Below are 57,671 nucleotides of genomic sequence, written 5' to 3' on the forward strand. Positions count from 1 at the left end.
TCTTTATGATCAGTGGAAATTCAAACATATTTACAGAAAGTTTGGATAGAGTCGTGCATTACGGTAAGCATTACGCACCGCCGGCACCATTTGAATTCGTCATTACAAATAACAGTCTTACAGCTCAGCAGGACACCGATTTTTTGCTTGAAGTAAAAACCCGTGGAACTGTAGTTCCTGAAAATGCCATGATAACGATTGGCAGTGAAAACTATTATCTTGAAAATGTAAAGCCGGGTGTATTTCAGTATCGTTTTGAAAAACCGTCTAAAAATATTGGTTTCGAATTAAAGGCAAACGAAGTTACTTCTGAGCCTTATGAATTGAATGTCGTGGCTGTACCAACTATAGCCAACTTTGAAATGGTACTTAACTTTCCATCGTATCTCAGCAAGAAGTCAGAAGTGATCCGTGGAACAGGAAACGCAGTAGTACCTGAAGGAACTAAAGTTACCTGGAGGGTTGAAGCTTTAGCAACCGGCAGCATTGATTGGGTAGGCGAAGGAACCACTTTAGCATTCAAAAATGACGAAAACACCTTCTCATTTGCTAAAAGTATCATGCATAATACAGATTATCAAATACTTACTTCAAATAGTAAGGTAAAAAATCATGAAAAACTCCAATATCAGCTTACAACTATCAAAGATCAGTTCCCAACCATCTCTGTAGCCAGTGCACCAGACAGTTTAAAGCTGGATAGGGAGGTAGTTTTGGGTCAGGTGTCAGACGATTACGGATTAACTAAACTTCAGATCGTATACTATCCGCAAGATAATCCGGATGCTGCCAAACGTGGAACACTTCCTGTAAAGAAAGAAGTGTATGATCGTTTCTATTATACTTTTCCCGATGGGCTGTCGCTTAAGGAAGGTATAAAATATGAATATTATTTTGAAGTGTCTGATAATGATGCGGTGCATAATTACAAGACTACAAAGTCTTCTGTGTTTTCTCACAGGGAACTTACGCAGGAAGAAAAACGAGAAGAAGCGCTTCAGGAACAAAACAGCAACATCAATAGCCTGGAGAAAACAATCAAGAATCAGGACAAGCAGTTGAGCGAACTGGATAAACTTCAAAAGATGGGTAAGGAGAAGACCGATATGGATTTCAAAGACCAGAAGAAGATCCAGGACTTTATTAACCGCCAGAAACAACAGGATGAAATGATGAAGGAATTCTCTAAAAAACTGGAGAAGAACCTTGATAATTTTAATCCTGAAAAGAAGGACGAGTTTAAGGAAGAACTTAAAAAACGCCTTGAGAAGAATGAAAAGGAAGCCGAGAAAAACCAAAAGCTTCTTGACGAATTAAAGAAACTTGCCGACAAATTAGAGAAAGAAGAATTGTTTGACAAGGTGGACCAACTTAAGAAAAACAGTAAAAACCAGACTAAGAATTTAGAGCAACTGGTAGAACTTACCAAGCGTTTTTATGTTGAGAAGAAAGCAGAACAACTTGCGGATAAATTAAAAGATCTTGGCGACAAACAGGAGAAACTTTCTGAAAGCGAAAAGAATTCTGCCGAAAAACAGGAAGAGATAAATAAAGATTTTGACCAGATACAGGAAGAACTTAAAGAACTTGAACAGCAAAACAAAGAGCTGAAAAAGCCAATGGATATTCCGGTAGATAAAAATGAAGAAAAAAGTATAGAGGACGATATGCAAAAGGCGTCTGATGAACTTAAAAAAGAAAGTAAAGACAACAAGCAAAAAGCAAAACCGAAACAGAAATCTGCGGCCCAGAAAATGAAAAAGATGGGTGGGCAGATGATGGAAATGATGGGTGGAGGTGAAATGGAACAGATGGAAGAAGATGTAAAAATGCTTCGCCAGATATTGGATAACCTTTTGGCTTATTCATTTTCTCAGGAAAATGTAATGGGTAGGTTTAAAGGTAATACAAGAAACTCTGCATCATTTGCCAAGAACCTGAAAATACAGCAAGACCTGAAACAACAGTTTCGTCACGTTGATGACAGCATCTTTGCCATGTCTTTACGTAACCCAAAGATTACCGAGGATATTACTGCAGAAGTGGGCAATGTTCATTATTATGTGGATAAGGCTATAGCTGACCTTGCAGAAAATCTTGTGCCTCGCGGCGTGTCAAACCAGCAGTATGCTATAACATCTGCTAATAAACTAGCCGACTTTTTAAGTGATGCGCTTAACAATATGCAGATGGAAATGCAGGGTTCAGGTCCTGGCAGCCCTAAACCCGGTAAAGGTGGAAAAGGTGATATGCAGTTACCGGATATCATTCAGAAACAGGATCAGCTTTCTAAAAAAATGAAGGATGGCAAGCAGGGAAAAGACGGTAAGAAAGGAGAGGGTGAAGAAGGAGAACCACAGCCCGGAGGTAAGAAGGAAGGTAAAGAAGGCAAGGATGGTAAAGAGGGTAAAACCGGTAAGGGTGGTAAAGGCGGGCAAGGCGGTGGCGATAGCCAGGATGGAGATCAGGAAGGTGATGCCGAGAAGCTTTTGGAGATATATAAGGAGCAGCAACAGCTTAGGGAATCCCTTCAGAAAGCTTTAGATAAACAAGGCATGGGCGGCAACGGGCAGAATGCCATGCGCCAAATGAAAGAGATAGAAAAGCAGCTTTTAAATAAAGGTTTTAAAGGCGATGCTGAACAAAGAATGCAGAACCTGAAACACGAGTTGCTTAAGCTTGATAAAGCAATGCAGCAACAAGGCGAAGAGAACAAAAGGCAATCACAAACAAATACTAAGGAATTTAATAGCAGTGCTAACCGTATTCCTGATGCTTTAAAAGATTATTTAAATAGCGTAGAGATATTAAATAGACAAACCTTACCTTTGCGCCCAAATTTTAACCAAAGGGTACAAACCTATTTCAGGAAAGATGATTAGTTTTAATTACGAAACAGACTTTGAATTACAGGATGAAGAACAGTATGAAAACTGGCTTTCTGTAGTTATCGAATCTGAAGACAAAACAGAAGGAGAGATCAATTACATATTTTGTGATGATGAGTATCTTCTTCAAAAAAATATAGAATTCTTAGACCACGACACGCTTACAGATATTATTAGTTTTGATTACACAATGGGTAATTTAATAAGCGGCGATATATTTATATCTGTTGAAAGGGTTAAAGAAAATGCGGAAGAATACAATGTTTCTTTTGACGATGAATTAAGAAGAGTTATGGCTCACGGTATACTTCATTACTGCGGATACAAAGATAAATCTGAAGAAGATTCGGCAATTATGAGGACTAAAGAAGATGAGAAAAAATCGCTGTTCCACGTGGAACAGTAGATGAGGAAACTTCTTAAATGTGATAAACGTTCCACGTGGAACGTTTTAAAAATAAGTCCAATGTATGTAACGTTCCACGTGGAACGTACCGCTTGGCAAAATTTTTATGATGCAATTTATAACGTTCCACGTGGAACAAGGAGGAATAAAAAATGTTTAACGAGGTATATGATGTAATTGTGGTGGGTGCGGGACACGCAGGTTCAGAGGCTGCTGCGGCAGCAGCTAACATGGGTTCCAAAACGCTGCTTGTTACAATGAGTTTGCAGAACATTGCACAGATGTCATGTAATCCTGCCATGGGCGGAATTGCAAAAGGGCAGATTGTGCGCGAGATTGATGCACTTGGAGGTTACTCAGGAATTGTGTCTGACAAGACAGCGATCCAGTTCAAGATGCTCAACAAATCGAAAGGGCCTGCTATGTGGAGTCCTCGTGTGCAAAGCGACAGAATGCGCTTTGCTGAAGAATGGCGATTGATGCTGGAGCGTACGCCGAATCTCGATTTTTACCAGGAAATGGTTTCTGGAATTTTGATTGAAGATGGAAAAGTAACCGGAATAAGGACATCACTTGGAATCGAAATTAAATCGAAATCTGTGGTGCTGACCAATGGAACATTCCTGAATGGATTGATCCATATCGGAGAAAAACAATTTGGCGGTGGAAGGGCAGGAGAGAGTGCTGCCTACGGCATAACGGAAGATTTAGTTCGCGCTGGATTTACTTCGGGTCGAATGAAAACGGGAACACCACCACGTGTTGATAGCCGCTCGTTAGACTACTCTAAAATGATAGAGCAACCGGGTGATGTTAATCCTGATAAGTTTTCTTATCTGGAATCTACCCAGCCGCTAAAGCATCAGCTTTCGTGCCATATGACGTATACGTCTGAACTTGTGCATAACCTTCTTCGTGAAGGTTTTGATCGTTCGCCGATGTTCAATGGCCGTATCAAAAGCCTTGGGCCGAGATACTGCCCGTCTATAGAAGATAAGATCAATCGATTTGCAGATAAGGACCGCCATCAGTTATTTATTGAACCGGAAGGATGGAATACAATCGAGGTTTATGTAAATGGCTTTTCTACTTCGCTTCCGGAAGACGTTCAGTTCAAAGCATTGAGTTCTGTAGAAGGATTTGAAAAAGTAAAATTCCTTCGACCGGGATATGCGATCGAATACGATTATTTTCCGCCAACACAATTAAAACATACTCTTGAAACCAAACTGGTGGATGGTTTGTATTTTGCCGGACAAATTAACGGTACTACCGGATATGAGGAGGCTGCATCGCAGGGATTGATGGCAGGAATTAATGCCCACCTTAAGGTGCATGATAAAGATCCATTTATTTTGAAACGTAATGAAGCTTATATAGGGGTGCTTATTGACGACCTTATTACAAAAGGTACTGAAGAGCCTTATCGTATGTTTACTTCGAGGGCTGAGTACAGAACGTTGCTTCGTCAGGATAACGCAGATTTTAGGCTTACACCTATGTCATATGGAATTGGCCTTGCGAAAGAGCAGCGCCTTATCCGTATGGAGAAGAAACGTGATCAAAGCGATGCTTTTGTACATTTCTTTAAAGAAACGAGTGTCACTGTAGCAGAAGCGAATCCAATTTTGCAGGCGAAAGAGTCCTCACTAATTTCTCAACCCGATAAAATGTTTAAGGTATTTTCACGTCCTCAAATAGATCTTGACGATATTCTTAAATTTGAAAAAGTAAAAGAATACATTGCGGAGCATGATCTTGATCGTGAAGTAATAGAACAGGCCGAAGTTCAGGTTAAATATTCCGGTTATATAGAAAAGGAAAAAAATAATGCCGATAAGCTAAACAGGCTTGAAGATTTAAAAATTCCTGAAAATTTTGATTACGATAAAATAAAATCATTATCGTATGAAGCGCGTGAAAAAATGAAAAAAATCAGACCGGTAACAATTTCTCAGGCATCTCGCATAAGTGGCGTTTCTCCGAGTGATGTTTCTGTGCTTTTAATATATATGGGACGATGATAAAAATGTTTCACGTGGAACAAAAAATAAAAACCCTTTTTGTAAAAGGGTTTTTTGTGTTTTTTGCCGGGAGTCTATTATTAAGCTGTGTTACACCAAGACATACTGTAGAAGTAGGCGATTATTTGATTCTGGAGGACGGGAAGCAAGTTTTAGGTAAGGAAAAAGGGCTAAAATGCTTCTTTTTTGAAAATAATCAGCGAAAACAGCCATTTCAACAGTTTGTAACGTATAAATATGGAATTGGTGGAACGGAAGATTTGTTTTGGTATGTAAAACTTGACGGTAAACGTTATAAATGCCTGATGTACTCAAATGATGAGTTGATGAAATATTATGACCTTTCTCAATTTATGGTTAGCAATGTAGAAACAGAAGTTAATAGAGTAGGCTCAACTGCAAATTTTCTTGGGATATCTGTAGTTGACGATTTTAACGAAGACTGCCTGTCGCCGGAATCGCTTTTCCAGAATGCGGTGCTAAAATATCTTAAGGATTTAAAATTTGAATACAACAATTATTAATGGACTTTTCTAACCACAACAATTATATCAAGGTAAAAGATTACTCTGTATCAGGAGAAGAATTTGAATTATTACTTGATCAAGAATTACAATTATTAAAAACCTATCCGCAACCGTCTGCAGAAAAATTAGGTAGTTACTATGAAAGCGATGACTATATTTCGCACACAGATGGTAAGCGCTCACTGTTTGAAAAATTATATCACGCCGTAAAACAGAAAGCATTACGCGATAAAATTCAATTAATTGAGAAATTTCAGCCGACAAAAGGGAAAATTCTTGATATTGGCGCAGGAACAGGTGATTTCTTAATTACGGCACAAAAAAACGGTTGGGATATAACCGGCATAGAACCCAGCGTTAAAGCTAAGTCTATTGCATCTGATAAGGGTGTTTCTTTCGTTAACACATCATCTAACATTGCAGATCAGTCTATGGATGTGATTTCTATGTGGCACGTACTTGAGCATGTGCCAGATGTGAATGCCCAAATTACTGAATTGAAAAGAATTCTGAAACCGAATGGAGTAATAATAATTGCAGTGCCAAATTTTAAATCTTACGATGCGCAATACTACGGGAAATTTTGGGCGGCGTATGACGTGCCAAGGCATTTGTGGCATTTTTCTAAAACGTCTATAAGGATGCTTTTTGCAAAACAGGATTTAGAACTGGTAAAAATTTTCCCGATGAAATTTGACAGTTTTTATGTTAGCCTTTTGTCGGAAAAATATAAGACAGGGAAAATGAATTTTGTAAAAGGATTTTTTACCGGATTACAATCAAATATAAAAGCGTCGCGAAATTTTGAATATTCTTCGCATATTTATGTAATAAAACACGTCAAAAACTTAATAAATTGATTCTAAAAGCACTTCTTGCGGCTAAATATACGTTTGGGTTGGGGTATTTTGAAACGACGGGAAATCGCCTTATTTGAAGCCGGTTTTGATTGACTATATTTATCGTCAGAGGATGCTTCTATAAAATTTGTCTATATCTAAAAAAAACAGCCAAAAAATCTGTTTTTTTGGTACTTTACAACTTATTACTACTTTTACGGAAATTTTTAAAAATAATTCTAAAATCAGGAAATGAAAAAATCACTTTTGATATTCGGTTTTGCCCTTGCGGTAATTTCATGCAACAAAGAAGCAGGCAGTACTGCAGCGGCAGGTTTAAAAACTGCTTATGTGGATACAAACAAAATTGTTCAGGATCTAGACGAGTATAAAGAACTGGACTCGCAAAGCAAAACTAAAAGAGAGGTGATGGCTCAGGAGCTTCAGGCAAAAGCACACCAGTTTGACCTTGACCGTGCAAGTTTCCCTGAAGAGGCTAAAGCTAAAGGAATGCAATGGGCGCAGCTTAGACAGCAGCAGTTACAAAAAACAGGTCAGGAATTGCAAATGACACAAGAGTCTATGCTCCAGTCACTTGAGCAGGAATTTGGCCCTAAGCAAGATTCTCTTGTTAGCAAAATCAAGAAGCATGTTAAGGAATATGGCAAGAAAAATGGCTATGACTATATTTATGGATCCGGAGATGTTGTAAGCATAATGTATGCTAAAGATAACTATGATATTACAGCTAAAATAACTAAAGAATTGAACGATAGTTATAAAGGGTCTGCTAAGAAAGAAGAAACTACAAAAACTGAGACTACAAAGACTGAAGTTAAAAAATAGTATTGTACAATATATAAAGATGCCTCCCGAAACGGAGGCATTTTTTTTGCAGTTTAATCTGCTTAAAAATGCGTAATTTTCGCCACTCAATTTATACGCCTCATGGAAACTATCTCTACAGCCGCTTCTTTTGCCTTACGCTTTATAAACCAGACAAATAGGTCGGTTTTCTTAACGGGAAAAGCGGGTACAGGTAAAACTACGCTGCTGAGGGAAATTATCCGTACAACCCATAAAAATGTTATTGTTGTAGCGCCAACAGGCATCGCTGCTTTAAACGCCGGTGGAGTGACCATACATTCAATGTTCCAATTGCCGTTTGCCGGATTCTTACCTGTACATAATGAGGCGCCGCAATTCTCTGAATATGTAAAGTTCGAGACTAAAGATACGTTGCGTCGCCACTTCCGTATGCGAGCTGATAAGCAATCGGTTATCAATAATTTGGAACTGTTGGTTATAGACGAGGTAAGTATGCTTCGTGCAGATCTTCTTGATGCCATGGACTTCATGCTACGTTCTGTTCGTAAGAAAAATCTTCCGTTTGGAGGTGTGCAGATATTATATATCGGCGATCTTTTACAATTGCCACCAGTAGTGAAAAATGAGGAATGGGACGTATTGCGCAATTATTATAAAGGTAAGTTCTTTTTTCATTCGCATGTTGTGCAGCATGACCCGCCGCTTTATATTGAACTTGATAAAATATACAGGCAGACCGATTCGGTATTTATAGATGTGCTTAATAATTTGAGGAACAATGTAATAACCGAAAGTGACCTTAAGGTTTTAAATACATTTGTCCAGCCGGACTTTGACTCTACAAAACATACCGGCTACATTACACTAACTACACATAATGCAAAGGCAGATGCAATGAATGCCACATCGCTCGAAGAACTGGACGAAAAGCAATATACTTACCATCCTGAAATTGTGGGCGATTTTCCAGATAAGATATATCCTGTAGAAAGCGAGCTGAAGCTTAAGGTGGGGGCACAGGTGATGTTCATTAAAAATGACCTTTCGCCAGAGAAGCGGTATTATAATGGAAAAATCGGGGTAATCAAATCATTATCAGATGAAGAGATTCTGGTACATTTTCCTGATGAAAATGAAACCATCGAAGCCACTAAATACGAATGGCAGAACGTTCGCTACCTTGTAGACGAAGTTACAAAAGAGATAAAGGATGACGTTTTAGGCACATTTGTTCACTTTCCGCTTAAACTGGCGTGGGCGATAACCGTTCATAAGAGCCAGGGATTGACATTTGACAAAGCTGTGCTTGATGTATCGCAGGTTTTTATGCCGGGACAGGCGTATGTCGCTCTTTCGCGTTTACGTTCGTTAGAAGGACTTATTTTGCTTTCTGCAATACGGATGAATGGTATTTCGAGTGATGCAGATGTGATAGGTTATGCATCGGGAAGGGCAGAGGAGGGCGAACTTGAAAATTCGCTTAAGCAGGAAACCGAGCGCTTTATTGCCAACTTCCTGAAAAACAGTTTCGACTGGGGCGACCTGGCAACCGAATGGCAGCGCCACAAGATGAGTTACCTCAGTGAAGGTCCAAAATCGCTTAAGGCCGGATACCGCGACTGGGCGAACCGTCAGGAAAATAATATTCATGGACTGCTTGATGCTTCACGCAAATTTATCTCACAGCTTGATAAGCTTTTCAGGCAGCCTGAAATTGATCTAAACTTTGTGGCCGAGCGTGTTACAGCGGCATACGACTATTTTTTCCCAATGATGGACAGCCTTGCATCGGGTGTACTGGAGAAAATGGAGGAGGTAAAGCGCATAAGGAAAGCCAAAGGATTTTATGAAGAACTGGCAGAACTTGAAGAAGCGCAGACTACAGCGGTTATCAGGCTGATGAAATCTAAATTATTAATGCAAATCGTAATTGATGGGAAGGCTATAAGCCGTGAACATTTGGTTTCGCCTGATATACAGTCGTATAAATCAAAAAAAATCGAGGCGCTGCGCGCAACTTTAAGCAAGAACCCTGTTACGCTGCTTCAGGAGCCTGAAGATGATTATGAAAACGAGCGCTACGCGCCTAAGAAGAAAAAATCGGCTGAGCCTAAAAAAACGACGCTTGAGGAAACCCATGAACTCTGGCTGCAAAAAATGTCGATTGAAGATATTGCAAGAACAAGAAAACTGACCGAAACAACAATAATGAGCCATTTTGCGGGGCTTATACAGGCCGGAAAGGTGCGCATCGAAGATGTATTGCCACAGGACAGAATAATTGCACTTAAAAACGCTTTTAAAGACTTTGAGGGCGAAGCGCTGGGCGGACTGAAGGAAAAATTTGGCGATGAATTCAGCTGGGGAGAGCTAAGGCTCTTCAGGGCAAGCCTGCAGGACAGCTAACAAAAAATGCGAACCAAAAGGTTCGCATTTTTTGTTTATGAAAGGTACTGCTTGGATATCAGATTATTAAATAATAGATTATAACCAGGTAAGCAATAGAACTGCCGGGATAAAATAGATAACAATAGTTCTTGCACCGTCATAATCTTTAGCCATGCGTTGGCCTAAAAGTAAAAACAGGAGGGTGATGCACGATAATAATGCACCCCAAAAGGCAAATTCCGTTTCGCCATTAACACCTATCTGGATTGCGCCGATAACCGAAAAAGCACCTGCAAATATTTCAAGAACAAGGATAAGGAAAAGTGATTGTGGCACGATATTTTTTATAGGTGCCTGAGCAAAGTGGCCTTTAAGCCATTCTACGTTTCCTTTCCAGTCGGCAATTTTGTCGTAGCCTGATTGAATAAAAGTTATCGCTAAAAAAGCAAGTGAGATAATAATGGCAACATGCGTGTACATAGTCTTATTTTTTATGAATTAAACGTGTAAGTTTTATAGATAGATCGGTTAAAATAATCTTGGCATTTCCGTTACGCTCAATATGGTACAGCGCATCGCTCAGTTCTTTAAAAATATCGTTGATGTTATTGCCATTTACAAAAGGGGCAAAATTCTCCAGCTTAAATTTATCAACGGTCGGTTCCATGAAAACGAGCTCTTTGGCATTGTAATTCATAAGCAGCGCCTGGCGGAACATATCAATACAAAAATTAAGGAATTGCTTTTGTGCCTCACGGCCAATACCGGCAATGGCCTCACTCCAGGCAATAAGGTCCTGAATGGCAGCGGCATTTCCTTTTGCTCTAAAGGCAGCGCGTACCCACATAACGAACCATTCTTCAAACGGCTGGTCGTCATCGGTTTTATGCAACAAGTGAAGCGCTTTATTGTAATTGCCCTGAGCCTGATGTGCCAACTTTTGTGCTGCGCGGGGTTCCATATTTTCACGTGAAACAAGTGCATCAATAATTGGCTTTTCACCCAGCGGCCCAAAGTTAAGCACCTGACAGCGTGAAAGTATAGTTTGAAGGATATCGTCCTGGCTTTCGGCAATCAGGATAAAAACCGTTTTTTCGGGCGGTTCTTCTAAAAGCTTCAGCAATTTATTTGCCGTGGCGGTGTTCATCTTATCGGCCATCCAGATGATCATCACCTTATGGCCGCCTTCATACGCTTTTAGCGAAAGTGATTTTACTATCTCAAGAGCTTCATCTACACCTATCTGACCCTGTTTGTTCTGTATATCAATTTTTTTGTACCAGTCAAATAGGCTGCCGTATGGTGTTTCCTCTACAAATTCGCGCCAGTATTTTAAGAAATTTGCGCTTACAGGGTGGCTTTTTACCTCGCTGTTTGCCGCTACCGGAAATACAAAATGCAAATCAGGGTGCGACAGGTTACGGAATTTCAGGTTGCAGGCCTCGTTGCCATTCTGGTTGTCTGCCCCGGAATTGCTGCACAAAATATACTGTGCATAAGCAATGGCCATAGGCAGAGTACCAGATCCTTCCGGGCCTATAAACAGCTGCGCATGAGGTATGCGCGCTGAGGAAGCACTAGTAGTAAGATGGTTTTTAATGTGTTCCTGTCCTAAGATTTCTGTAAAAAGCATGGGCAAATATAGTAGAAATAGTTGCAGAGTTTTTAATTAATATTTTAAAGGTACTTTTAAAATCAAAATTATTGACCAACAACGGATAACTACTATTCCCATCTAATAAAATCGGGATTTTCATCATGAATTTCTTTCAACATTTTGCCTATATAACTATTTTTGTCTTGTAAAGTAATTACTAATGTATCAATTGCTCTGGTCATTGGAATTAAAGCCCATAAATACACAAATCGGTTTCTTTTTTCTTCATAAGTTTCTAAAGCTAATTCTCCCAAATTTTCTTCTTCATAAGTTTCAGTTTTATATTTTATAAAATCGTCAAAATCTAAGCAGACAACTGACCAACCTTCTAAACCTCTACAAGATTCATATTGTAATATTCTATGTTCATCTAAATCAACAACATATTCACTTCTTAAATCTGAATTTGTGCCGTCCCATAAATTAATGCCGTCATTTTTGTAATTTTCTAAATACGCAAAGCTTTTACAAATTGTTTCGTGACCATATTTATCTTTTGTTTTCTCTTTTTTTACTAAATTTGGAGGTACTAAAAACATCATTTCATACGCTGAATTTCCATTCTTTACGCAAGAGTTATATACCTCTTCATGCAATGCTTTATCATAAGGTTTAGTTCTAATAATAATGTTTCCTCCTATCAACTCTTCTTTAGGTTCTAAAGACCAATTTATATCAAGTTTTTTTGCTAACTCATTGACAAAATTCACTAAATTTACTTTTTGACGTAGTCCTCTTTTTTCATTTGTTTTCTGAAAATCATTCAGTCGCATTTTTTCTGTCCAATTACATTTTTTCTGTCCTCTTATTAACTGATCTACACCATCGGCAATAATTACTTTCTGTGAGCCAAAAATTTTAAAAATTACATTTTTTTCAATTTCTTCCCAATCTTGAGCTTCATCAATTAGTATGAAATCCCACGAAACTTGTTCCTGTCTAGAATCCATCAAATTTTGAATATCAGTTTCATTAATTAAGCCATTTTCGATATATGAATATAATTCTTTTAATAATTCTTTATATGAATTTATAAAGTCGGGAATATATTTTTTGCCATTTGGAGATTCAATTATGTTTCCTACACCAAACCCTAAAAGGATATCATAAAAAAATTTATGCAATGTGCTGATATTAACTGAATACGAATCTATGCTATCAGGGATGTCTGCCAATGCCAAAGTTCTTTTTATGTCGCTGACCAATGCATGATTATATGTGAGAATAAGACTTCGAGCATTTTTATTTATTGCAAGATCACATGCAATTGTAAGAAGTTTAATGGTTTTTCCAGTCCCTGCTCTACCAGCAATTATCACTAATTTATCACCAATTGATTTTGCATATTGTTGATCAGCTAATAATTTTGATGTAATACGGGCAATTTTTTTACGAGTTAAATCGCCAATTCCATTTTTCACAATTGTAAATAAGTCAAACACTTTCGATATTTTATTTAAATCAATATCTTGTGAATAATTAAAGGAGCTGAATCCTGGGTATCCTCTAAAATTCCCAAGATTATCTAAAGCCTGAAAAGGAGAATTTTGAATGCATGCTGATGAAACTAACGTTTGAAAGTTAAATGATGTAGGCAAATAATTATTCTTGTTCTGAATTCTTTGGTTGGTGCCTATGAGGTTTCTTATAGATTCTGAACTAACATTTCTTAACCAAATAAAATTACATACATAAGGTTTATAGTTAAGCCGATCTTCGAAAAAACTTGAAAGTGAATACTTTTGATTTTCGCTTTGAGTAGTTACGTCTTTTAAATTATTATCATATCTTACTAAAAGATTTAATCCATTTAACTGAATATCTTCAGCCCTATGCTTTTTTGTTTCAAATACAAAACAAAAATCATTGATATAAACTTTTCTCATTTCTTCGTCAAGTTCAATATACTCGTTAAATCTCTTTGTCCTCGCTTTTGTATTGATTATTGTTGAATAATTTTCTAATCTTCCAATTGCGATTAAGTCAATATCCTTTACTGCCTGTCCAAATAAAGTTGCGTTTGGGATTATCAAAATTTCACCATTTATTCTGCTTAAACTAGCCTGAAAAATTTGCTTTAGTATCCTTGCATCATTGTATTCAGAAGTTCCTTCGAAGCCTTTAATTGTAATATTTACCATCTTTGATTAGTTAAAATTAATCTGACAATTTTCATATTTATAATTACTCAAAAGTAACTAATTAATGAAGATGAATTTTTGTGTTGTAAGAAAATGTCTGCTATCGTGAGGGATGAAACAAAATTTAGTTTCAAAAATATGAGTTAGTTAATTCATCTTGTTACATAATACTACCGTTTTATGTGTTAATTTAAACTTTAACACTGATGTAATTAATTGAATTACAGTATATTGTTTTAAATTTAAAAATCTTTTTAAACAATTTATTGGCAACTTATTAACATAATCGCCTATATTTGCCTTTCTACTATTTCTAACAAAAACTAAAAACGCATTAATGAAAACCCTTGCCGATATTAATTTTGCCGATAAAAAAGCTATAATCCGTGTAGATTTTAACGTACCTCTTGATGAAAATTTTAAAGTTACCGATACTACCCGAATCGAAGCTGCTAAACCAACTATCGATAAAATTTTAAAAGACGGCGGAAGCGTTATCTTAATGTCGCACTTAGGAAGGCCGAAAGGTGTGGAAGAGAAATATTCACTAAAGCACATTGTAGATACTACGTCTAAAATACTGGGTGTTACTGTAAAATTTGTCACTGACAGCATTGGTGCAGAAGTAGAGCAGGCTGCTAAAGACCTGAAACCGGGCGAAGTATTGCTTCTTGAAAACCTTCGTTTTTATAAAGAAGAGGAAGCGGGCGATGAGGGTTTTGCTAAAAAACTTGCTGGCCTGGGCGATGTTTATGTAAATGATGCCTTTGGTACAGCACATCGTGCACATGCCTCTACAACGATCATAGCAAATTATTTTCCTGAAGATAAAGTTTTTGGCGAGCTTCTTGCTAAGGAGATCGACAGTTTGAATAAAGTACTAAGAAACAGTGAAAAACCGGTAACGGCAGTTCTTGGCGGATCTAAAGTGTCGTCTAAGATCACGGTTATAGAAAACATACTTGATAAAGTAGACCACCTGATCATTGGTGGTGGTATGACCTTTACTTTTATCAAAGCACAGGGCGGAAAAATTGGTGATTCCATTTGTGAGGATGACAAACAAGACCTTGCCCTGGAAATTTTGGCTAAAGCCAAAGAAAAGAACGTACAGATACACATTCCTGTAGATGTTATTGCAGCAGACAGCTTTAGCAATGATGCAAAAACTCAGGTGGTAGATGTAACTGCTATTCCAGACGGATGGCAGGGGCTTGACGCAGGGCCAAAATCGTTAGAAAACTTTAAAAAAGTTATTCTTGAGTCTAAAACCATTCTTTGGAATGGCCCACTTGGCGTTTTTGAAATGGAAAACTTTGCTAAAGGCACCATTGCCCTTGGTAATTTTATCGCCGAAGCTACAGATAAAGGTGCTTTCTCACTTGTAGGAGGAGGAGACTCTGTGGCGGCAGTTAAGCAGTTTGGCCTTGAGCCAAAAATGAGTTATGTTTCTACAGGAGGCGGCGCTATGCTTGAAATGCTTGAAGGCAAAACACTACCGGGTATCGCCGCGATACAGGGAGAGTAGTGTTAAAGTTTGCAATAGAAATTTAAAATTAAAGTTATCATACTTTGTTACTTTGTAATGCATTGTAATTTAACTGATTAAAAAAGTAAATTAGATGAGTAAAAAGAAAACATTGTCAATAGTTTTCGCACTGTTATCCTTTGCAGGTTTTGCGCAGGAGAGTGCTTTAACCGACATTGCTCCGGTTGCCCCAATAGTAAAACTCTCGTTCTTAGATTCTATTAAATCCACATTTGTCCGCCACAGCGATATGGCTTGTGTAGACAGCCTTTGGGTACAGGAACTTACAAATACAGACCTTTACGAGAATATGCAGGACGATCTTAAAAGGATCAATCCTGATGTGGAGGTAGATTACAGCCTTTCTACAGAACTTTTAAAAGAAAGGCTTGCAAAGCTGGATGCTAAATCTCCGTTTAACATTGAGTATAGCAAAGGCCTTGAAAATATCATAAAATCGTACCTGAAAAACAGGCCAAGATCGTATGAGCGCCTTATGGCAATATCAGAATACTATTTCCCAATGTTTGAAGAGCACCTTGCAAAGTACAATGTGCCTATCGAAATCAAATACCTGGCTGTTATAGAATCGGCACTTAACCCAAGAGCTAAATCAAGGGTAGGAGCAACAGGATTATGGCAGTTTATGTACCCTACAGGAAAACAATATAACCTTGAGGTTAATAGCTATGTGGACGAAAGAAGCGACCCTATTAAAGCGACAGAAGCTGCATGCCAATACTTATCAAGTCTTTACAACATCTTTGGTGACTGGGATCTTGTATTAGCATCATACAATGCAGGTCCGGGTAACGTTACCAAAGCGATACGCCGTTCAGGTTCATACAGCAACTACTGGAACATCCGTAAAAACCTTCCGCAGGAAACCCAGGCCTATGTACCTACATTCCTTGCTACCATGTATATCTATGAATATGCTAAAGACCACGGAATTAAAGCTAAAAAAGCTCCGATAACATATTTTGAAACCGATACGGTAATGGTGAAACGCCAGATGTCGTTCAAGCAGATAGCTAACCTGCTTGATGTGCCGGTATCTCAGCTGGAATTGCTTAATCCTATCTATAAACTGGATATTATTCCGTTTACTACAGAAAAGGCACACTATTTGAGATTACCTAAAGATAAGATCGCTTTATTTACTTCAAATGAAAAATCGGTGTATGCCTACATTGATTATGAAGACAGCAAAAGAGAGAAGCCGTTCTTTGCAGATAAAGAAACTGCTGTTGCCGCTGTAAGACGCGATAGCTCATCTTCAAGGGCTGTAGCTTCAAGAAGTTCATCTGTAACGAGAGAAAAATCAGTTTCAACTAAAGTTCACACTGTGAAAAGAGGTGATAACCTTGGCGAAATTGCTTCCAAATATGACGTAAGCATTGCCGACCTTAGAAAATGGAATAAGATTAAAGGCAACAATATAATGGCCGGGCAAAGGATTAAGATCCAGAAAACGGTTATCTTAAGCACTCCGGTTAAAGAAGAGGCTATTGCTGCAAAAGAATCTAAAGATAAAGATATTGTAACAACTAAGACTGCATCGGTCACGGCAAATGCTAAAACTGCTGTTGCGGCTAACAATGATGCTGATACAGATAACGATAATGGTGATGTTGCAGTAACTCCGACAGCAGATGCTAAGACGGCTATCGTAGCAAAAGAAGTTACAAAACGTCCTAAAGAATACAATTATGAGCAGGAGCGCATGTACATAGTACAAAAAGGGGATTCACTTTTCAGCATTGCAAGAAAACACCCTGGCGTAACTGTAGAAAACCTTAAAAACTGGAATAAGATTCAGGGCGAGAGCATTCAGCCCGGTATGAAGCTTAAGGTTGTAGAGGTTAACTAAATAACCTTACAAATAAATTTACTACAATGAAAAGGCTGAAACAAACCTTTGTATTTGTTTTTGTTCTTTGCTGTATAGCCTGCAACAGGGAAAAACATAAGGATGGTAATTCCTCAAAAGGCAATATAAATGAAATTTCTATTGTAATAAGCGATGTTCTATGGAACGGCGAAGTGGGCGACAGCCTGCGAAAAAAATTCGCCGCTCCGGTAGACGGGCTTACACAGGAAGAACCTATTTTTACCCTTAACCAGCTTCACGACAAATCTTTTGACGGCGGTTTTAAAAAAGGCCGTAACATTATCGTGATTGATAATGATGCAAAAAAAGGTTACGATTTTAATCAGAACAATTATTGTTCCCACCAAAATGTTTTCATCATTAAGGGGCGTTCTATCGACGATATTATCGCAGAGATAGACATGCATTCTGATGAGATCATCAGAAAGATAAGGGAAACTGAAATTGACGAAAACCAACAGCGAAATATTAAGCTTGGGCTTGTGAATGATAAGCCGATAGAGAATCAGTATAATATTTCCATAAACATTCCTTCTACCTACAGCTACGCGATCCAGAATAAGAATTTTATATGGCTTAAAAAGGATATCCCGAGCGGTAACAACAATATCCTGCTGTATAAAGTTCCCTTTAAACGCATTGAGCGCGAAAAAACTATCGTTACCAACATTATACAGATGCGCGATTCTATTGGCAATGAATATATCCACGGACAAGAACCGGGAACATTTATGGCTACAGAAGAAGCTTATTCGCCTTATCTTTTCATGACCAGCTTTAGGGATAAACCTGCGTTTGAAACACGCGGCAACTGGGAAATGAAGAATGATTTTATGAATGGGCCGTTTCTTAACTATGCAATTCGTGACGATAAGCACAACTGCTATCTTGTTATAGAAGGATTCATCTACAGTCCATCATCACCTAAAAGAGATTTGGTCATAGAGCTTGAATCTATAATCAAATCGGTAAAATTTTTATGAAACCAGAATTCAAAATAAAGCGATTTAACGAACTTTCTTTATCTGAACTATACGAAACCCTGCAATTGCGCAGCGAGGTGTTTGTAGTAGAGCAGGATTGCGTTTACCAGGATATTGATGGTAAAGATGATAAGGCATTGCACGTTTTAGGTGTTGTAGATGGCAAAATTGCTGCTTACAGCCGCCTTTTTGCACCAGGCTATTATTTTGATAATGCCTCAATAGGCAGAGTGGTGATAGGGCAGGAGTACCGCGCTAATAAGTGGGGACACGACCTTATTGCTGCGGGTATTGACGGTATAAAGGAATATTATGATACATCAGCAATTACGATATCTGCACAGCTGTACCTTAAAAAATTCTACGAAACCCACGGTTTTGTTCAGGATGGCGAAGAATATCTTGAAGACGGCATTCCGCATATAAAAATGCACCGCGATTAGTATTCCGTTTGCAGTTCCGGGCTATACATAAAATTATACCCTATAAAAAGCATTACTCATTAAGTACTGCTTTTTTATAGGGTATAATGAAACTGTAAACTATTTCCCGCCTGTGTAGGTGTTATTTTCCCTGTTTACGTCGGCCATAAGTTCTGCTGGGTCTATCATAAGCATTTTAATAGCTTTTTTAGGCTTGTTTATGGTAAACTCGTATGTTTTGTAAGCCCAGTCCCAATCGGCCAGTACAGAGCGTTTAAGTGACTTGTATGGGTTGTCTTTTACATAACGCATCATGCGCAATGGTACATAGAATGTTTCCTGCGTACCATCTTCATAAACCGCAATGATATCTATAGGCATTGGCATACGGCCAATGCGCTCTAATGTAACTTTTGTAGTATTACCATCTTCATCCGCCTTAATGCTGTAATCGATTGTATTTGTAGTTTCTGTCCAGTCTGTAAGATACCATCCAAGCTGTGCACCGGTAACTTTTTCTGCTGTACGCTTAATGTCGTTAGGAGTAGGGTGGGTAAACTTAAAATCTGCATAGTAACGTTTTATGGTTTGTGCCAATTTGTCTTCGCCAATAACATAGCCCAACTGCGAAAGGAATATTGAACCTTTGCTGTAAGAAGATATGCTGTACAGCATATTCAGGTCAAAACGGTCTGCCTGTGTACTTAGTGGCTGCTCTTTACCGGTTTTAACCATGTAAAAATAGTTGGCATAAGAACCTGCAAACGGGTTGGCCTCTTCTTCTTTTTTATCTTTAGGCGGCATAAGCGTATGCATGGCAAGATCTTCTATATATGTCGTAAAACCTTCGTCCATCCAGCCGTGCTCTGTTTCGTTTGAGGCCAATATGTGCTGAAACCATGAATGGCCAAATTCGTGTGCCGTTACCCCTACAAGCCCTTCATAATTGCGGCCGGTAATAAGTGTACACATGGCATACTCCATACCGCCGTCGCCACCCTGTATAACAGAGTATTGTTTGTACGGATACTGTCCTACGATTTTATTATAGAAAGATAGTATTTCGGCAGTTTTTGGCTGTAGCCTTTTCCATCCGTCCTGGTTTTCAGGAGTGTTCTTGTAAAAGAAGTGAAGCTCAGTATTGTTTTCGCCCATTATCTTATCATGCGCATAATTACTGTCTGCCGCCCATGCAAAATCATGTACGTTTGGCGCAACAAAATGCCATGTAAGTGTTTTGGCTTTTTTAGGATAAGTAACCTGAACACCTTCGTCCTGATACCCTTTTCCTATCTCGTTTTTGTTTTGCAGGTATCCTGTACCACCAATGGTATACTCTTTATCTATTGTAATGTTCACGTCAAAATTACCCCAAACCCCATGAAACTCACGGGCAATGTATGGGTTGGCGTGCCAGCCTTCAAAATCATACTCAGCCATTTTAGGATACCACTGCGTCATCGACAGGGCTACACCTTCGGCGCTATTCCTACCGTTACGGCGTATTTGTACGGGAACTTGTCCATCAAAATCAAGCGTGAATTTTGTAGATTGACCAGGTAAGATTGGCTTAGCCAGTGTAACCTCAAGAATAGTTCCGGCTACTTTGCTTGTGGTCGCAGCACCGTCCTGTTTAAGATTGGTAATCTTCAGGAAGCCTATTTCGTCTGGTTTAAGGTTGCTTATACGGCTTTCGTAGGTTGTCTTTTCAGGAGTCTTAAAGGTTTTTACCATCCTTTTATCAGGATCTGCAATCGCTTTAAGGCGGGCATCCATATCGCTTCCCGGCTGGAATGCATTGTTGTACAAATGATAAAAAACACGGTTTAAGGTGTCTTTAGAATTGTTTGTGTACACCAGTTCCTGTTTACCGTTATAGCGGTAAGTCTTAACATCCATAGACACATCCATTTTGTAATCTACGTGCTGCTGCCAGTAACCTGGGTTAGGGTTGTTTTGCGCATACAGGCCTGAAGCCGATAGTAATGCCAGTACTACTAATTTTTTCATGGGTTAAAAATAAAAAAAATGGAAGGGATTGCGCCCTTCCATCTGTTATAAATTTAAAAATGCCTTATTTTTTATCTTTAGACATTTTGTCTGCAAGAATAATTGCGTTGTAAGCATTTACGATTTTTCCTGATCTTGAAATTTCGCTGAATGATCGTTGGTCTTTAGGATCGCCGCCAAGATTAACCTTGATGCTAACAGGAATGCCGGAGTCCATAATGATGTGCTTAACCTGAGATGCAGTAAGGTTAGGGTAGTAAGCACGGATAAGCGCTGCTACACCTGCTGCATTAGGAGAAGCCATAGAAGTTCCCTGAAGGAATTCGTAAGTATTGTTAGGCGTAGTTGCATAAATTCTTTCACCCGGGCTAAAGATATCTACTTCGCTTTTGCCATAGTTAGAAAAACCTGCAACAAGTTCAGGGCCATAGTTATACGTGATAGCGCCAATTGTAAGGAAGTTATCTGCAATTTCCGGTCCGCCTACTTTAGTGTCGTTAGGGTAACGCTCAACAGTTTTCCCGCCTTCATTAAGGTCCAGGCTTTCATTACCTGCTGCACATACGATAAGAACATCTTTTTCTGCAGCATATTTAATAGCATCATAAACCCACTCGCTGTGTGTTGAGAAATACTTTCCAAAACTTCCGTTTATCACTTTAGCACCATTATCTACAGCGTAACGTATACCAAGGGCAACGTCTTTGTCATACTCGTCTCCATCCGGCACAGAACGTACCGCCATGATCTCTACAACATTACTTGCTACACCGTCTCCACCAAGATTATTACCTCTTGTCTGGGCAATGATACCTGCAACGTGTGTACCGTGTTTGGCACCTTCTGCAACAGGTCCCGTTACGTTGTTGTTCCCGTATTTTCTGTCGTTGATATCTTCCGGGTTGTCGCCTACTACCTTACGGCCGTCAAATTTCAGGTTAAGGTTGTACTCCAGCTGATTGTGGTAATGTTCTTTACCTTCCTGTATCTGTTCCTGAAATTCTTTAGATGATGTTTCGCCAAGCACCCTTATCAATTGTGGCTTAACGGCATTTACTACCGCATCATTAGATTTCAGGTTTTTAAGATCTTCGGCAGTATATACATCCTTTTTAAGTTCAGTTCTTATTTTTTCATCCGCTTTCAATACAAAGTCCATCTGCTGCTTACCGCCCTGGGCATCTTTGATCTCTTTATCAAATTCAGCTTTCGCTCTTTTGTACGTTGCAGAGCCGTCGTCACCTTTTTTCAGAATACGCACGTATTCAAGGTTTTCGTGCTCTGAATCGCCTAAGAAGTTCCATCCGTGTATATCATCAATGTAACCGTTCTTGTCATCATCTATACCGTTTCCTGCGATCTCTTTTGTGTTTGTCCATATAACCGGTTTAAGGTCCGGGTGTGCGATGTCCACGCCTGAATCTACAACACCTACAATTACTTTATTGCTTTTTTTACCTTTAAGAAGCTCATAAGCGCGGTCCACGCTCATTCCAGGCACACTGTCTTTAACAATGTCAAGGTCGCTCCAGCGTTTCTCCTGTTCTTCGCTAAGTGGTGATTTTTTGGCAGTTATAGTATTGTTTATAACTATAGGCTCTGCCACAATTTTTGAAGTCCCACAGCTTGCAAGGGCTAAGGCCAGTGCCGCCGAAAGGTAAATTGATCTGAATTTCATATTCTGTAAATTACTGTTTAGAAAATTGGTCTAAATTATATCCAATTTGTTACACAAAATTAACTATTAACATTAAATTAGTACTGCAAACGGCTAAAATTTATTTTTAGGAGGGTTTAAGACGGGTTGGCTTAAAAGCAGGGAATTCAAATAATGGTAATGTGCAATCTTAAAATAAGGAACCCGCAGCGTTTAATTGCTGTAGGATTGTATACTAACTCAATCTATTTCAATGCCCCCTGCGGAGATTCCTATACCTTAAGGACAGGTTTTAAAGCCTGTGTTTTGTTTTTGGTTTATTTGAGATCAACAAACCAGTCAATTACCAGTTATAATAGACGCTTATAAAATTGTTTTGTTACAGTTTTAATTATTTATTTTTTATAAAAAGTTTATTTGGTCGTGTTTATCAAGCAGAACAGCGATAAAACCCTGCCAAAATTTGTTTATTCCGCTAAAATTAATAGTTGAAACTATTCTATAAAAAAGCCCTGCTTTTTGTTAAGCAGGGCTTCAATCTTTTAATGTATAATTTGGCTATATGCCGGTAATAACGAGTTCTACCCTTCGGTCATATTCTGTCCCTTTTCCTAAAGGCACAGTGTTGCCATAACCTTTGTAAGTCATGCGGTTAGCATTTATCTTTTTAGATACAATATATTTATAAACTGCAAAAGCCCTATTTTTAGACAGTTCGCGTTTGCGTGTATCTTTGTCAATGGCTTCTTTCTGAAAAGTAGGGGTGCAGCAAATGTGGCCCTGTATCTCAAATTTGATATTTTTATATTTCATAAGAAACTTTACCATCTTATCCAGTTCTGTTTTAGATTTTGTAGTGAGCTTGCTGCTGCCGCGCTCAAACAGAATGTTGTCAAGGTATATGTGGTCACCCACGATTACATCCTTTTTAAGCGCATTATAAGTACCTGCCGATAACTTAGGTGGTGGTAGCGGCTTAAAGTTTACGGTAACGTCTACACGGCGGTTTTTAGAGCGTGCTTCAGATACATTGTCTATATCTTCGTCAAGCAGTATCCTTCCTTTACCCTCTATGGTTACAATGATCTTGTTTTTTACGCCCCTGCCTAAAAGCGTATCCTTTATCGTGTTAGCCCTGTTTGTAGAAAGCTTAAAGTTGTAAGCATCTTTGCCACGGTCGTCACAGTAGCCGTATATCTGGATTGTTTCTATACGTGCTGTGTCTATAGCTTTAATAAATGCAACAACGTTATTGCCCTGCTTGCTGTCTAGATTGTATTTGTTGACATCAAAATAAACCGAATAAACAGTTTCTTCCTGTGCAAGGGTAATATAGGTAACTAAAAACGCGAGTAGTAAATAAAGTGATTTTTTCATTTATTGCTGGTGATAATCTTTGCCGGGGCAATCGTCTATCCTGTTTAATACAAAATCTTCCGGTGGATGGATTACTATAGGGAACTTTTCTACTTTAACAGAACTGCTGTCAAGCCCAAAAGCCCGCCCTTCCGAAAGGCTTATTTTTTTAAGAACAAAGTATATGTCTAGTATTATCCTTTCATACCATGGCAGCTCGTTGTCATAAGAAAGGAATTTTTCTATGATTACAAATTTAAAGTCGCCGATTACGTTGTTACGGTTAAGCGACTGGTAACGGCTGGTAATATCTACCTCGCTGCGTTTTACCATGTCCCTTACAACCTGCTTGAACATAAGGTTTATTCTCGGTGCTACACGAAAACCTAAATAGAAATCTACACGTATAACGTCATCTTTCATGATTTCGCGTACACGATAGTCCATTTTGTAAGGTTCATCTACCACATTTACGTGAACAAACCAATAAATATCGGCACGTTTAGGCCTTTTTTGCAATATGGAATATATGATCTTAGACTCAATTTCATCTCCCAGCTGCGCATTGGTCATATACACCAGGTGCGTTGCATATTTAGGAATAGACATATCGTTACTAAGTTCAGACAGTACTGTTTTGTAGTTTGCAATCTTGGTGAACTCTGTATACTCACTCCTAATTCTCTTAGCCGAGAACCATACCGCCATAACAATGGCCAACAGACCTGCTATACCCAGCGATACATATCCACCGTGGTGGAATTTGCTGATGTTGGCTATGAGGAATGATATTTCTATTGTAAAATATACGCTAATTACACCTAGTATAAGCAGTTTATTATAGCGTTTCATAACCATATAATAGCCCAGCAGGGTAGTGGTCATAAGCATACAAAGTACAATGGCCAGACCGTAGGCCGCTTCCATATTTCCTGATTCCCTAAAATGAAGTACTATAAATACACAACCAAGGAATAATAACCAGTTGATAGAAGGAATGTATAACTGACCGCGTAATTCTGTTGGGAATTTTACCGATACCTTCGGCCAGAAGTTCAGTCGCATAGCCTCAGATATAAGGGTAAACGAACCGCTTATTAATGCCTGCGATGCAATTACTGCTGCCGATGTTGCAATTGCAATACCAAATGGCAGGAACCATTCAGGCATTAGCAGGTAGAATGGATTTACAGGGTTTGCAGGATTAGTGCTGAGCGACGAAAGTGTTTCACCAGAATGGGAGATCAGGTAAGCGCCCTGGCCAAAATAGTTAAGCACAAGCATCGTTTTTACAAAGCCCCAGCTTACGCGAATGTTGTCCCTGCCGCAGTGTCCCATGTCACTGTACAAAGCTTCAGCTCCTGTAGTACACAGAAATACAAAACCTAATACATAAAACCCTTCATGGTGAACATTTAGCAAGTGAAAAGCATAATATGGGTTAAGTGCTTTAAGAACCGATATGTTTTCTAACAATGGAATTATACCTAAAACCCCAAGCATTCCAAACCATAACAGCATCATTGGCCCAAAAAACTTACCCAGGAATTTGCTGCCAAAACGCTGAATAAAGAACAACACAAATAAAATGCTTATTACGATAGGCACAGTGTCAAGTTCCGGCTGGTAGGTCTTAAGCCCTTCAATTGCAGAAGATACAGAAATAGGCGGTGTAATAATACCGTCTGCCAGCAATGCGCTACCCCCTATAATTGCAGGAACAATGAGCCCTTTCTTCTTAAGCCTTTTAACCAGCGTATAAAGAGAGAAAATACCTCCTTCGCCTTTGTTATCGGCCTTAAGGGTAAGGTAAACGTACTTGATGGTTGTTTGTAATGTAAGTGTCCAGAAGATACAGGAGAGTGCCCCAAGGATCACTTGTTCTTCTATAGGCTGGGCGCCTACAATAGCTTTCATTACATAGAGAGGGGAAGTTCCTATATCTCCATAAATAATTCCCAAGGTAACCAGCAATCCGCCAAGCGTTACCTTGTTGAGTTGTATGTGATTGGTGCTCACGATAATTTTGGATTAAAGAACAAAGGTAGGTGTTTTTAGAAAATCTGCCAGATAAACCATATATTATTTACTATTAAATAACCCTTTGCTTCTGCAAGTTAGAGAAATAAGGGCACACGGTGCATCAGGCAGTGCCCGTAGCTATGTTTTTATTGTTTCTTGACCACTCGCTCCATGAGCCTACATACAATTTTGGCAAAGGTAATCCTGCATGATCAAAGGCTAAAATAGTATGGCAGGCCGTAACTCCAGACCCGCAGTGCACAATAACATCTGCCGATGAGGTACTGCCCAGTACACCCAAATATTTTTCCTGTAATGCTTCCGGTGATAAAAATGATCCGTCAGCATCAAGGTTAGATGCAAATGGCACGTTTACAGCTCCCGGAATATGCCCTGCAACGAGGTCTATAGATTCGTTTACACCAAGATAACGCGATGTTTCCCTTACATCTATGACAATGCTTTCGGTATTTACAGCAGCAGTTTCTACTTCTTCAATGGCAACAGTTGGCAAATACCAGTTAGTAAAATTATATAACGGCGCCGGTAGTGGTATTTCTATTAGGTCGCTAAGTGAAACACCTGCTTTTACAGCAGCACTCAACCCACCGTTAAGCACCTGTACTTTTTCGTGTCCGGCAGCCTTAAGCATCCACCAAAAACGGGCTGCAGCCAATGCCCCGCCTTTATTGTCGTATACAACTACATGGCTTTGCGGTGTTATGCCCAAACGTCCAAGTACCTGCCCAAACGAAACAGTATCAGGCAGTGGATGCCTGCCGCCATTGGCAGCATCGGGTACATTTGCCAGGTCGGTATTGAGGTCGGCACGTACAGCTCCTTTAATGTGCTGCATGGTATAATCTATGCTCTCGCCGGCATCTACAATAACAATGTCGGGCGTGGTCATAAGCTCAATTAGCTCGGCTGGTTGTATAATCGGTTTCATAGTGATATAAATTAAAATCCCCTGATTATTATATAACGAGGGGATTAGATTATTTATTTTGCAAGCAATTTGTTGTATTCTGCTGTATTGGCAAGTAGCGCAGCCGATTTCTTTATCTCGGTATTACTGGTTGTGTAATATTTATATAAACCTTCTTTGTATTGGTAACGCTTTATAAGTTCATCCAGCAGCAGTTCCTTAATTTCATTTTTATTACTGTTAAGCTCTGTTTCCTCGCTTTTTTGAAGTGCTGCCAAAAGCTGGTCATATTGTACTTTGATGCCTGCATCTATCTTCTCTTTTTTTGCAGACTCCATCACTGCTTTTAGCGACTTTTCTGTTTCAGTATCAAACTGGAAGTTGTCTTTTTTTAGCGACTCTTTTAAGGCTTCAAAGTCGGCGTCAGTTACTGTAGGGATACTTGTCTGTGTAGGGTTTTTGTAAAAATAGGTAGTAGCATAGTTAAAGATACCGTCATTTTTAACTAATGCGTCAGCAATTGTGCTTTGTTTTGCTTCATCCAGTTCTACATCTGGAAGTATTCCTCCACCATCGTAGACTGTTCTTCCTCTTTTTGTTTTGAATGCGTTGTAATTTTTCTTGTCGATACGTATGGCCTTGCCGTCTGCATCTTTATGTGCATAGTCAAGCGCCTGTATACCACGGCCTGAAGGCGTGTAGTAGCGTGAGATGGTAACTTTTACCTGTGTACCATAAGTAAGGTCAAGCGGGCGCTGCACCAATCCTTTACCAAAACTTCTACTGCCTACAATAACAGCACGGTCCAGGTCCTGAAGCGCTCCAGCCACGATTTCAGAAGCCGAAGCACTGCTGCCGTTTACAAGAACCACTAATGGAATCTCAAGATCTACCGGTGCGCGTTGGGTTTTATAGGTGTTGTTATAGCTTTCGTTTTTAGACTTTGTAGTAACTATGGTTTCGCCTTGAGGTACAAATAGATTACACACATTAACCGCTTCATTAAGCAAACCACCCGGATTTCCCCTTAGGTCAAGAATAATGCTCTTGGCACCATCGGCTTTAAGCTGCAAAAGGGCTGTTTTTGTCTCGGTAGATGCTTTTGCGTTAAACTGTGTAAGCACGATGTAACCCGTCTCTTTACCCACCATAGCAAAATAAGGAACTGCTTTAATATCTACTTCATCAAGTACAATATCAGTACTGTATGTTTTACCCTGACGCACATACTTAATAGCTACTTTAGTATTTTTTGCACCTTTTAGCAATTCACCTGCATCTTCTTTAAATTCTGCAAGGTTTACATCGCCTATCTGAATTATCTCATCGCCTGCTTTAAGCCCGGCTTTATCGGCAGGATAGTCTTTGTAGGGTTCTTTTACAATAAGTTTGCCTTCTTTTCTTGTAATAAGAGCTCCAATTCCCGTATATTCTCCGGTGTTGTTTATCTTAAATTTAGCAACATCCTGTTCGTTAAAGTAAACAGTGTAGGGGTCAAGGTCGGTAAGCATGCTTTTTATGGCCTTATCCATAAGCTGCCCCGGGTTTACCTCGTCTACATAATTGTTGTTTACCGTTTTAAAAAGTGTAGTAAATATTTCTATTTGTTTGGCAATCTCAAAAAAATCGTCTTTAAAGCTCACCCCAACAAACAAAAACGCCGATGCCGCAACCGGCAGCACATATCTTTTCTTTAGCCTTTTAAGCATATCTTTTTCTTTAAATTTTTGTGGATATAAATCGCAATTACGAAAATAGGTATAAATGGCCAAATGTAGCACTATGATGTAAAGAAACTTGAACGCATTAAATTTCATCGCGGCATAGCTGCAGTAACCCTGAATCTTACTAACGAAAAAATAGCGTAATTAATGCAATGCACTTTGAGGCAGGCTACAGTTGCTCCTGTGCAGCAAATTTTTCAAAAAGCAGAATTGTCTTTGTGTTTATCTCCTCAAAAGAAAGGCGGTCTTTTGTCTGGTAAAAAAACATGAAAGCATAAGGTTTGTCCAGTTTGTCTATTATGATATGCTTGTGGTGGCGGTAAGTTTCACGCAGCACCCTCTTAAAGTAATTACGGTCGTGTGCCCTCTTGAAATATTTTTTTGATACTGAAACTCCCATTTTAATTGGCGAATCGTTATCCATACCCGCTTCCAATGGAACATATACCAGCCTTAAGGGATATTTTGAAACCGATTTACCTTCGGTAAACATACGGTCTATCGTGTTGCGGCTTTTAAGCTTTTCGTGCCTCGAGTATGTAAGCGGCCTGTTTTGCATGGGGCAAAGGTAACAGATACATTTAAAACTGAAAGAGGATCACACACTATAATCGAACTTATCTGCTGTTAAATAACTAAGAACTGTATAAAATACACACAAGCCTCCACACATTTTCTACACTTTCTACACCCATTTTTCATTTTTAATTTATGCAAGACGTATGTTTTAAAATAATATACATTTGAATATCAGCATTTTGTCTTTGATGTTTTTGAGTTTTGCAAAAAATAATTTTTCAACGGCACTAAACTTGTTCTATTGTTAATACAGAGTAATCAAAATAAATATCCAACACTATGAAAAATGTATTTTTAAGCGCTTTAATGCTTACAGGAGTAGCAGCATTAGCACAAGAACCAGTTAAACCGGCACAACCTGTTCAAACAGCAACAACTAAAACGGTAACGACAAAAGAAGTTAAGCCTGCAGCAGACGCAAAAACGGCCCAACCGGCTACAACTGCGCAACCTGCAAAGAAAGTTGAGGCTACTACTAAAGAGACCAAAACAGTAGAGAAAAAAGCTGAACCAGCTAAAAAAACCAACTAAGTTTTTTAGCGCCATTATATATTAGCAGGTTTTCTATTTGCCTGCCAAAAAGAAACCCCTGACGGGACTGTCAGGGGTTTTTTTGAACCTTTTTAAGCCCCATTAAATAGGTTCTGTTCCTGAAGCAGCGCCTTGAGCGCTGCTTTCGTTTTATAAGTCAACCTGTAATCGCTTTTTTGTGGATTTCCGCTAAGCACACGCTTCACTATAAAAAGTTGCTTAGATGGCTCTAAAATAAAAACCCCGACAGTATACACACTAACTGCCGGGATAAATAAAACAAAAACTAACTTTTAATTTTTATATATTAATTACTGTAGCAATTTATATTCAAATACAGGGTAACCTCTTTCTCCTGCATCGTTTTTAAGCGCCCTGAAGATTATTTTGTAAAGGTTGCCATCGGCATCTTTAAGTACAAAGAAACGGTCGTTTTTAACAGTCATCGTAGTGCTTGGGCCAGCCTCTGTTCTCCATGTTACAAACCTGTGGTCTGCAGCAGATCCTTCAAAAAGAGAATTATCTACCTGTGCAAGTGTAAATGCATTGTATGCAGCTTCACCACCATCTATAGTTGGGGCAATAATTTCATAAGCCCTTGTTCCGCCTTTTATGTTTAATAATGTGTAATCTGCAAAAGGATATAGTACAAATATGCCCTGGTAAGGGTAGTAATTTGTAAATGTAGTAAATACAAGATCCCATTTAGTTTTCTCCGGCTCTACAGATACTTCAGCATTAGTTATCATGCTAAAGAATGTAAAATTGTATAAACTGTTCTTAGAAATAGTTACTTCCTGGTGCGTTGTTGCATCTAATGCAGCATATTGCAGTTTGTAACCGCCGGCATTTCTAAGTATGCGTATCTTCATCCATCCTCTTGATTCGCCGTCTACCTGAGCGCTGCCTACAGCAGGTGTTGTTGTAGAAAGGCCAAGCCCCATATTTACAAGGTAAACTGCATTTTCTGAATCTGTTGCCGAAATTTCTGCGATAGCAGTACCTTCACCACCGCCATTACCGGTAAGTATTCCGTTAGGGTTATCGGCATATCCTAATGTAGATGCTGTAGCAAAACTCACACTAACGGTTGGATCTGCTTCCTGAACTTCATCAATGTTTGTAGTTTCAAGTTTTTTAACAGCCATTTTAAGAGATCCGTTAAGTACTACCCTAAAATCTGCGCCTGAGTAAAAACCAAGATCCCATGCTGTTCTGTGTATTTCTTTTGATTCTCCGGTTGCAAGATCTACATAAACCTGGTTGGGCTCAGTAGGGCCACCAATATTTGGCTGTACAATACTGCCTTCTGATGGTGTAGGTCCTACAGGTTCTGTAGTACCATTGCTATCATCACTGCTTGAACAAGACGCAAAAAATGTCATTGCCATCGAAAGGATAAATATGCTCTTTTTCATATTGATTATAATTTATTGATTAGAAATTAAGATTATATACAAGTTTCAGGTAATACGATCGTCCATAAGCAAGCATTACATTAGTCGATGCTGCATGACTTCCTGTCTGCGTGTTGCCTGTGCGTGTTACATTAGTTATGTCAAGAAGGTTTCTTGCACCAAGCTGTACATTCAGCGCCTTGTTCTTAAGGAAAGATTTTGCAACCGAAGCATCAAGCCAGTTAGTAGCTTGTACTGTAGTAAGAACATACTCGTTGCCATCAGACTGGTATTCGCGAGCCTTACCATTGTATTTGTAATAAGCGGCAAATGTAGTAGACCATTTAGGTACTTTGTAAGAAACACTTGTGTTTAAGTTAAGCGAATACAAATATTCATCGTTAGAGCGCAGGTCACCGCTGTCTATTAACTGTGACACCCCTACAAGTGTCGCGCCAAGGCTTACATTAAGATTTTTATACTGGATCTGGTTTGTAGTAGACACATTCCACATATTGTATTTGCTGATGTTGATTGCCTCATACATTGGCACATTATCAGGTGTAAATCCTGTCAGGGCAGTAGTTATCCTGTCTTTTATATCCATGTAGCTTACCACAAGGTTATTAGACATCATAAGGCCTGATGGGAAATAATGAGTTTTCCTGGCACTAATTTCGTAAGAGATACTGGTTTCGGGCGTAAGGTTTTCATTGCCGCTAAAGTAATGCCCCGGAAATATCATCTTTTGGTATAGTTCTTCAAAAGTAGGTGTACGGAAAGATTTGCCTACAGAGCCCCTTACCTGGATATCATGGCTAAGCAGCTGCCTGAATCCTAAAGAGGCTGCATATTGGTTGTCAAACTGCGACTGGAATGAATAACGGAATCCCGGACGTACAGAGAATCTGTCTGAAAGATTGATCTCAGACGACGCAAATGCATCATAATTTTCTATTCTTTTTCTTATTCCTGTAAAGGTGCTTCCTGCTTCCTGAACTACCGAAAAGCCATTGTTATTTACCAGTTCATAACCTATCTGCAGGTTAGCTGTTTTGCTTTTAAAGAAGTTGCTTAAGGTACCCGTAGAATACAGTACTTCCATAGACTGATCCTTTTCTTTAAGGTTATTAACCTCTTGATCCTGCCATATTCTGTATATAAAGCTCTCTACTTCTCTTTGTTGTTTTTGATGCGATACCGAAACATTGTAGTTTAGCTGAGAGAACAGCTTACCGGTACCATTAAGGTGATGATAAAACCTGTCAGTAAAATACCTGTTATCGTCTGAGGCTCTGTACGAGCCTAAATCTGTATTAAATAATGTCTGAACCTGGCTGTTGTAATAATCTACCTTTTCATCCATCATTTCAAAACGGTAAAAAAGCCTGAAATCATTCTTTTGGTAGCTAACAAGCGCATTAGTCATGAACTGTTCTTTAGGTAGCCAGTTATAGCCCCTTAAACCGTCATTTACGCTATAATCCTGTCCCTGCTTATTGCCAAGGTATCCCTGAAAATCGTTCCTGTTTGCGTTAACAGATACATACCAGTTTTCATTTATGGTATGACCAAGCTGTAAAGCCTGAATGTGCCTGCCCTCTTTAAACAGTCCGTATTCTGTATTTACAGTTTCTTCCTGAACGGTTGTTTTTATTTCCCATTCGTTCCTGGAAGATTTCTTTGTAATAATGTTCAAAATTCCGCTAACTGCGTTTGCACCGTGTGTTACACCCATTGAACCTTCTATAATCTCAATGCGCTCTACGTCGTTAAGGTTAATTTGAGAGAGATCTATATTATTACCAAGGCCGGCTTCGTTAACAATAGGAATATTGTCTATCAGTATTTTAAAGTATAAAGCATCAAGCCCAAACATAGAAACAGTAGATCTTCCTGTTGTTCCGCTTGGCATAACAGTTATGTTAATGTACTGGTTTAGTACATCACCCAAATTATTTGCTGCCAACTGGTCAATGTCTTTTCGGGTAATTACGCGTACGTTTTGGATAGATCGTCTAAGCGATTGTGATTCAATCTGACCTGTAACTACTACTTCATCCAGATGTGTAGGATTGTTTTTTTTAATAGTATCGGTAATAGCTTCCTGTGCTAATGCGCTAAAGCCTAAGAGAGATATTATGGATAAAAATACTTGTGTCTGCTTGTGCATTACTAATCTAAGTTAGATTAATTCTAAATTGACTGCAAAGCTAACGGTCACCAATTAAAAAACCAAATTATTTTTACTAATTCTAAATAAAGCTAACTGATTAATTTTCTTCAAATTATATATGATTTCAAAGTGTTTAACATTCCGAAATTCAAAATGGCGTTAGATGTCATAGAATATACCTTACAAATACCCTAAGATTTTAATAGTTTATAGGCTTAAAGATAATTGAAGAATAGCTGTGGAAATAAAAAAGCCCCCTATACAGGAGGCTCAATCATGATTTTATATCGCTTAGAGGTCAAAGCCCATGCTCACACCAAGTTTTGAGGCGATAAGCTTGGTGATCCTGCTTTTAAGTGCCGGTATCCTTATACTCTCAATAACTTCGTTACTAAAAGCGTACATAAGTAATGCTTTTGCTTCTTTTTGCGGTATTCCTCGGCTCTGCATGTAGAACATCGCGTTATCATCAAGCTGGCCAATAGTGCAGCCGTGAGAACATTTTACATCGTCTGCAAATATCTCAAGCTGAGGTTTAGCATTTATAGTAGCTTTTTCGCTTAGTAAAATATTATTATTCTGTTGGAAAGCGTCTGTTTTTTGCGCTTCCTTCTCAACATATATCTTACCGTTAAATACTCCCGTAGAACTGCCGTCAAAAATACCTTTGTAATTTTGGTGGCTTTCACAGTTTGCTTCAGCGTGCTGAACGAGTGTGTAATGGTCTACAAGCTGCTTGTCACCAATGATAGTAATCCCTTTAAGCGTGCTCTCTATGTGTTCGCCCTGATGGTAAAAATTAAGGTTATTCCTTGTAATGTTACCGCCAAAAGAGAACGTATGTACAGATGCATTACTATCTGCCTTTTGAGCGATATATGTATTATCAACCAGGTTAGCGCTATGAAGATCGTTTTGAATTTTGTAGTAATCTACAATTGCTCTTTTATCTGCAAAAATCTCTGTAACGGCATTTGTAAGCACCGGGTTGCCATTTAAGCTCTGGTGTCTTTCAATGATTTGTACCTGTGCGTTTTCGCCAACAATTACCAGGTTACGCGGCTGTACCATAAGGGCTGCCTCATTTCCTGTAGAAAAGCACATGATCTCAATAGGTTTTTCTACAACTTTACCTTTAGGCACATTGATATAAGCACCCTCGCTTGCAAAAGCAGTGTTAAGCGACGTAAGGCTGTCATCTGTATTGGCAATAGCGTTAAAATAGGTGTCAATTATTTCTTTGTACTTAGGCTTGTTTAGTGCCGAAGACATAAGGCATATGTCTACTCCCTCATGTGTCGTTGAGGAAAGGAACGAACTGAATACACCATCAATAAGTACAACCTTGTAAGTGTCTATCTCGTGGATAAAATACTTTTTTACCTCCTCATAGCTTACTACATTTTCCTGTTTAGGAAAAACGCTAAAGTCGTTCTTAAGTACCGCGTTAAGCGATGTATATTTCCATGCTTCCTCTTTTTTGGTAGGAAAGCCTTTAGTTTCAAAATTCTTAAGTGCTTCTGTACGAACATCATGAAGATCTGACTCAACATCCAATCCTTCTTCAAAAGCCATGAAAGAAGACAATAATTTTTCCTTCAACTCCATCTTAATTTTCCGATTTAATCCAGTCGTAACCTTTTTCTTCAAGCTCGTAGGCAAGCTCTTTACCTCCTGATTTTACAATTTTACCGTTGTAAAGCACGTGTACAAAATCAGGCACGATATAATCAAGAAGCCTCTGATAGTGTGTAATAACAATTACAGCGTTGTCTTCACTGCGCAGTTTGTTTACACCATTTGCAACGATACGAAGTGCATCAATATCAAGGCCAGAGTCGGTTTCGTCAAGAATAGCCAGTTTTGGCTCAAGCATTGCCATCTGGAAGATCTCATTACGTTTTTTTTCACCACCCGAAAAACCTTCGTTTAAAGAGCGTGAAAGAAATTTGCGGTCTATTTCCAGCATTTCGCTTTTCTCACGGATAAGCTTAAGCATTTCGTTAGCAGGCATTTCTTCCTGTCCTTTAGCTTTACGGCTTTCGTTGATAGCGGTTTTCATGAAGTTTGTAACCGATACTCCCGGTATCTCTACAGGATACTGAAATGAAAGGAAAACACCCTTATGCGCTCTTTCTTCAGGAGCAAGTTCGCCAATGTCTTCACCTTCAAGAAGGATTTCGCCATCAGTCACTTCATAATCCTCTTTACCGGCAATGACCGATGAAAGCGTACTTTTACCTGAACCATTAGGTCCCATTATAGCGTGTACTTCACCAGCTTTAACCTCAAGGTTTATACCTTTCAGGATATCTTTATCTTCAACACGGGCGTGTAAATTCTTAATACTTAACATTATTCTTTTGTTTCGGGTTTGGAGTTTCGAGTTCCGGGTTCCTGTTGGCACCGCTTACTCAAACCTTATTTTATAATACTTCTAATTTTATTTTTTCGGGCACGCTCAACACTGAACTTAAAACCCGAAAAGCTATTTTATCCTACTGACCCCTCTAAAGAGATTTCAAGCAGTTTTTGTGCCTCTACAGCAAACTCCATTGGCAGTTTGTTAAGCACGTCTTTACTAAAGCCGTTTACAATAAGAGCAATGGCTTTTTCTGTAGGTATACCTCTTTGGTTACAATAAAATACCTGGTCTTCTCCAATTTTACTTGTTGTAGCCTCGTGTTCTATTTTAGCCGTTGTGTTTTTAGATTCGATGTAAGGAAAGGTATGCGCACCGCAGTTATTACCCATTAGCAATGAATCACACTGAGAGAAGTTACGTGCGTTATCTGCCCTTGACCCTATTTGTACAAGTCCGCGGTAGCTGTTTTGCGATTTACCTGCCGATATACCTTTAGAAATAATAGTACTCTTAGTGTTCTTGCCAAGGTGTATCATTTTAGTTCCTGTATCTGCCTGCTGGTAGTTGTTCGTAACGGCTATAGAATAAAATTCTCCTACAGAGTTATCGCCTTTAAGTATGCAGCTTGGGTATTTCCATGTAACGGCAGAACCTGTCTCTACCTGTGTCCATGATATCTTTGCGTTCTTTTCGCAAATCCCTCGTTTTGTCACAAAGTTAAATACACCGCCTTTACCTTCTTTATTACCAGGGAACCAGTTTTGTACAGTACTGTATTTAATTTCGGCATCATCCATTGCAATAAGCTCAACTACAGCAGCGTGCAGCTGGTTTTCATCTCGCGATGGTGCTGTACAGCCTTCAAGGTAGCTAACATAACTACCTTCATCGGCAATTACAAGCGTACGTTCAAACTGGCCTGTACCGGCCTGGTTGATACGGAAGTACGTAGATAATTCCATTGGGCAGCGTACTCCTTTTGGAATATAACAGAAAGAACCGTCAGAGAATACAGCCGAATTAAGCGCGGCATAAAAGTTGTCTTTTTGCGGCACTACAGATCCTATATATTTCTTAACCAGTTCCGGATGTTCTTTTATCGCTTCTGAAATCGGGCAAAAAATAATGCCTTTTTCAGCAAGTGTTTTCTTGAATGTAGTAGCTACAGAAACTGAATCGACCACGATGTCCATGGCAATGTTGTTCATTTTCTTTTGCTCATCAAGAGAGATTCCAAGCTTTTTGTACATCGCTAATAATTCAGGATCTACATCATCAAGGGTTTTATTGGCATCTATCGTTTTAGGCGCAGAATAATATGAAATAGCCTGGAAGTCAGGTTTTTCATAATGAACATTTGCCCAGTCTGGCTCTGTCATTTGCTGCCAGGCACGAAAAGCCTCAAGGCGCCAGTCCGTCATCCATTCAGGCTCTTCCTTCTTTTTAGAAAGTGCCCTTACGATGTCTTCATTAAGCCCTATTGGAAATGTTTCAGATTCAATGTCAGTATAAAAACCGTACTCGTACTCTTTGGTTTCAAGCTCAATTTTTAATTCCTCTTCAGTATACTTACTCATTATTTTTACATTAAAAGATTTAAAATTTTAAAATTTAAAGATTACTCCCTAAATCTTCGATTTTAAATACTCTATAAATTTTGATAGATTCTTAGAAATTTCAATACTTAATTCAATTGCCGTTTTAGTTTCCTCTTCATTACAAAAATTCAGCTCTTTAGACAAGATCAACATACTTCTTACTTCGGCACAGCTTCCTTTAGAATGCCTCAAAAACCGTATGAATTGTTTGTTGTTATTATATTCAGAGCCTTCAGCAATATTATTACTTATAGAAACTACTGCTCTCTTAATTTGATCCTTAAAGCCATATTCCCTTTCAAAACTTTGGGTATTCATTAATCTGAAAATCTCTTTTGCAAGCACTATTGATTTTTGATATACCTCAAATTCAGTAAAGGTTTTTGTCATGCCTTCTTAAATCTTTAAATCTTTAAATATTAAATTAAAGAGAAAAACTCTCCCCGCATCCGCATGTTCTCTGCGCATTAGGGTTATTAAAGACAAAACCTTTACCATTAAGGCCGCCTGAGTACTCAAGGATAGTACCTGCTAAATACAGGAAACTCTTTTTATCTACGGCAATCTTTATGTTGTTGTCTTCAAATACTTTATCATTTTCGCCCAGGGCTTTGTCAAATTTAAGATCATAAGACAAACCTGAACACCCGCCGCTTTTCACACCTACGCGCACATAGTCGGTAGCTGCATCAAAGCCATCATCTTCCATAAGGGATACAACCCTTTTTCTTGCTGTGTCAGAAACTTTTATCATGATTTATAAACGTATAATTAGTCTAAATTTAGTGCAAAGATACCACATTTTTGTATAATGCAATAATAGGTGCAGTTTTTATACAAATAGAGCTATAAACAATACTTATACCAATACTTAATTGTAAAATTGTTAATTTGGCACCAATAAATTTATACTAATGAAATTATACCCTATAGAGAGCGGCAATTTTAAGCTTGATGGTGGTGCAATGTTTGGCGTTGTGCCAAAAACCATTTGGAATAAAACTAATCCTGCCGACAACAACAACCTGATTGACCTTGCAGCACGATGCCTCCTTATTGAAGACGGTAACAAACTTATACTGATTGATACCGGAATGGGCAATAAGCAAAGCGAAAAATTCTTTGGCTATTATTCCATGTGGGGCGACCATAGCATAGACAAGTCATTGGCACAACACGGTTTTCATCGTGATGATATTACAGATGTTTTCATGACACACCTGCATTTTGACCATTGCGGCGGAAGTATTCAGTGGAATAAAGACAAAACGGGTTACGAACCTGCCTTTAAGAATGCGCATTTTTGGTCTAATGAAAATCATTGGGAATGGGCGACCAAACCGAATGCCCGCGAAAAAGCCTCTTTTTTGAGCGAAAACATACTGCCGATGCAGGAAAGCGGCCAGCTTAAATTTATTGAAAGGCCTGACGCAGGATTTTTAGAGCAAAGCGAACTGGGGTTTGATATATTCTTTGCCGACGGGCATACCGAAAAACAAATGATTCCCCATATTAGTTATAACGGAAATACTATTGTTTTCATGGCCGATTTACTGCCTACCGTGGGTCACATTCCGCTACCTTATGTAATGGGATACGACACAAGGCCATTATTGACTATAGATGAAAAGGCACGTTTTCTTAATACCGCAGCCGAGAGGGGTTATCATCTCTTCCTGGAACACGATGCACATAACCAGATTATCACTGTAGAACAAACCGAAAAGGGTGTTCGCCTTAAAGAAACGTTTACCTGCGAAGATATTTTTTAAAATGAAACCCCGCCCTCTTATGAAGGCGGGGTTTTTTATTTGAATCTATATAACCAGCGTAAATTATAGCGATGCTACAAGTTCTCTCCACTCAGTTAATTCAGGTACACCCGGTTTTCTTTTTCCGAAGAACTGAACGATGATCTCGCCCATTTCGTTGTAAACTTCAAGTGCAGTTACCTCACCATCGGCAGTAGGCTTGCGCACTACCCATACCTGAGCGATCTTATCTGTATCCAGGTGAAGGTTAAAGTCAGGATCCATAACATTAAACCACTGGTTGTGCCACATTGTTTTGCGTACAAGTCCTGTGTGGATCTGGATGTTACCCCTGTTACCTACAAATACCATGATAGGCAGTTTTTGCTCTGCAGCTCCTTCAAGCATTTTAGCAACAACTTCTTTGTCCACTTTTTTAGCAAGGTGGTCGTTTGGAGCAAGGCGAAGCGCCTGTGTTCTTGTAACGCCAAATTTCTTAAGCATACCAAAGAAAGCATGTGTATCAGGCAGTGTTAACCATGCTTCGTGAAATTCGGCTAAGTTAATATCGCTGTCCGGTTTCTCATCTATAATAAGCGGTACTTCAACAGTAGTCTCTTCTGTAGACTGGTTTTCAGATTTAAACTGCTCAACAAGTGTATCAAATGCAGCCTCGTTACTGTCTTTAGTCAGGTATATTTTGTGTATTGCAAGACCATCTTTTCCAAAGAACTGAAGGCTTTTCCTGTCGCCGTGTTCGCTTTTTTCTGCTACTGCAAAAGCTTTGTCCCAATGTGTAAGGAACATACGAAGATCGATATCCTCGCCTACAAATATACTTGCAAACGGAGAGCTGAAGTCGCCATTAAGGTAAACACCTTTACGCTCATGCACACACTCATCGTTTCTTGTAAGAGCCATTACTTTTCCAAGTTTTTCGACTTCGCTAAGTATAGCTGCAAATTCAGGGCGAAGACGCGTAACCGTTTCTCCTGTGCTTACTGCTACAAGCTCTGCTTCGCTTACGCCAAGCTGCTCTGCAGCATTTCTTATTCTTAAATGTGGGTTTTCAGCTTTAAGGGCTTCCCATTGAGTTTTTAATGAATTGGTTATTGTACTCATATGTATTGTAAATTAAGTTCCAAAAATTATTAACGGATTATTATTGACCGGATTAGCGCAGATAGTACACGGAAAATTGTATACGGCGCTTATGGTTTCTTTTGTAAATACCTTTTCGGGTACGTCATGACTTACTATCTTACCTTTTTTAAGCAGCATTACCCTGTCGGCAAATTGTGCTGCCAGGTTAAGGTCGTGCAGTACCATTATTGCAGTATGTCCTTGCTGGGTAAACTTTTTAATGGTTTGCAATATGCGGTGCTGGTGCAGTATGTCAAGGTTATTTAATGGCTCGTCTAAAAAGACAAGCGTGTTTTTTATATCATTGTCCAGCTGGGTAAGAACCCTTGCAAGGTGTACGCGTTGTTTTTCTCCACCCGAAAGTGAATTATAATCCCTTTGTGCCAGGTGGGTCACATCGGTCTCTGCCATTGCCTTTACAATAGCTTCTTCGTCGGTTTTGCGTGGTATCGAACTAAAGTAAGGATAGCGCCCCATCATGACCACGTTGCTTACTGTAAGCGGAATATCATGGCTGTTATTTTGCGAAAACTTAGCCTTGCTTTGTGCAAGCTCATTACCATCCCACTCACGGAAGGTCTTCTTTTTAAAGAAGATAGACTGGTTTTTTCCGTCAAGCTCATTAGCAAGCATACTTAGCAGTGTAGATTTCCCTGCACCGTTAGGGCCTACAATAACAAGCAGTTCTCCTTTGTTTACTGTAACATCTATGTTTTCCAGTATTGAGAATTTGCGGTGTGCGTATGATATTTTTTCGGCTGCTAACATAGTCCTTTACATTGTTTTCCTGCTTCTTATCAGTATGGTTATAAAAATAGGCGCGCCCATAAGTGCAGTAAGAATTCCAAGCGGCACTTCAGACGGTGGCGTTATAGTCCTGCTTATCGTATCTCCTGTAAGAAGCAAAATGCTGCCAAAGATAGCAGATAAAGGCAGGATAATGTGGTAATTTGACTTGAAAATCAGGCGTAATATGTAGGGAACGATTAGCCCGACAAATCCTATTGTTCCTGCAAATGCCACGCAGGTGCCTATCATAAGTGCTGTGAGCAGCACAATTTGTTTCTTTATGCGCTCTACAGGTATACCCAGGTGCTGTGCGTCTTTTTCGCCAAGCATCATGGCGTTGAGTGCTTTTCCTTTAGGGAGGAGTATGCTATATGATACGGTTAAAACAACAGCAAGAATAACATTTTTGCTCCAGGTTGCACCGCTGAGGCTGCCAAGGTTCCAAAAGGTAAGGTCACGGAGTTCTTCTTCTTTAGAGATGTAGATCAAAAGTCCCATAAAGGCAAAGCCAAGGGCTGTAACGGCTACGCCGGTAAGCAGCATGATCACCACATTGGTTTTTCCGTCCAGCGTACTCATGCGGTATACGAGTATCATGGTAAGCAAGGCCCCTAAAAAGGCCATTATGCTTAACAATGAAAAATGAAAAGCCTCAGGTATGTAGGGTTTTATATGGCTGCCCAATACGATAGAGGTGGCTGCCATTAAAGATGCTCCGGCTGTAATCCCTAAAAGATCAGGGGTTGCAAGCGGGTTACGGAACATTCCCTGAAGGCAGGTGCCCGACACGGCGAGTGCACTGCCTATGAGTATACCCATAACTATACGCGGAAGCCTCAGCTCCATCAATACAAAACGGTCACTGTCTGATACAGAGCCGTCATTGTTTATAATACCGGCAAGTATTTGCGGTATGGATTGTTTTTCAAAGACATATACACCTATAAACAGCGAAACTACTGCCAGCACCGCCAGCAGTACTAAACCTATTATAAGATATATTGGAAGTTTATTTTGCATTTTCAGATAAAAGGGCATTCAGTTTTGCAGCACCTTCGCCTAAACGCGGTCCGAAACCTGAAAGAAGTGCGCCATCCATAGCGATGATTTTTTTGTTTTTACCTGCATTGGTTTTATCAACTCCGGGAATTTTAAGAACACCCTGAGGTCCGCCAAGGCTGCCAAGGCCAGAATCAAACAATAAGATAACATCCGGGTTTCCTTTTATAAGTGCTTCCGGAGTAAGTGGTTTGTAATCGGCAAAATCAGTTACCGCATTTTTACCGCCGGCAAGCTCAATAGTTTTTTCTACAGGAGTACCTGTACCGCTTACCATCATCATGTTAGCGCCACGGGCATATATAAATAATACTTTAGGCGCTTTAGCGATAGGTTTTACCGCGGCAAGGTCAGTGTCAATTTTTTCTTCAAGAGCTTTATAGTCAGCATGGTTAAGTGTTTTTGCAACATCTGCAATAAGTTTTTTACTTCCTGCAGGCGTAAATTCCTGAGTGAAAACTTCAGCCTTAACGCCTGATTTTTTAATTTTTTCTAATAGTTCAGGGCTCATGTCTTTATCTGTAGCAAGAATAACTGTAGGCTGTAGAGCCATAATAGCTTCTATAGAAATCTGGCGAACATGGCCAAGGTCTTTAGCTGTAGTTTTAAGGCTTTCAGGAAATGTACTTGTAACATCTGTCGCAACGATTTCTTTTTCATGGCCAAGAGCAGCAACGATTTCGGTCACTGCGCCGTTAAGCGAAACGATTTTTTCTATTTTTGCAGAAACAACAGAATCTGTTTTTACAGTTGTTTCTTCGGTAACTTTTTCTTCTTTTTTACAAGAAATTGCCGCTGTTAGAACAAAGGCAAGCATAACTATGTGTTTGATTTTTTTCATTAGTAATGATTGATTGTTTATAATTAATCTAAATTAGCGCAAACTTACTTCATAAAATCGTACCCTCAAAAACAAAACGGTTAAATTTAGATTGCATACACTTTAAGATTTGTGAGATTATGCCCTGTAATATTGGAATTGAAAAAAATAAACACAAAAGTGCCGTCTTGTTTTAGCAGGCAATAAAATAGTTATTACTAAAGTTTTGATGCAATTAATGTTTACTTGATAACCAAATACATAGAAAATAGGAGTTTACAATAACCACATTTCTTAAATGTTATGGCAAAAAACAGTTATTAAAAAAACATCACGTAAATTTGCAGGTATAATATCTGCTATGCACAGCACAGCTATAACTACAGAAAGTACAATAATGTTAGATATACAAAAAGTCAGGAATGACTTCCCCATATTAAACCAGACCGTAAACGGTAAACCGCTTGTCTATTTTGATAACGCGGCGACCTCTCAAAAACCTAAGGTTGTAATAGATGCCATAAGTAACTATTACAGCACTATAAATGCAAATATTCATCGTGGGGTACACACGCTGAGCCAGCTGGCTACCGATGCTTATGAAGCTTCCAGGCAAACGATACAAAAACATATCAATGCAAAGCATACATATGAGGTGCTTTTTACTGCCGGAACAACGCACGGAATTAATCTTGTAGCTAATGGTTTTGCCGCTTTTGTAAAAGAAGGCGATGAGATCATGATATCGGCAATGGAACACCATAGCAATATAGTGCCATGGCAGATGCTTTGTGAACGAACGGGAGCTCAGCTTACAGTTATCCCAATGAATGATAGGGGAGAGCTTATCATCGAAGAGTTTGAAAAGCTGCTTTCAGAAAAGACAAAACTTGTTTCGGTTAATCATATTTCTAACTCGCTTGGAACCATCAACCCAATTGAGCATATCATAAAAAAAGCCCACGAAGCAGGTGCGGCGGTGTTTATAGACGGTGCACAGGCAGCCCCGCATTTAAAAATAGATGTGCAGGCGCTCGACTGCGATTTTTATGCCTTTTCAGGACACAAGATATGCGGACCGACAGGCTCTGGTGCATTATATGGTAAAGAAGAGTGGCTTAAAAAATTGCCTCCCTATCAGGGTGGCGGCGAAATGATAAAAGAAGTTACCTTTGAAAAGACCACCTATGCCGACCTGCCGCATAAATTTGAAGCAGGAACACCTCACATTGAGGGCGGTATAGTACTTGGCACAGCTATTGATTATCTTAACAGCATAGGGCTTGATGCTATTGCGGCTTATGAGCACGAGCTTTTAGAGTATGGTACACAAAAGCTTCTTGAAATAGAAGGGCTAAAAATTATAGGCACGGCTGCAAATAAAACATCGGTGATATCATTTAATGTGGGTAGTATACACCCGTATGACATTGGTGCTATTGTAGACAAGATGGGAATCGCAGTGCGTACAGGCCACCACTGCTGCCAGCCGGTAATGAGTTTTTTTGATATTCCGGGTACGGTAAGGGCATCATTCTCTTTTTATAATACAAAAGAAGAAATAGATGCTTTAGTACAGGCAGTGATAAAAGCACAGCGAATGCTGAGTTAGAGAAATAAAAACAAACAACAATCAATATGAAAAAAATTGCATTAGTACTTTTAACCATCGCTTTTGCTGTAGGGTGTTCATCTGCAAAAACGGTAAAGACAAACGCTGATTCGGCAGCTAACTCGCTTTCGTTTGAATATACTGCCTCAACACGCGGTGCTTACAAAAAAGTTGTTGTAACAAGCGATAGCATCGTTACGATAAAAGATCACGCAATGAAAGACGTGGTAACAAAAAGCATTGGTAAAAGTGACTGGAACCAATTGGTGGCTGCATCAGGAAAACTAAATGTTGAAGGGCTGAAAGATATTGATGCTCCTTCTAAAAAACATCAGTTTGATGGCGCTCTTGCTGCGAACCTTAAAATTATTAGGGATGGTAAAGAGTATAATAGCACTACTTTTGACCACGGTAACCCTCCTGCAGGGATAAAAAGCCTTGTTGATAAAATAATAATGATATCTGATTTAGATAAGAGATAATTAAGAATGAGCATAAAAGAAATTCAGGACGAGATAATAGATGAGTTTTCCATGTTTGACGATTGGGAAGAGCGTTACCAGTATGTGATAGACCTGGGTAATTCGCTTCCGCTTATTAAGGAACAGTACAAAACCGAAGATAATATCATTAAGGGCTGTCAGAGCAAGGTATGGCTTCACGCCGAACAGAAAGACGGCGAGCTGCAATTTACTGCTGATAGCGATGCTATACTTACTAAAGGGCTTATAGCGATATTTATCCGTGTATTCTCTAATCAGAAAGCATCTGATATCCTTGAAGCTGATACCGCTTTTGTAGACGAGATTGGCCTTAAGGAACATCTTTCTCCCACAAGGGCAAACGGACTGGTATCTATGATTAAACAAATTAAAATGTATGCGCTGGCTTACAGTGCAAAGAACTAACTATGGAACAGGAAATAGACACGGCACAACTGGGCGAAGACATCGTAAAAGTGCTAAAAACAATATATGACCCTGAGATACCTGTAGATATCTACGAACTTGGGCTAATTTATGACGTTATGGTAAATACCGATAACGAAGTGAAGATACTTATGACGCTTACATCGCCTAACTGCCCGGTTGCAGAGAGCTTACCGATGGAGGTAGAGGAAAAGATAAGAAAAATTGAAGGCGTTACCGCTGCTGAGGTTGAAATTACATTCGATCCGCCATGGAGCCGTGATCTTATGAGCGAAGAAGCTAAGCTGGAACTGGGAATGCTTTAATTAGTTATCAGTTTACAGTTAACGGTTTACAGTTGTTTGCGTTCTGTCATTTTGAGCGCAGCGCAGCGGAGTCGAAAAATCTCTACGGAGTTAATAGCTGTAAGTGATTGTATTAGGCTTAAGGGATGGAGTGAGAAACTTTAAACCTTAAACATTAAACCCGAAACAAAATGGAAAAAGAAGAAGAAATAATAAACCGCGTTGCAGGCAGTGTCCTGCAGGTGTTTGACCTTGAAGATTATTATCCTGAAGGAGAGCGCGCGGGCTTAGATATATCAGGCTGGCTATGGGAAGGTTTTGTGCTTCGCGAGAAAGAGTTTCGTGAAACGCTTAAGAACCATGATTGGGAACAGTATAATGGAAAGTTCGTTGCTTTGTATTGCAGTACCGATGCCATAGTACCGGCATGGGCCTATATGCTCATTACAACGTACTTGCAGCCATTTGCAAAAAAAGTGGTACAGGGTAGGGCAGAAGACATCAATATCCATATATATCAGGAGCTGTTAAATAACCTTGATTATAGCGAATACGAAGGTAAGCCTGTAATAATAAAGGGCTGCTCTAAAAAGGCTGTACCGCAGGAAGCCTATGTAATGGCAACCCAGAAACTTATGCCGGTAGCCAGGAGTATAATGTTTGGCGAAGCCTGTTCATCTGTGCCTTTGTACAAAAAAAGGTAGGGCTATTTTATCAAAAAAGTAAGAGTATCTTTTTCTTTATTAATTATATTTGTGTAAACAGCAATTAATTATGAAGAAAAAGATACTCTTTTTGTTATGCCTTGCAGGTTCGCTTGGTGCTAACGCTCAGGATGGAGGGGAAAAAGCCACAGAGAAAGACACCATAGGCCCATGGTTTACAAATGGTAATGCTTCGTTACTGTTCAATCAGTCCACGTTTAATAACTGGGTTGCCGGTGGTGAGAATAACATCTCAGGAACACTTGGTGTAAACTATGATTTTAATTACAAAAAAGGTGACTGGAGCTGGGACAACAAGGTTATTGCTTCGTATGGTATCGTAAAAACAAGAACATCATCTTTTGCTAAAAAGACCGATGACCGCCTTGAGGTAAACTCTATTTTGGGTAAAAAGGCAACAGAAAGATGGTCCTACTCAGCATTCTTAAACTTTAGGACACAGTTTACTAAAGGATATAACTACTCAAGAGACGAAAATGGCGCCGAGCAAAGGGAAGAATATACTAACTTCCTGTCTCCGGGTTATTTAATGATAGGTCCCGGTATGCTTTATAAAAGAGATGAAAACTTTTATTTTAACCTGTCTCCGGCAACATCTAAATTTACTTTTGTAGATGCTAATTCTACCCTGCCCGATGAAGCCTATTTTGGGGTTAAGGAAGGTGAGTCTATGCGTTACGAATTAGGTTTCAATGCATCGGCATATTATAAAGTTGTTGTTCTGGCCAATGTGACATTCGAAAATATTCTTGGCTTGTACTCTAACTATCTGGAAGATCCACAGAATGTGGATATCAACTATCAGCTTAATGTGGTTATGCGCATTAACAGGTATCTTACTACCAACTTGTCATTCCAAATGATTTATGATGACAATGCATATAAGGGGCTTCAGGTTAGGCAGGTATTTGGTGTTGCTGCCAATTACGGATTCTAATCCTGCTTTACCATATAAAAAACACCGTGCATCCCGCAAACGACATAGTAGTGTTTGCGGGATGCTTTCAGTATTATAATAACGTTAAAAACCTGTCAGTACGCCTAATTATCTGTAACTTACAGTAAATTAAATACTACAGAGATGGCAAAAAAAGTAGCCGACCAGATTGTAGAGATGCTGGTAGAAAATGGCGTTAAAAGAATATATGCAGTTACGGGCGACAGCCTTAATGAATTAAACGACGCTGTAAGACGCAGCGGAAAGATAAAATGGATACACGTGCGCCACGAAGAGGCGGGGGCTTATGCGGCGGCGGCTGAGGCAGAACTTGACGGGCTTGCCTGCTGTGCAGGAAGCTGCGGGCCGGGGCACGTACACCTTATAAACGGATTGTATGATGCACATCGCACGGGAGCACCGCTTATTGCAATTGCATCTACCATAAATACACCAGAGTTTGGAGTAGATTATTTTCAGTCTACCAATACGATAAAACTTTTTGATGACTGTTCTTGTTATAATGAAGTGGCATCTACAGCGGCACAGGCACCAAGAATGCTGCAATCGGCAGTACAGCACGCCATACATAACAAAGGGGTGGCAGTTTTAGGGCTTCCCGGAGATGTGTCTGCTCTTCCTGCCGAAGAAAGCGTTACTGCTATGTACAATTACAGGAATAACCCCGTAATCCGACCGTCAGACGGTGAACTATCTTTACTGGCCGATGCCCTTAACAGCAAAGCCAAAGTAACTATTTTTTGCGGCATAGGTGCTGCCGAAGCACACGATGAGGTTATCCAGCTTGCAAAATTATTGAACGCGCCTATCGGTTATTCCTTCCGAGGAAAAATGGGTATACAATACGATAACCCTTTTGAAGTGGGTATGACCGGGCTTCTTGGTCTTCCGTCTGCCTACCACAGTATGCATGAAGCCGATGTTGTATTACTATTGGGCACTGATTTTCCTTATTCTGCCTTTATGCCGCTTAAAAACAAGATCATCCAGATTGATGATAAGCCTGAAAAACTGGGCAGGCGAGCAAAACTTGAAATGGGGCTTTGCGGAAAAATTGATGATACTCTAAAAGCGCTGCTTCCGCTTATCAATAAAAAGGAAGATGACACTTTCCTTATGTCACAGCTAAAACTGTATGAACACGTAAAAGAGCATCTGGAAACATACGTAAAAGATTCCGGCAGCGTTGATAAGATATCGCCTGAGTTTGTTGCTCACACTATAAATGAACTCGCAGACAACGATGCTATTTTTACCGTAGATACCGGGATGTGCTGTGTTTGGGGCGCACGCTATCTGCATGCAACGGGCCAGCGAAAACTGCTTGGGTCTTTTAACCATGGATCCATGGCTAATGCAATGCCTATGGCTATAGGGGCATCGCTAAGCAATCCTGATAAACAGGTTATTGCACTGTGTGGTGATGGAGGACTTTCTATGATGCTTGGTGATCTGGCTACAATAAAACAATATAACCTGCCTGTAAAACTTATCGTATTTAACAATAGGGCACTGGGTATGGTAAAACTTGAAATGGAAGTGCAGGGGCTTCCAGACAACGAGACCGATATGGTAAACCCTGACTTTGCCCTTGTGGCCCAGGCGATGGGCTTTACAGGAATTACTGTGCATAACCCGGGAGCGCTTAAAGAAATAGTACAGACAGCTTTTAGAACAGAAGGGCCTGTATTAATAAATGTAATGACAAATCCTGCGTCGCTTGCCATGCCTCCTAAAATTGAGTGGGAGCAGGTAAAAGGCATGACGATAAGCATGGGTAAGCTTATCCTGGGAGGTAGAATGGATGAGGTTTTAGAAACGGTAAAGGCTAATTATAAACATCTTAACGATTTGTTATAACGCAAAATTAGGATATAAAAAAAGCCATCTCTAGGGATGGCTTTTGTGTTTTATTCGTCTGAGTTGTCAACTTCTTTTTCTTCTGCAAAGTTTTCTTTGTAATCAGGATACAAGAACTTGTTATAAGGAAAGCGTGTAATGTGTATCTCCCTTACAGCTTCATAAACTTTCTCCCTGAATTCTTCAAAATTCTCTTTGCTTGTAGCCGAAATAAACAATGCATTTTTTTCGCCTACATTGCTCATCCACGTAGCTTTCCATTCGTCTAAAGAATAGTGGCGCGTCGTCCTTTCTGTTATAAGATCGTCTTCTGCAATCGTCTCCGGTTTGTAAGCATCAATCTTATTGAATACCATAATTGTAGGCTTGTCAATACTTTTAATATCCTGAAGGATCTGGTTAACAGATGCAATATGGTCTTCAAATTCCGGGTGCGAAATATCTACTACGTGCAGCAGTAAGTCGGCTTCACGCACTTCGTCCAGCGTACTTTTAAACGACTCGATAAGCTGTGTAGGCAGTTTTCGTATAAAACCTACAGTGTCAGACAACAGGAACGGCAGGTTCTTGATAACTACTTTTCTAACAGTGGTGTCAAGCGTTGCAAAAAGCTTGTTTTCTACAAAGACCTCACTTTTACTTATCACGTTCATAAGCGTAGACTTGCCCACATTAGTGTACCCTACGAGAGCAACACGCACCATGGCGCCACGGTTGCTTCGCTGTACAGACATTTGCCTGTCTATAGTCCTTATTTTTTCTTTGAGTAATGCTATTCGATCGCGTACGATACGGCGGTCAGTCTCGATCTCTGTTTCACCGGGACCGCGCATACCAATACCACCACGCTGGCGTTCAAGGTGGGTCCACATACCGCTAAGCCTTGGCAGCAGGTACTGGTATTGTGCCAATTCCACTTGGGTACGGGCATAAGATGTTTGTGCACGCTGCGCAAAAATATCAAGGATAAGGTTAGTACGGTCTAAGACTTTAATATCAAATATACGTCCGATATTTTTTTGCTGAGCGGGTGTAAGCTCATCATCAAAAATTATGGTTGTAATATTATTCTCCTTTATATATAGGTTGATCTCTTCAATTTTACCTGTACCTAAAAAAGTCTTTGGATTAGGGCGTTCCATTTTTTGCGAAAATCGTTTTATTACTTCTCCGCCCGCCGTAAAGGTTAAGAACTCAAGCTCATCTAGATACTCGTTTAATTTCTCCTCACTTTGGTTTTGTGTAATGACTCCGGCTAAGATGGTCTTTTCGAATTTAATCGTCTCTTTTTCAAGCATAATTTTGTTATAAAAATGTAAAATTACAAAAATTTAGGGACAAGATTTTTAAAATAACCGCTGAAAACGGGCTTTTATAGAAAATATGTTAAATTTCACTAAATTGTTACGTATATGTTATATTTTTTTAAATTTGGAGATTAAATTTAGCTAAACTATAAACTATGAAAAAAATTACTTTAATGATCGTAGTATCATTGATGTCTTTTTTTGCGCATGCACAGCTGGCTGTGGAGCATTTCGATGCTGCATGGACAGGCACACCTGCTGCACCGCCAGATTGGAAAGTCATCAATCAGTACGGTCCTAACGTAACCTGGATCCAAACTATTCCGGGAAATCTTCAGCAGCCGCCTTTCGGCGGAGACGGGCACTCAGCTTATCTTAACAAAGAAGCTGTAGCGCCGGGTAGTGCCATTCCTGCGGACTGGCTTGTTACCAAATTGTTTAATGTTCCTGCGAATGGTGAATTATCATTCCAGTCAAAATTAACAATTAATGGTGACCAGGGAAGTATCTACAAAATTTACATTGCAGAATATGCTGCGGGCAGTACTCCTGCCGATGTAACTGTAGATAACTTTGCAGCAACAGCAAACTTACTTGCTACTTACACTGAATTACAGATCAATCCTGATCAGGCTGCATGGGCAGAAAAAACGATCACGCTTCCGGCTGTATGGGCAGGAAAGAATGTTCGTATTGCGTTCATGATGACAGGTCTCGATAAAGATCGTTGGTTCATTGATGATGTGAAAGTTGCGGCAGCATGTGTTGCTCCAACAAATGGTGTTGTTGTTTCAAAAACAATAAACAGTGCAAACCTTAGCTGGACAAGCACTGGTGTTACGTCTTGGGATATCGAAGTGGTTCCTGCGGCAGCTACGCCTACACAAACAGGTGTTTCATACTCTGGAGCGCTTCCTTATGTGGCAGGTGGATTAAATGCTTGTACAGATTATAAGTTTTATGTGCGTAACAACTGTGGTGATTCAAAAAGTCCCTGGATAGGGCCTGTTTTCTTCAAGACATCGTGTTTAGGAGAAACGTGTGCATCGCCAATTGTTATTCCTGGCGGAAACTATAGTACTACAGATAACACATCTAACTATAGCGACTTTTATGAAGGTATCGCGGGTACAGGCTGTAACAGTACCGGTAATTATCTTGCAGGAAACGATGTAGTTTATGCTTATACCCCTACTGCTACAGGTAACTTTAGCATTACGCTTACCGATACAGGAGGCCCCGCCGGTATGTTTATATACAGCAGCTGTGCTAATATTGGCAGTGCATGTATAGGTGGTGGTACTGCTACCGCTACGGCTCCGGTAAACCTTGCATCTTTTGCAATGACATCTGGTACTACATATTACATTGTAATTTCTACAAATGGTTCTCCTCAAACTACAGGATATAAGCTTACAATTCAGCAGGTATTTTGTCCTCAGCCTACAGCAGGTAATGCTACAGGTGTAACAGGTACATCTGCTATATTAGGCTGGACTCCGGGAACTGCAGGCGCAACGTCTTGGCAGATGGCGGTACAGCCTCAGGGCGCAGGACTTCCATCTACAGGTACTGTAGTTTCTACAAGTACAGGTAATACAGTTACTACTACAACTGCCGGAGCTGCTTTAGTTCCTGCAACTACTTACGAATTTTATGTAAGAGAAGCTTGTGTAGGCGGTAATTACAGTATATGGGCTGGCCCATTCCTGTTTACTACAAGCCAGGTACCTACTGCTCTTCCTTTCATCCAGAATTTTGACGGAGCTGATACGGGAGGCATGACACTTGCTAACGGAACTCAGGTTAATAAATGGTTTGTAGGCACTGCTGTAAGTAACAGCCCTACTAAATCACTTTACATATCTAACGATAACGGAGTAACAAACGCTTACGCAAACGGTACTACAGCATATGTTCATGCTTACAAGACTATCCAGATGCCGGCTACTGTAGATCAGCTCAGCCTTTCTTTTGACTGGAGATGTTTTGGCGAAAGCACATATGACTTTGTTAAAGTATGGGTTGTGCCGGATTCTTTCACACCTGCACCGGGTACAGCTATCGTTGCTGCAAATGGTACAGAGGTAGGAACTTTTAGAAACCTTTCTAACAACTGGCAAACGTCAAACAATATAATTACTGCACCGGCTGCATGGGCAGGTACAGCAAGGAAACTCGTGTTTGAATGGACAAATGACAACAGTGCAGGTTCTAATCCTCCTGCTGCCATAGATAATATCGTATTCAAAGTTATTACTTGTCCTCAGCCTACAGCGCTTACTATAGGCGCACTTACTACTGCTCAGGCAGTTATCAACTGGACAGCGCCAACAACGGTTACGCCTCCTAGTTATGATGTGTATGTGTCTCAAACACCTACAGCACCAACGGATGCTACACCAGTTACTCAAAACGTAACAGGAACTTCGGCTACAATTTCTCCTTTAACAGCGTCTGCTACATACTATGTTTGGGTAAGATCTCATTGTAGTGATGCTGATAAAAGTTTCTGGACAGGTGCTGTTAGCTTTAACACTCCTCAGGTTCCGGCTCCTATGCCTTACGCACAAAACTTTGATTCTGGTGCGCACAGTTTTACGCTATCAAACGGAACACAGTCTAACAAATGGGTTGTAGGCACTGCCACAAGCAATAGCCCTGCATCTTCTTTATATGTTTCTGCAGATGGTACTGCTAACTCTTATAACCACGTTACAAGTATAATACATGCTTACAGGGATATTCAACTTCCTGCAACTGTAACATCTGGTCAGCTTCTTCTTAAATTTGACTGGAAAAGCCTTGGTGAAAATAACTGGGATTATATGAAGGTTTTCATTGCTCCTGTTACGTTCTCTCCAACTCCTGGCACTATAATTACTCCAGATGCAACCAATGGTGTCGTAGCTGTTGGAGCTAATTTCCAGGCAAACGCTAACTGGACAACTTCTAATAACGTTGTTACTTCGCCAGCTGCATGGAATAATACTGTAAGAAGAGTTATCTTCCAATGGCAGAATGACGGCGGTGGCGGTTCTCCTCCTCCGGCAGCGGTAGATAACATAGAGTTCTCTGTTATTACATGTCCTGCGCCAAGTGCGTTAGTGCTTAACGCAGTTACAATAAACTCTGCTACTGTATCATGGACAGCTCCTACGGCTGCTCCTGCAAGTTACGACTACTATATTTCTACAACGGCTACGCCTCCTACAGCAACTACGCCTGTAAGTGGTAACGTGCCTGGCCCAACGGCTAACATAGGTGGTCTTACAGATTCTACAAACTACAATGTTTGGGTAAGAAGTAATTGTGGCGCCACAGACGGAACAAGTTTCTGGATTGGCCCATTAAACTTCAACACGCCGCAGATACCTGCTGCTATGCCTTATGCTCAAAACTTTGATGGTGCAGATAACCCAGGTTATACATTTACTAATGGTACACAAGCTAATAAGTGGGCTGTAGGCACAGCTGTAAGCAACAGCCCTACCAAGTCTATGTATATTACTAACGATAATGGTGTAACAAATGCGTATGCACACACAACAAGTGTTGTTCAGGCATACAGGGACATCCAGCTTCCTGCAACTATTGCTTCCGGACAAATCTTGTTAAATTTTGACTGGAAAAGTGTTGGTGAAGCAAACTGGGATTACCTAAAAGTATTCATAGCTCCTACGACATTCTCTCCTGTGTCTGGAACAACGATAACTCCTTCTGCCGCAAACGGTGTTGTAGCTGTTGGCGCAAACTACCAGGTTAATGGCAGCTGGACTACAGTTAATGCTGTTGTTCCTGCTCCTGCAGCATGGAATGGTACAGTAAGAAGAGTAATCTTCCAGTGGCAGAATGACGGCGGCGGCGGAACTCAGCCTCCTGTTGCTGTGGATAACATTGGCCTTTCGGTAGTTACATGTGCTGCTCCTACAGCGCTTGTATCTGGTACGATAGATGCTGCAAATGCTACATTTAGCTGGACAGCACCGGCACCGGCACCGGCAGGATATGACTACTTCCTTACTACGAGCCCAATACCTCCTGTTGCAGGTACTGTACCTACAGGATATGTTACAAACCCAACAGTTACATTATCAGGACTTCCTGATTCTACTAACTATTATATATGGGTAAGAAGTAATTGTGGCGGCTCTGACGGAACAAGCTTCTGGATTGGCCCGGTTAACTTCAATACTCCTCAAATTCCTGCTACGCTTCCTTACGTACAAAACTTTGACGGTGCTGGCAATCCTGCATTTACATACACTACAGGAACACAGCCTAATAAATGGTTTGTAGGAGGCGCAACATTCAATAGTCCTTCACAATCACTTTATATCTCTAGTGATAATGGTGTAACACATAGTTATAACAATGCATCTGCATCTACTGTTCATGCATATAGAGATATCGTAATTCCTGCGGGTGTAACTAACCTTGACCTTTCTTTTGACTGGAAAAACGTTGGCGAAGCTGCAGATTACCTTAAGGTGGTAATGGTTCCATTAAGCTATAACCCTGTTGCCGGTACGGCTATTCCTGCGGGAAGCAGTACTGCTGTAACTACGGCTAACTTATTTGGAAGCGTAAACTGGCAAAATGCAAGCTATGCAGTGCCAATTACGGCTGCACAGGCCGGAACAACACAGCGTTTTGTATTCCAGTGGGTTAACAATGGATTTACGGGATCTACTCCTGCAGCTGTTGATAACATAGATATTAAAGTGCTTACGTGTCCTAAACCAACTGCACTTACCGCTACAGGTATCGGTATGACTACGGCAACTCTCGGATGGACAGAGGCAGGAACAGCTAATGCATGGGAAGTTTATGTTGTAACAACGGGCAGTCCTGCACCGGGTACAGATACCGTAGGTACAGCTGCACCAACTAATGGATATCCTTACGGAGGTCTTGAGCCGGGTACTCAGTACCAATATTATGTAAGATCTGTTTGCGCCCCTGGCGATAAGAGCCGTTGGAGTGGTCCATTTGCCTTCCATACAAATGTATGTGAGATTGTAGACCAGTGTAACGTAAACTTCATACTTACTGATTCTGGAAATAACGGATGGCAGGGTAACACCATGTCAGTGACTCAAAGCGGTATACTTGTAGGAACTCTTGGTCCTCAGTTAGCCACCGGAGGTGGTCCTGTGACAGTATCTTTACCGCTTTGTAAAGGTATTCCTTATGAAGTATTCTGGAATCCTGGAGGAACAAATCCTAACCAGACCGGTCTTCAGATAGTTAATCCGTTCAACGGACAAACAGTGTACCAAAGAATTGGCGGTACTGTAAGTTCAGATCAGAATACTATACTATATACAGGTCTTGCTATCTGTTCTACTGTTACATGTCCTCAGCCTACAAACCTTGTAAGCCAAAGTGTTGTAAATGCACCTGGTACTACAGAGCTTGGATGGACTCCTGGCGGAACAGAAACACAGTGGGAAGTTAAGGTTCAGACACAGGGAGCTGGTTTCCCAACTGCTGCGCCTACAGGTACCACTATAGTTAATGAAAACTCATTGATCGTAGAAAATCTTGTACCAAATACTCCTTATGAGTATTATGTAAGGTCTATTTGTAGCGATACAGATAAGAGCTACTGGTCAGGCCCTCTTAAATTCTCTGACTTTACACCACCGGCTTGTGCCGACGTCACAGTTGTAGATTTAGATCTTGAGGTTATTGCACCGGATACAGAGTATGTAATATGTCCTGGAGAAAATCTATGTGTTGACTTCTCTGCCAGCTACTACGCTGCAGCGGCGGAAACTACTTCTTATGAAGTAACAAGCATTCCTTTCTCTCCACCATTCCCTACATTAGGCGGTACTTCTATGCCTGTAGGCGTGGATGATATCTGGGGTCCAAAAATTGTACTTCCTTTTGAATTCTGTTTCATGGGAGATGTATATAATGCAGCTCAGGTAGGTGCAAACGGACTGGTGAGCTTTAACGCAGACCAGCCTTCAGGCGGACCTAGCGGATATGCTTTCAGCCAGACTATACCTAATGCAACATTCCCGCAAAGGAATGCTATTTATGGTGTATACCAGGATACAGATCCAAGTATAACAAATGCATTTGCTCACCCTAACATCAACTATCAGGTATTGGGTAACTATCCTTGCCGTGCACTTGTTGTTAGTTTTAATGAGTTAGCGCAATTTGGTGGTGCTTGTAATAACAACGCTACAATTGGAGCGCAAAGCTATCAGATAGTAATGTATGAAATTACAAACATTATCGAAGTATATGTTAAGAGAAGAGTACCATGTACTGACTGGCAGAGCGGCGTAGGTCTTATCGGTGTTCAAAATGCTGCCGGGACTGTTGCCTTTACTCCTCCGGGAAGAAATACAGGTGCATGGACAGCTACAGAAGAAGCTTGGAGATTTACACCAAACGGTGATACTACTGCTACTTTTGAATGGTTAAAAGATGGACAGCCTTTCAGCACTACTCCTGCAATCGAAGTTTGTGCCCTTGAAACAGGTACAACTACTATGACAGCTCGTGCTTCTTACGTTCTTTGTAACGGTAACACTATCGTTAGGGAAAGTAACTTTGCAATCAGGGTACAGGAGCAGATTATTCCTGCAAACGATCCTGTGAATATTTCTAAATGTGGAAATGGCGAAGATGTATCTTTTGATCTTAACGAAGCGGTTGCCAATGCATTCCCTGCAGACCAGATGGCAGATTACACATTTGCTTTCTATGCTACAGAACAGGATGCCATAGACGGAGGTACAAACGTTCTTCCTGCTCCTTTTGTAACAACAGCTACAACTACGGTATGGGTTAGGATCATGAAAGCCGGTCAGCCATGTTTCATTACAAGGTCATTCCAGGCTATCGTGTCAAATGTTCCTCCTAAGTTTACAGTAACTGCAGATCAGTCTGTATGTGCGGGTTCACCTGCAACTATTACTGTTACTCCGGATGCTGGTGAAGACCTTTCTACAGCGACGTATGAATGGACTCTTAACGGAGACCCTATTGCGCAGAATACAGCTTCTATAACTGTTACTGATCAGGGTACTTATGCGGTAACAGTGTCAAAAGGCGCTTGTATTGATACTAAATCAACTACAGTAACTGTTGTGGCACTTCCTGTTGCGGATAATCCGGATGATGTTGTTTCTTGCGGTCCTTATACGCTTCCTGCTCTAAGTGCGGGTAACACATACTATACAGGACCTGGAGGAACAGGTACCGCTTATAACGGTGGTGATATTATTCCTGCAGGTGCAGCTTCAACTACACAAACTATGTATGTATATGCTGTGTCGCCAACGCTTGCAGCGTGTACAGCAGAAAATTCATTTGAGTTAACGATTAATCCTCGTCCTGAGCTTGATCCTATTACAAGTGTGGATGCTTGTGACAGTTATGTGCTTCCTGCACTTCCTGCAGGCCAAAGCTACTACACAGGAGCGGGTGCGACAGGAACGGCTTTAGATGCTGGCGATGTCGTATCTACTACACAAACTATTTATGTGTATGAGGCAAGCGCAACTGATTGTTCTGCTGAAACAAGTTTTGTAGTAACTA

General features: G+C 40.0%; 43 protein-coding genes (2 of these 43 cut by a window edge). 21 read left to right on the top strand and 22 right to left on the bottom strand.

What is annotated here, in order from left to right; translation table 11 throughout:
* From R1T16_RS04930 to R1T16_RS04960, 7 genes are all read left to right on the top strand, one after another.
* Positions 1-2,882 carry the 3' portion of a DUF4175 family protein gene (locus tag R1T16_RS04930; RefSeq protein ID WP_317499967.1) on the top strand. It extends 493 nt beyond the left edge of the window, so only the last 2,882 of its 3,375 coding nucleotides appear in the window; the start codon falls outside the window, past its left edge; its stop codon occupies positions 2,880-2,882.
* Positions 2,875-3,294 carry an rRNA maturation RNase YbeY gene (gene ybeY / locus R1T16_RS04935; RefSeq protein ID WP_317499968.1) on the top strand — a complete coding sequence of 140 codons (420 nt, stop codon included), beginning with the start codon at positions 2,875-2,877 and terminating at the stop codon, positions 3,292-3,294. The genes R1T16_RS04930 and ybeY overlap by 8 nt, the downstream gene beginning before the upstream one ends.
* A gap of 152 nt (positions 3,295-3,446) precedes the next feature.
* Entirely contained in the window at positions 3,447-5,318 is a 1,872-nt protein-coding gene (mnmG, locus tag R1T16_RS04940) for a tRNA uridine-5-carboxymethylaminomethyl(34) synthesis enzyme MnmG (RefSeq protein WP_317499969.1), read from the top strand.
* Positions 5,319-5,332: 14 nt separating this feature from the next.
* Complete coding sequence (locus R1T16_RS04945; RefSeq protein ID WP_317499970.1) at positions 5,333-5,842, top strand: hypothetical protein; 510 nt, start codon at positions 5,333-5,335, stop codon at positions 5,840-5,842.
* On the top strand, positions 5,842-6,705 hold the full coding sequence (locus tag R1T16_RS04950) for a class I SAM-dependent methyltransferase (RefSeq protein ID WP_317499971.1): 864 nt from the start codon (positions 5,842-5,844) through the stop codon (positions 6,703-6,705). The genes R1T16_RS04945 and R1T16_RS04950 overlap by 1 nt, the downstream gene beginning before the upstream one ends.
* Before the next feature lie 231 nt (positions 6,706-6,936).
* Complete coding sequence (locus tag R1T16_RS04955) at positions 6,937-7,530, top strand: OmpH family outer membrane protein (protein ID WP_317499972.1); 594 nt, start codon at positions 6,937-6,939, stop codon at positions 7,528-7,530.
* A gap of 102 nt (positions 7,531-7,632) precedes the next feature.
* A complete protein-coding gene (locus tag R1T16_RS04960; protein ID WP_317499973.1) occupies positions 7,633-9,918 on the top strand; it encodes a helix-turn-helix domain-containing protein in 2,286 nt (761 codons plus the stop codon).
* A 78-nt stretch (positions 9,919-9,996) separates the two neighbouring features.
* Here R1T16_RS04960 and R1T16_RS04965 read toward each other — a convergent pair whose 3' ends face one another.
* From R1T16_RS04965 to R1T16_RS04975, 3 genes are all read right to left on the bottom strand, one after another.
* A complete protein-coding gene (locus R1T16_RS04965) occupies positions 9,997-10,380 on the bottom strand; it encodes a DoxX family protein (RefSeq protein ID WP_317499974.1) in 384 nt (127 codons plus the stop codon).
* 4 nt (positions 10,381-10,384) lie between these two features.
* Entirely contained in the window at positions 10,385-11,533 is a 1,149-nt protein-coding gene (locus R1T16_RS04970; protein WP_317499975.1) for a DNA polymerase III subunit delta', read from the bottom strand.
* 92 nt (positions 11,534-11,625) lie between these two features.
* On the bottom strand, positions 11,626-13,698 hold the full coding sequence (locus R1T16_RS04975; protein WP_317499976.1) for an AAA family ATPase: 2,073 nt from the start codon (positions 13,696-13,698) through the stop codon (positions 11,626-11,628).
* 337 nt (positions 13,699-14,035) lie between these two features.
* Between R1T16_RS04975 and R1T16_RS04980 the strand changes: the two genes are divergently transcribed.
* From R1T16_RS04980 to R1T16_RS04995, 4 genes are all read left to right on the top strand, one after another.
* Positions 14,036-15,226, top strand: a complete 1,191-nt coding sequence (locus tag R1T16_RS04980; RefSeq protein WP_317499977.1) for a phosphoglycerate kinase — start codon at positions 14,036-14,038, stop codon at positions 15,224-15,226.
* Positions 15,227-15,320: 94 nt separating this feature from the next.
* Positions 15,321-17,099, top strand: coding sequence for a lytic transglycosylase domain-containing protein (locus R1T16_RS04985; RefSeq protein WP_317499978.1), 1,779 nt, complete (start codon positions 15,321-15,323; stop codon positions 17,097-17,099).
* A gap of 26 nt (positions 17,100-17,125) precedes the next feature.
* The gene (locus R1T16_RS04990; RefSeq protein WP_317499979.1) at positions 17,126-18,103 is read left to right on the top strand and encodes a DUF4837 family protein; all 978 of its coding nucleotides are present in this window, start codon (positions 17,126-17,128) and stop codon (positions 18,101-18,103) included.
* A complete protein-coding gene (locus R1T16_RS04995; RefSeq protein WP_317499980.1) occupies positions 18,100-18,546 on the top strand; it encodes a GNAT family N-acetyltransferase in 447 nt (148 codons plus the stop codon). Before R1T16_RS04990 ends, R1T16_RS04995 begins: the two co-directional genes overlap by 4 nt.
* A gap of 99 nt (positions 18,547-18,645) precedes the next feature.
* On the opposite strand, the gene R1T16_RS05000 is transcribed toward R1T16_RS04995, so the two are convergent.
* From R1T16_RS05000 to rnpA, 7 genes are all read right to left on the bottom strand, one after another.
* Positions 18,646-20,535, bottom strand: coding sequence for a M1 family metallopeptidase (locus R1T16_RS05000; RefSeq protein WP_317499981.1), 1,890 nt, complete (start codon positions 20,533-20,535; stop codon positions 18,646-18,648).
* 64 nt (positions 20,536-20,599) lie between these two features.
* The gene (locus R1T16_RS05005) at positions 20,600-22,213 is read right to left on the bottom strand and encodes a S8 family peptidase (RefSeq protein WP_317499982.1); all 1,614 of its coding nucleotides are present in this window, start codon (positions 22,211-22,213) and stop codon (positions 20,600-20,602) included.
* Positions 22,214-22,750: 537 nt separating this feature from the next.
* Positions 22,751-23,569, bottom strand: coding sequence for an OmpA family protein (locus R1T16_RS05010; protein WP_317499983.1), 819 nt, complete (start codon positions 23,567-23,569; stop codon positions 22,751-22,753).
* A complete protein-coding gene (locus R1T16_RS05015) occupies positions 23,570-25,567 on the bottom strand; it encodes a KUP/HAK/KT family potassium transporter (RefSeq protein ID WP_317499984.1) in 1,998 nt (665 codons plus the stop codon).
* A gap of 124 nt (positions 25,568-25,691) precedes the next feature.
* On the bottom strand, positions 25,692-26,519 hold the full coding sequence (locus R1T16_RS05020; RefSeq protein WP_317499985.1) for a sulfurtransferase: 828 nt from the start codon (positions 26,517-26,519) through the stop codon (positions 25,692-25,694).
* Between the two features lie 53 nt (positions 26,520-26,572).
* The gene (locus tag R1T16_RS05025; protein ID WP_317499986.1) at positions 26,573-28,207 is read right to left on the bottom strand and encodes a S41 family peptidase; all 1,635 of its coding nucleotides are present in this window, start codon (positions 28,205-28,207) and stop codon (positions 26,573-26,575) included.
* Positions 28,208-28,391: 184 nt separating this feature from the next.
* Positions 28,392-28,781: a ribonuclease P protein component gene (gene rnpA, locus R1T16_RS05030; RefSeq protein WP_317499987.1), complete on the bottom strand. Its 390-nt coding sequence runs from the start codon at positions 28,779-28,781 to the stop codon at positions 28,392-28,394.
* Positions 28,782-29,080: 299 nt separating this feature from the next.
* On the opposite strand from rnpA, the gene R1T16_RS05035 reads away from it, so the two are divergent.
* Positions 29,081-29,332, top strand: a complete 252-nt coding sequence (locus tag R1T16_RS05035; protein WP_317499988.1) for a hypothetical protein — start codon at positions 29,081-29,083, stop codon at positions 29,330-29,332.
* A 311-nt stretch (positions 29,333-29,643) separates the two neighbouring features.
* Here the strand turns inward: R1T16_RS05035 and R1T16_RS05040 are convergent, their stop codons facing one another.
* The 7 genes from R1T16_RS05040 to R1T16_RS05070 form a co-directional block, all read right to left on the bottom strand.
* Positions 29,644-30,750: an HmuY family protein gene (locus R1T16_RS05040; RefSeq protein ID WP_317499989.1), complete on the bottom strand. Its 1,107-nt coding sequence runs from the start codon at positions 30,748-30,750 to the stop codon at positions 29,644-29,646.
* A 19-nt stretch (positions 30,751-30,769) separates the two neighbouring features.
* A complete protein-coding gene (locus R1T16_RS05045; RefSeq protein ID WP_317499990.1) occupies positions 30,770-32,902 on the bottom strand; it encodes a TonB-dependent receptor plug domain-containing protein in 2,133 nt (710 codons plus the stop codon).
* A 294-nt stretch (positions 32,903-33,196) separates the two neighbouring features.
* The gene (sufD, locus tag R1T16_RS05050) at positions 33,197-34,513 is read right to left on the bottom strand and encodes a Fe-S cluster assembly protein SufD (protein WP_317499991.1); all 1,317 of its coding nucleotides are present in this window, start codon (positions 34,511-34,513) and stop codon (positions 33,197-33,199) included.
* A gap of 1 nt (position 34,514) precedes the next feature.
* Positions 34,515-35,261, bottom strand: a complete 747-nt coding sequence (gene sufC / locus R1T16_RS05055; RefSeq protein WP_317499992.1) for a Fe-S cluster assembly ATPase SufC — start codon at positions 35,259-35,261, stop codon at positions 34,515-34,517.
* A gap of 137 nt (positions 35,262-35,398) precedes the next feature.
* Positions 35,399-36,847 carry a Fe-S cluster assembly protein SufB gene (sufB, locus tag R1T16_RS05060; protein ID WP_317499993.1) on the bottom strand — a complete coding sequence of 483 codons (1,449 nt, stop codon included), beginning with the start codon at positions 36,845-36,847 and terminating at the stop codon, positions 35,399-35,401.
* 48 nt (positions 36,848-36,895) lie between these two features.
* Positions 36,896-37,258 (bottom strand): four helix bundle protein, encoded by a 363-nt coding sequence (locus tag R1T16_RS05065; RefSeq protein ID WP_317499994.1) that lies wholly within the window; start codon positions 37,256-37,258, stop codon positions 36,896-36,898.
* 34 nt (positions 37,259-37,292) lie between these two features.
* A complete protein-coding gene (locus R1T16_RS05070) occupies positions 37,293-37,622 on the bottom strand; it encodes an iron-sulfur cluster assembly accessory protein (RefSeq protein WP_317499995.1) in 330 nt (109 codons plus the stop codon).
* A gap of 160 nt (positions 37,623-37,782) precedes the next feature.
* On the opposite strand from R1T16_RS05070, the gene R1T16_RS05075 reads away from it, so the two are divergent.
* A complete protein-coding gene (locus R1T16_RS05075) occupies positions 37,783-38,640 on the top strand; it encodes an MBL fold metallo-hydrolase (protein WP_317499996.1) in 858 nt (285 codons plus the stop codon).
* Between the two features lie 63 nt (positions 38,641-38,703).
* On the opposite strand, the gene R1T16_RS05080 is transcribed toward R1T16_RS05075, so the two are convergent.
* From R1T16_RS05080 to R1T16_RS05095, 4 genes are read right to left on the bottom strand one after another with little or no spacing between them, the layout of a single operon-like run.
* Entirely contained in the window at positions 38,704-39,741 is a 1,038-nt protein-coding gene (locus R1T16_RS05080) for a hemin-degrading factor (protein ID WP_317499997.1), read from the bottom strand.
* A gap of 12 nt (positions 39,742-39,753) precedes the next feature.
* The gene (locus R1T16_RS05085) at positions 39,754-40,530 is read right to left on the bottom strand and encodes a heme ABC transporter ATP-binding protein (protein WP_317499998.1); all 777 of its coding nucleotides are present in this window, start codon (positions 40,528-40,530) and stop codon (positions 39,754-39,756) included.
* Between the two features lie 6 nt (positions 40,531-40,536).
* Positions 40,537-41,571, bottom strand: a complete 1,035-nt coding sequence (locus tag R1T16_RS05090) for an iron ABC transporter permease (RefSeq protein ID WP_317499999.1) — start codon at positions 41,569-41,571, stop codon at positions 40,537-40,539.
* On the bottom strand, positions 41,561-42,442 hold the full coding sequence (locus tag R1T16_RS05095; protein ID WP_411162018.1) for a hemin ABC transporter substrate-binding protein: 882 nt from the start codon (positions 42,440-42,442) through the stop codon (positions 41,561-41,563). The genes R1T16_RS05090 and R1T16_RS05095 overlap by 11 nt, the downstream gene beginning before the upstream one ends.
* Positions 42,443-42,827: 385 nt before the next feature.
* Between R1T16_RS05095 and R1T16_RS05100 the strand changes: the two genes are divergently transcribed.
* The 7 genes from R1T16_RS05100 (at position 42,828) to R1T16_RS05130 (ending at position 48,798) form a co-directional block, all read left to right on the top strand.
* Entirely contained in the window at positions 42,828-44,042 is a 1,215-nt protein-coding gene (locus tag R1T16_RS05100) for a cysteine desulfurase (protein ID WP_317500048.1), read from the top strand.
* 26 nt (positions 44,043-44,068) lie between these two features.
* Positions 44,069-44,524, top strand: coding sequence for a hypothetical protein (locus R1T16_RS05105; protein ID WP_317500001.1), 456 nt, complete (start codon positions 44,069-44,071; stop codon positions 44,522-44,524).
* Positions 44,525-44,530: 6 nt separating this feature from the next.
* The gene (locus R1T16_RS05110; protein ID WP_317500002.1) at positions 44,531-44,950 is read left to right on the top strand and encodes a SufE family protein; all 420 of its coding nucleotides are present in this window, start codon (positions 44,531-44,533) and stop codon (positions 44,948-44,950) included.
* 2 nt (positions 44,951-44,952) lie between these two features.
* Entirely contained in the window at positions 44,953-45,276 is a 324-nt protein-coding gene (locus R1T16_RS05115) for an SUF system Fe-S cluster assembly protein (RefSeq protein ID WP_317500003.1), read from the top strand.
* A 170-nt stretch (positions 45,277-45,446) separates the two neighbouring features.
* Positions 45,447-45,959, top strand: coding sequence for a DUF2480 family protein (locus R1T16_RS05120; RefSeq protein WP_317500004.1), 513 nt, complete (start codon positions 45,447-45,449; stop codon positions 45,957-45,959).
* Positions 45,960-46,029: 70 nt separating this feature from the next.
* Positions 46,030-46,917, top strand: a complete 888-nt coding sequence (locus R1T16_RS05125) for a DUF3078 domain-containing protein (RefSeq protein WP_317500005.1) — start codon at positions 46,030-46,032, stop codon at positions 46,915-46,917.
* 144 nt (positions 46,918-47,061) lie between these two features.
* The gene (locus tag R1T16_RS05130; protein WP_317500006.1) at positions 47,062-48,798 is read left to right on the top strand and encodes a thiamine pyrophosphate-dependent enzyme; all 1,737 of its coding nucleotides are present in this window, start codon (positions 47,062-47,064) and stop codon (positions 48,796-48,798) included.
* 50 nt (positions 48,799-48,848) lie between these two features.
* Here R1T16_RS05130 and hflX read toward each other — a convergent pair whose 3' ends face one another.
* The gene (gene hflX, locus R1T16_RS05135) at positions 48,849-50,096 is read right to left on the bottom strand and encodes a GTPase HflX (protein WP_317500008.1); all 1,248 of its coding nucleotides are present in this window, start codon (positions 50,094-50,096) and stop codon (positions 48,849-48,851) included.
* 164 nt (positions 50,097-50,260) lie between these two features.
* Here hflX and R1T16_RS05140 point away from each other — a divergent pair, with 164 nt between their 5' ends.
* Positions 50,261-57,671, top strand: partial view of a fibronectin type III domain-containing protein gene (locus tag R1T16_RS05140; RefSeq protein WP_317500009.1) — the 5' portion only. Its footprint extends 965 nt past the window's final position; only the first 7,411 of its 8,376 coding nucleotides appear in the window; its start codon is at positions 50,261-50,263; its stop codon lies off the right edge, out of view.

Origin of the sequence: Flavobacterium sp. DG1-102-2, assembly GCF_033042555.1 — a bacterium.
GTDB lineage: Bacteria > Bacteroidota > Bacteroidia > Flavobacteriales > Flavobacteriaceae > Flavobacterium.

Bases quoted from the DNA above. Each gene is read 5' to 3' on its own strand.
- ybeY (WP_317499968.1), top strand. From the start codon at position 2,875: ATGATTAGTTTTAATTACGAAACAGACTTTGAATTACAGGATGAAGAA.
- mnmG (WP_317499969.1), top strand. From the start codon at position 3,447: ATGTTTAACGAGGTATATGATGTAATTGTGGTGGGTGCGGGACACGCA.
- R1T16_RS04950 (WP_317499971.1), top strand. From the start codon at position 5,842: ATGGACTTTTCTAACCACAACAATTATATCAAGGTAAAAGATTACTCT.
- R1T16_RS04955 (WP_317499972.1), top strand. From the start codon at position 6,937: ATGAAAAAATCACTTTTGATATTCGGTTTTGCCCTTGCGGTAATTTCA.
- R1T16_RS04960 (WP_317499973.1), top strand. From the start codon at position 7,633: ATGGAAACTATCTCTACAGCCGCTTCTTTTGCCTTACGCTTTATAAAC.
- R1T16_RS04965 (WP_317499974.1), bottom strand. From the start codon at position 10,380: ATGTACACGCATGTTGCCATTATTATCTCACTTGCTTTTTTAGCGATA.
- R1T16_RS04970 (WP_317499975.1), bottom strand. From the start codon at position 11,533: ATGCTTTTTACAGAAATCTTAGGACAGGAACACATTAAAAACCATCTT.
- R1T16_RS04975 (WP_317499976.1), bottom strand. From the start codon at position 13,698: ATGGTAAATATTACAATTAAAGGCTTCGAAGGAACTTCTGAATACAAT.
- R1T16_RS04980 (WP_317499977.1), top strand. From the start codon at position 14,036: ATGAAAACCCTTGCCGATATTAATTTTGCCGATAAAAAAGCTATAATC.
- R1T16_RS04985 (WP_317499978.1), top strand. From the start codon at position 15,321: ATGAGTAAAAAGAAAACATTGTCAATAGTTTTCGCACTGTTATCCTTT.
- R1T16_RS04990 (WP_317499979.1), top strand. From the start codon at position 17,126: ATGAAAAGGCTGAAACAAACCTTTGTATTTGTTTTTGTTCTTTGCTGT.
- R1T16_RS04995 (WP_317499980.1), top strand. From the start codon at position 18,100: ATGAAACCAGAATTCAAAATAAAGCGATTTAACGAACTTTCTTTATCT.
- R1T16_RS05000 (WP_317499981.1), bottom strand. From the start codon at position 20,535: ATGAAAAAATTAGTAGTACTGGCATTACTATCGGCTTCAGGCCTGTAT.
- R1T16_RS05005 (WP_317499982.1), bottom strand. From the start codon at position 22,213: ATGAAATTCAGATCAATTTACCTTTCGGCGGCACTGGCCTTAGCCCTT.
- R1T16_RS05010 (WP_317499983.1), bottom strand. From the start codon at position 23,569: ATGAAAAAATCACTTTATTTACTACTCGCGTTTTTAGTTACCTATATT.
- R1T16_RS05020 (WP_317499985.1), bottom strand. From the start codon at position 26,519: ATGAAACCGATTATACAACCAGCCGAGCTAATTGAGCTTATGACCACG.
- R1T16_RS05025 (WP_317499986.1), bottom strand. From the start codon at position 28,207: ATGCTTAAAAGGCTAAAGAAAAGATATGTGCTGCCGGTTGCGGCATCG.
- rnpA (WP_317499987.1), bottom strand. From the start codon at position 28,781: ATGCAAAACAGGCCGCTTACATACTCGAGGCACGAAAAGCTTAAAAGC.
- R1T16_RS05035 (WP_317499988.1), top strand. From the start codon at position 29,081: ATGAAAAATGTATTTTTAAGCGCTTTAATGCTTACAGGAGTAGCAGCA.
- R1T16_RS05040 (WP_317499989.1), bottom strand. From the start codon at position 30,750: ATGAAAAAGAGCATATTTATCCTTTCGATGGCAATGACATTTTTTGCG.
- R1T16_RS05045 (WP_317499990.1), bottom strand. From the start codon at position 32,902: ATGCACAAGCAGACACAAGTATTTTTATCCATAATATCTCTCTTAGGC.
- sufD (WP_317499991.1), bottom strand. From the start codon at position 34,513: ATGGAGTTGAAGGAAAAATTATTGTCTTCTTTCATGGCTTTTGAAGAA.
- sufC (WP_317499992.1), bottom strand. From the start codon at position 35,261: ATGTTAAGTATTAAGAATTTACACGCCCGTGTTGAAGATAAAGATATC.
- sufB (WP_317499993.1), bottom strand. From the start codon at position 36,847: ATGAGTAAGTATACTGAAGAGGAATTAAAAATTGAGCTTGAAACCAAA.
- R1T16_RS05065 (WP_317499994.1), bottom strand. From the start codon at position 37,258: ATGACAAAAACCTTTACTGAATTTGAGGTATATCAAAAATCAATAGTG.
- R1T16_RS05070 (WP_317499995.1), bottom strand. From the start codon at position 37,622: ATGATAAAAGTTTCTGACACAGCAAGAAAAAGGGTTGTATCCCTTATG.
- R1T16_RS05075 (WP_317499996.1), top strand. From the start codon at position 37,783: ATGAAATTATACCCTATAGAGAGCGGCAATTTTAAGCTTGATGGTGGT.
- R1T16_RS05080 (WP_317499997.1), bottom strand. From the start codon at position 39,741: ATGAGTACAATAACCAATTCATTAAAAACTCAATGGGAAGCCCTTAAA.
- R1T16_RS05085 (WP_317499998.1), bottom strand. From the start codon at position 40,530: ATGTTAGCAGCCGAAAAAATATCATACGCACACCGCAAATTCTCAATA.
- R1T16_RS05090 (WP_317499999.1), bottom strand. From the start codon at position 41,571: ATGCAAAATAAACTTCCAATATATCTTATAATAGGTTTAGTACTGCTG.
- R1T16_RS05100 (WP_317500048.1), top strand. From the start codon at position 42,828: ATGTTAGATATACAAAAAGTCAGGAATGACTTCCCCATATTAAACCAG.
- R1T16_RS05105 (WP_317500001.1), top strand. From the start codon at position 44,069: ATGAAAAAAATTGCATTAGTACTTTTAACCATCGCTTTTGCTGTAGGG.
- R1T16_RS05110 (WP_317500002.1), top strand. From the start codon at position 44,531: ATGAGCATAAAAGAAATTCAGGACGAGATAATAGATGAGTTTTCCATG.
- R1T16_RS05115 (WP_317500003.1), top strand. From the start codon at position 44,953: ATGGAACAGGAAATAGACACGGCACAACTGGGCGAAGACATCGTAAAA.
- R1T16_RS05120 (WP_317500004.1), top strand. From the start codon at position 45,447: ATGGAAAAAGAAGAAGAAATAATAAACCGCGTTGCAGGCAGTGTCCTG.
- R1T16_RS05125 (WP_317500005.1), top strand. From the start codon at position 46,030: ATGAAGAAAAAGATACTCTTTTTGTTATGCCTTGCAGGTTCGCTTGGT.
- R1T16_RS05130 (WP_317500006.1), top strand. From the start codon at position 47,062: ATGGCAAAAAAAGTAGCCGACCAGATTGTAGAGATGCTGGTAGAAAAT.
- hflX (WP_317500008.1), bottom strand. From the start codon at position 50,096: ATGCTTGAAAAAGAGACGATTAAATTCGAAAAGACCATCTTAGCCGGA.